Source organism: Frankia nepalensis, assembly GCF_016786325.1.
Classification (GTDB): domain Bacteria; phylum Actinomycetota; class Actinomycetes; order Frankiales; family Frankiaceae; genus Pseudofrankia; species Pseudofrankia nepalensis.
The window spans coordinates 1-57671 of sequence record NZ_JADWYU010000117.1 but is presented as its reverse complement, the minus strand read 5'-3'; the positions used below and the strand labels follow the sequence as shown (position 1 = coordinate 57671).

Genomic DNA, 57671 nt, shown 5'->3' with positions numbered 1-57671 from the left:
TCGCGCCGGGCGGAGTCCTTCGCCTGGACTCTGCTCAGGTAGTAGTCCCACCAGATCCAGACCTGGCCGCGGCGGGTGATGGTCGCGCGCCGGCTACGCCTGGCCGATCCCGACCCGTGAATACCGTGTGCTGGTGGGACCTTCCGTGCTACCTGGCTACCTGGCCGCGCGTGGCGTCATGAGGCACCCTCTGTCAACCTCCGTGAGATGGACGGGTTCGGTCCGCTATCGGACGTGTGGCGCGTGGTGGGCTGCTGTGGCCGGTTTCAGTGAACCTCTCCGGCCAGCCGCGGTCCGCGGAGCGGGCGAAGGCGACGATCTCCTCGCAGGGCACGGCGGCCAGCCCGTCCCCGAACGTGGGCGTCAGGCCTGCGCCGGAGTCCTTCGAGGGCGCTGTCTCATGCCAGTCCTCGCGGGGCGAGCGGCGCAAGCGTTCCTCGGAGGCCCTCGTGCCCAGTGAAGGTAGGGCCATCAGTGGCGCCATCGCCGGTGACAGGCTGCTCGACCTGCTTGAGTCCGGCTGGCGACGAGAGCTCCGGGCGGGTGCCGTCGCCGGGCGGCCTGAGGCAGACGCTGGGCTCGCGCAGGCGGTGGCCACGGCGCTGGGAGCGCAGTCCCGGGCTCTGAGGGCCGGCGGGGTGGCGCAGAGGTGGCCCGCCTGCGTCGTCGTCGGGATCGCCCGCGCCGCGGCTGGGTCCGACACGACGGCGTTCTGGCCTGCCTGGCACCGGGCCGCGGGGCTGCGGTCAAGTGCGCGGTCCGCCCGTGAGTGGGGCGACGCGTTCCTCGCGGCGCTCGGGGCGCTGGGACTGCCTGCCGCGTCCACCGCGGAGGTCGCCGTGCTCGCCCATGCGACCGCGCCGGAGGACCACGCCGGTTCCGAGGGCGACCTCTCCGACGGGGTGGGCCAGGCGCGCCTTGACCCGTTCGGCGGCGGGGTCCTCCTGATGGACGTCGTATCGGGACAGGCCCGCGCGGCGCTGCCGGAGGAGATCACCGCCGAGGGCGCCAGGTTGCTGGCCTTCGACGAGGACGGGGCACCCGTGGACGGGGCGCTGCCCGCCGACGCCGTCTGGGTGCTCTGCCCGGCGGGCGCCGAACTGCGCTCCGACGCGCCGGTCCGGACCCTCGTGACGAGCACGCTCCCGCTGGCCTGGCGTGGCTGGCGCCTCATCCAGGTGGACCTGCGGGGGGCTTGTTGGATCGCCCTCGATGCCGACGCCGACGCCAGCCGTCGCCTCGTGCGCGGCCGGACCAGGCCGGTGCTGCGCACGGGCCCGCCGATCCCCGGCGCCACGACCGTCGCCGGCAGGCCCGTCCTCGCCTCGCCCCCCGAGGTCCTGCTCCCACCCGTTAAGGCCACCTTCCGGGTCGAGGCGCGGCGCACGGACTCCGGGGCCACCCTCGCGAGTGTCACGACGACCGGTGACACGTGGCGACCGGAGGTCCTGTGGCGCGGTGTGCGGCGGCCGTTGCTCGGCGAGTTCGTGATCTCTGTGACCCCCGGGCTGCGCCGCACCGTGGTGCTCGCGGAGGGCCTCGGCGTCACCTCGTACCCGGCCCCTCGGCTCACCAGCGCCCGGGGGCTCCAACCCGCGGAGGCGGTGATCTCGGCCCCGCCGGGCATGACGGTCTCCCCGGCGGCGGCCGCGTACCAGGAGGAGACGGTGACGCGGGAGGTCACCTGCGTCGCCGGCGCGGTGGTACAGCGCCTGGCCGTGACCCCGCCGCACCTGCGGCTGCGGATCGATCCCGAACCGGGCAGCGGCGCCGAGGGGACTGGGTGGCACCACGCGGGCCCGCTGCGCCTCACCCACGACGACCTGTGGCGCGGGGGCCTGCTGCGCATCGACCTGCCGGGTGCCGCCACAGCGCCGGCGATCACAGTCATGGCGGGCGGAGAACCCGTCCAGGTCCTGGGGGCGCTGCGCGACGGCCGCTACCCGCTGCGCCGCATCCTGGACACGGCGGCCGTTCATGGCGGCGCCGAGCTCACCATCACCGTCGACGAGGGAACCGTCGTGACGTTCGCCACCGTGACCGGCGCCGGCCCGGCCAATGATCCGTGGACGGTCACGCAGGCCTGAGTCCGCCGGTCACCTTCCGCTCGAAGCGTGGGTGATCTTGTGGGTGCCTTCTACGGCCTCCTCGCGCTGTGCGCTGGGTTGGGTGCCTTGGTGGCGGTCGCGTCGGGGTCGGGTTGCCTGGCGGCGCCAAGCCGACGCAGGGGCCCCGAACAGCGGGAAAACCCGACGCGAGATCCTTCAGTGATGGACGTGATCGCCACCGCCGAGCACCTCAGCTTGACGTACCGCCGCTACCTGCGGTCGCTGCTGCCGGTGCGCGACCCGAAGCTCGCGCGGGCGCTGCGGGACGCGATCGACGCCAGCCCGCTGCTGACCAAGGGGCCGCTCCTCGAGGCGACACCGCCGTACGCGGCGGGCGCCAGCCTGCGGCAGCTGATCGCCGACGGTGTCCTGCCCAGCGGGTTCGCCCGGCTCGGCGGGCCCGCGCTGCCGCTGGACCGGCCGCTGTACGCGCACCAGGAAACGGCGATACGCAAAGCCGCCGCGGGCCGCAACATCGTCGTCGCGACCGGGACCGGGTCGGGCAAGACGGAGAGCTTCCTGCTACCGGTCCTCTCCGAGCTCGTCCGACAGCGGGACGCCGGGACGCTGGGCCCAGGGGTCCGGGCGCTGCTGCTGTACCCGATGAACGCCCTGGCCAACGACCAGGTTCGCCGACTGCGGCAGGTGCTCGCGGGCACACCTGAGATCACGTTCGGCCGGTACACCGGGGAGACACCGGAGCGGCCCGTCGAAGGCGCCTCCCTGTTCGAGGCCCTGAACCCGGGCGAGGCCCGGCTCCCGAACGAGCTGCTCTCCCGGGCCGAGATGCGCGACAGCCCGCCGCATCTGTTGCTGACCAACTACGCGATGTTGGAGTACCTGCTTCTGCGCCCCGCGGACATGGACCTGTTCGAGGGGCCGCACGGCGGGCACTGGCGCTTCGTCGTGCTGGACGAGGCGCACGTCTACGACGGGGCGAAGGCAGAGGAAGTCGGCATGCTGCTGCGCCGGCTCAAGCAGAAGGTCTTCTTCCAGGGAGAGGACTCCGCCCGCTCGCTGCAGGCCATCGCGACGTCCGCCACCGTCGGCGACAGCCCGGCGGCCGTCATGGAGTTCGCCGCGAAGCTGTTCGACGTCCCGTTCGAGTGGAGTCCCGGCAACCCGACCCGCCAGGACCTCGTCCAGGCTACCCGGGTGGCGGCGCCCGACGGCCCGGTCCGGGACGCCCCCGACCTGGGGCTGGACGACGCCGCCGGCCTCGGCCGGGTCCGCGCGCTCCTGGCCGGCGGGCCGCGCCTGTTCACCGACCTGGCCGAGGCCGCGGGGATCTCCGGGGCCCGGCTGGCGGAACTGGTCGCGCTCGGCACGGCAACCCGGGACGCCGCGGGCGCGCCGGTGCTGTCCGCGCGCTACCACCTGTTCGCCCGCGCCACCGAGGGCGCGTTCACCTGCCTCGCGGGTGACGCTGGGAGCGGGGGCGGGCCGCACGTGGCACTGGCCCGGCGCGAGGTCTGCCCCGACTGCTCGGCCGCGGTGTTCGAGTTCGGGTGCTGCAAGCGGTGCGGCGCCGTGCACCTCACCGGCGTCATCCGCAAGGAGAGATCCGGGGAGTACTTCACCTCCCGGGTCGCGCGTGGAGACCGACGCGTGTGGCTCGTCCTCGGTGACCCGCCGCGGCCGCGGGACGCGGCGCAGCCCGAGGACGCGGCGCAGGGGGTCGACGAGGACGACGCCGCGTTCGAGGAGACCGCGGAGCAGGACGCCAAGGACGCGAAGGACGCCCTGCTGTGCGGCAGGTGCGGCGCGCTGCACGCGCCCGGCGCCGTCGCCCCGTGCGGATGTTCCGCCGCGTACCTGCGTGCGGTGCGCCGGCTGCCGGGCCGGTCCGGGACGCCGCGTGGCTGCCTGTCGTGCGGCGCGCGCGGCACCGGCATGATCCGGCTGTTCGAGAGCGGCAACGAGGCCTCCGCCGCCGTCCTCGCAACGGCGCTCTACCAGGCGCTGCCCGCCGACGACGAGTTCGCCGGGCGGCCGGGAGGCGGCCGCAAGCTGCTGGCGTTCAGCGACAGCAGGCAGGCGGCCGCGTTCTTCGCGCCGTATCTCGAATCCAGCCACGCGCTGGTACAGCAGCGCCGCCTGATCCTCGACGGGCTGGCCCGGGCGACCTCGTCCGACCCCTCGTGCTCGGTGGACGACCTGATCGAGGCGGTGGCCGCCGAGGCCGGGGCCGCCGGGGTGTTCGGGCGCCGCGAGTCCCGGCAGGCACGCCGGCGGGAGACCGCCCGCTGGGTGGCGCGCGAACTGATCGCCCTCGACGAACGGCAGTCGCTGGAAGGTCTCGGCCTGCTGCGTGTCGCCCTCGACGTCGACCCGGCGTGGCGGGCGCCGGCCCCGCTGCTCGCGCTCGGCCTCACCGCCGACGAGTGCTGGCTGCTGCTCGGCGAGCTCGCGCGGACGCTACGACTGCAGGGCGCGCTGTCGATGCCGGCGGAGGTCGACCCGGCGGACGAGATGTTCGACCCGCGCCGGGGACCGATCTACGTCCGCGTCGACGGCGCCGAGGCGAAGCTCAAGGTGCTCAGCTGGCTGCCGACCCGCGGTGTCAACAGGCGCCTGGACTACGTTCGCCGCGTGCTCGGCGCGGGCGGTGCCGACCCGCGGGAGACGCTGGCCGGCTGCTGGCGGGCGCTGACCGCCGTCCGGGGCGGGTGGCTCGCCGGAACGGCGCTGCTGAAGATCGGCCAGGTCTACCAGGTCGACCACACCTGGCTGACGCTCGCGCCGGGCGGGGCAGGGGACCTGCACCAGTGCGACGTGTGCCGCCGCCGGGTCTCCGTGTCCGTGCGCGGCGTCTGCCCAACACTGCGCTGCGCCGGCCGGCTGGCGCCGGTGACCGCCGCCACCGACAACGACGACGAGCACTACCGGGCGCTCTACCAGCGCACCGCGCCGGTCTCCCTGACCGCCCGCGAGCACACCGCCCAGTGGACCGGGCTGGAGGCGGCCGACATCCAGCAGCGTTTCCTGGCCGGGGAGGTGAACGTGCTGTCCTGCTCCACGACCTTTGAGCTCGGCGTGGACGTGGGCGCGCTGAACGCCGTGCTGCTGCGCAACATGCCGCCCACCACGGCGAGCTACATCCAGCGGGCCGGGCGGGCGGGCCGCCGCGCGGGCTCGCCGGCCCTCGTGCTGACCTACGCGCAGCGCCGCTCCCACGACCTGTCCCGCTACGCCGCGCCCGAGACGATGCTGACCGGCCGGGTCCGCGCCCCCTACGTGCCGCTCGGCAACTCGAGGATCGACCGGCGCCACGCGCACTCGGTGGCGCTCGCGGCGTTCTTCCGCGACGCGAAGGAGAACGCCGGCCAGGAATGGAAGACCGCGGGTGTCTTCTTCCTCGGCGAGCGGGGCGGGGCTCCCGGCGGGCCGGGCCCGCTCTGGGCGCCGTCACAGCTGGTCCGCGGCTTCCTGACGCCGGTACCGGACGATGTCGACGCCGCGCTGCGGGCGGTCCTGCCCAAGTCCGTCCAAGAGCAGATCGGCCTCGACTCCGGCGCCTGGGTGGACGAGCTCGACGCGCTGCTGGCGGCGGTCCGCGCCGAGCTTGCCCAGGACGTCGCCCTGTTCGAGGAGCGGCGCAAGGAGGCGTTCGAGTCCCGGCGCAGCGACATGGCCGCCCGGTTCGAGCGGTCCATCAACACGATCATCCGGCGGTCGCTGATCGGGTTCCTCGCCAACCGCAACATCCTGCCCAAGTACGGGTTCCCGGTCGACACCGTTGAACTGCGTACGGCGCACTGCGACTCCCAGGTGGGGGCGCGCCTCGAACTGGCCCGCGACCTGGCGATGGCGATCCACGAGTACGCGCCCGGATCCGAGCTGGTCGCCGGCGGCGTGCTGTGGCGCAGCGCCGGGATCTACCGGCTGCCCGGCCGGGAGCTCATTACACGCTCCTACACGGTCTGCCGCGGCTGCCAGCACTACCGCGAGGGCGGCGACGACCTCGAACCGGCGTGTACGGCCTGCGGGCGGCCGGCCGACGGGCCGGTGCGGGAGTACTGCGTGCCCGAGTTCGGCTTCGTGGCCGACCCGCGCACCGCCAAGCCGGGCACCACTCCGCCGCAGCGTGTCTGGAACGGTGGCGTCCACGTGGTGTCCCTCGGCGCGGAGCTCAGCGAGAACCGCTGGCGGTCGGCGGACGGCGCGATGGCCTGGTGCCACAGCGGCACCCGGGGCCGGCTCGTGTCGCTGTCCGAAGGGCCGGGCGGCGCGGGTTTCCTGCTCTGCGACTGGTGCGGCTGGGGCGGCGCCAACCACGGCCGCGCACCCAAGTCGCACATCAACCCGCTGCGCGGCAAGCCTTGTACCGGTCCGCTGCGCTGGCGGTCGCTGGCGCACACCTACGAGACCGACATCCTGCGCGTCCAAGTCGACGCGCCCGGTCTGGGCGCTACCGGCTCAGGCACCGACGAGCGGGCGCGGTGGCACTCGCTGCTCTACGCGCTGCTGGAAGGCTGCGCCGAGGGCCTAGAGATCGGCCGGGGCGACATCGACGGCGTTGTACACGCAGGTGCCGACGGACGCAGTGGTCTGGTGCTGTTCGACACCGTCCCCGGCGGGGCGGGCAGCGCGGCGCGTATCGCCGCGTCGCTGGATATCGTCGTCGACTCCGCTCTGCGGCGGGTAAGCGCGTGCGACTGTGGTCTCGAGACATCCTGTTACGGCTGCCTACGGACCGCCGGCAACGAGCGCTACCATGAGGATCTGTCACGCGGCGCGGCCCTGGCAGTTCTCCGGTCGTTGTCCGGACTGCGCGCTGACGATGACCGAGATGATTGAGCGGCATTCCGAGCACCGTCTGTGAGCCATTCCGACCGCGTACTCGCTGGGATACCGAAACCCATGACAACGACAAGCGCCCAGGACACACCGGCCACGCTGGGTGGCATTCCCGCGCCGGACCTGCCAGGCGGCGCCTTCGGTATCGCGGCGTTCACCGCCGACGACCGCCTGCGCCTGTTCCACTTCGCCGCCACCGAGAAGCGCCACGAATACCTGTGGCTGCTGCGTGCCCTCGACCGGGCACGCGCCGACTACCAGGTGCTGGTGCACGTTGCCGATGCCCAGGCGGCGCTCGACGCCCTGGCCGAGGAACGCCCGGACGCGCGGGTATCCGACGTCCAGTCCCTGCTGGACTCGCTCGCCGACTGGAAGGTCCTCGACCGCTCCTATGACGGCACCCGGGCCGCGAACCTGGCCGAGTACCGCAACCGGCACTACGTCTACCAGTTCACCCAGGCGGGCTACCGCGCCTACCGGGCGGTGGAGGACGTGCTGTCCGCCAGCCTGGAGGACGCGCAGCTGTCGCGGCTGGTCTTCCCCGACATCCTGGCAGACCTGCGGGCGCTCGCCGAGGCGGTGCGCGAGGGCGACGCGCCGGAGGTGTACCGCAAGCTGTCCCGCCTCGACAGCGTCCTCGCGGACATGGCGCAGCGCGCCGCCCGGTTCTACCTGATGCTCGGCGACCTGTCGCGGACGAACGACACGCGCCCCGAGGTCTTCCTCGCGCACAAGGACGCCCTGCTCGCCCATATGCGCGAGTTCCACTCCGAGCTCAGCAGATACGCGCCACTGCTCGCCGACGCGGTCGAGGCGGTGGGCGCCGAAGGACCAGACCGGGTCGCGGTGCTGGCCGCCGAGGCCGACGACTCCCTCTTCCACTCCCGCGACCGGACGGCAGAGTGGCGACGGCGCTGGGCCGGCCTCGTCCAGTGGTTCGGTACCTCCCAGGGGGGAGCACAGCGGGCCAGCGAGGCGGACCGGCTGCAGGACGCGACGATCACCGCCATCGCCAACGTCACCGCCTTGCTGCGGCGGGTGACGGAGTCGAGGAGGGGTGGCATCAGCCGCGAGAGCCAGCTGCGCCACCTCGCGCAGTGGTTCACCAACCTGCCCGCCGACACCGACGCGCATGCGCTGTACCAGGCGGTCTTCGGTCTCGGCGGGCCGCGACACGTCGCGGCCGGCTACGAGGACCCCGAGCTGATCCCCAGCAGGCAGTCCTGGTGGGAGGCCGAGCCGGTGGCGCTCTCACGCACCCTCGTGCGGGTCGGCCGCAGAGCCGGGCTGCAGGGCCCCGGCCGACTCCAGCGCGACGAGGCGGCGAAGGAGTGGCTGCGCGCCGAGCAGCTCAAGGCCACCACGCAGCGCCGCTCCGCGATGGCGCAGCTCGCCGACAACGGCGTCCACGACCGCGTCCTCGACGAGGTGGAGACCGAGGCCCTGCTCAGCTTGCTCAGCATCGCCCTGGTCGCCCGGGTCCCGGTCAGCCGGACCGTCGACTCCGGCCCCGGCCCGGTCGCCACCGGCTCCTCCGACGGCGTGCGCCTCACGCTGCGCCCCGGGCCAGGCGTCACGACCGTGCGGACGGTCCGCGGCAGGCTGCACCTCGACGGGCTGGCGATCGAGATCAGGAGCGCCGGCTCGGGGCTGGTCGCGCCCGCGGCGGCGGTCCCGGCGTGAGGGTCGCTCAGAACGTCAGCGCCCTGGATCTCGACGAGTACCAGCAGGCCGCCCGTCAGGTGCTGCGCCATCCGCTCATCACGGCGTCCTACCCGGACAGGACCACACTTCCGCTGGTCCGCAAGTGGGCATCGCAGCTGCGTGTGGACCTCGCCGAGACGCTCGGGTACACCCTGGTCAGCAACGGCGACACGGTCCGGCTGCGCCGCGTCCAGGACACCCTCGACGCGACCCACCCGGCGTACACCCGGGCGAGGAAGCCCTTCGACCGCCGCCGCTACGCCTACCTCGTGCTCGCCCTGTCGGTGCTGGGCCGCGCCGGCACCCAGATCGCCCTGTCCGAACTCGCCGGCGCGGTGGCCGCCGAGGCCGGACGCGTCGACGGCCTCGGCATGGACACCGAGCGGAAGCCCGACCGGGACGCCTTCGTGGACGCGGTCGCGTGGCTCGAGACGCGGGGCGCGCTGCGGATGGCCGACGGCAGCGCCGTGGACTGGGTCAACGACCCCGAGCGCGCCGAGGCGCTCTACGACATCGACCGGGAGATCACCGGGGCGGTCTACGCCCCGAGCCGTGTCCTGCAGCACCTGAACTCGGTGACCGACCTTCTCGGCGACGCCGCGAGCGCGGGCCCGGCGCAGGGCATCAACGCCGAGCGCCGCCGCACCGGGCGCCGGGCCCGCCGCCTCGCCCTGGAACAGCCCGTCGTCTACTACGCGGACGTCGACGAGGGCCTGCGCGGCCAGTTGCGGGCCCCTGCCCTCGCCGAGGACCTGGAACGCCTCACCGGGCTGCCGCTGGAACGCCGCGCCGAGGGAGTCGCCCTGATCAACACGGGCGGCCGGCTCACCGATGTCACGTTCCCCGGCGCCGGCACGGTCGCCCAGGCGGCGCTGCTGCTGTGCGCCCGGATCGCCGGCTACCTGACGTTCAGCCTGCACCGCGTCGAGAAGCTGCCCGCCGCCACGGCGGCCGAGCGGCTCGCCGACGCTTCCGCGCGCATCGACGCGGCGCTGCCCGCGCGCTCCGGTGTCACCGCCCTGCTCGCGGACGCCGCCGACGCCGCAGCCACCGACAGCGCCGTGCAGCCCGGTGACGCCCTGCCTTCTGGCGACGTGGCGGCCGAGGCGACGAAGGCAGCCGGTCACGAGGCCACCTATCCGTTCCTCAGCGACTCCTGGCTGCGGGCGGAGCTCACGAAGCTGGTCGAGGAGTTCGGCGGCGGCATGTCTGAGCGCCAGATCGCCGACCCGGCCGGTCTCCTCGACGACGCCCTGAACCTGCTCGCCAGCGTGGGCTTCGTGGCCCGTACCGACGGCGGCGCCCTCATCCTGCCCCTGCTCGCCCGCTACCGGGGCGTCACGGCCCAGCTCAAGGAAACGATCAAGTGACCAGGTACGAGCCCACCCGGGCCGGCATCATCAACATGTGGGACTACCGGGACGAGGAGTTCTCGTTCGCCCGCGGCTGGCTGATCCTGCGTGGGCCGAACGGGTCCGGCAAGACCAAGGCCCTCGAAGTCCTCTTCCCCTTCGTCCTCGACGGCCGGATCGACCCGAAGCGGCTCAACCCGTTCGCCGCCGAGGACCGGACGATGAAGTCCAACCTGCTGTACCGGGGCATGGACAACGCGGTCGGCTACGTCTGGCTCGAGTTCCGCCACCGCGACACGAGGCAGGCGGTGACCGTCGGCATCGGGCTGCACGCCCAGCGGCACCGGGACACGCCGGTGCGCTGGCACTTCGTCGCCGACGGCCGGGTCGGCGAGGACTTCTCGCTGCTCACCGCCGACGACCGGCCGATGACGCGCAAGCAGCTCGCCGAGGAGATCGGCGACGCGAACATTCACGCCTCGGCGACAGAGTACCGGGCCGCGATCGACGCCCGGCTGTTCGGCCTCGGCGCCGAGCGCTACGAGCAGCTGCTCTCCCTGATCCTCACGCTGCGCAGGCCGCAGCTCGCCAAGAACCTCGACCCGGTCAGGCTGTCGAACACGCTGACCGACGGCCTGCGGCCCGTAGACGACGACCTCATCAACGAGGCGGCGCGCAGCTTCGACGACATGGAGGCGGTCACCCGTACGCTGGAGGACCTGGTGGCCGCCGACGAGGCGACCGCCGCGTTCCTCGCCAGCTACACGACCTACCTGCGCACCCACGCCCGCGCCGCCGCCGACGCGCTGACCCGCCGACGCGAGGCGACGCAGGCCCAGCGCGCCGCGACCGTGGCGTATGAGGAGGCCGAGCGGGCCGCGCAGGACGGGCAGCGGGTCGCCGAGGACCGCCGCGAGCAGGCCGAGACGGCCGTCGCCGGGCTGCGCGGCAGGATCGAGCAGCTCAGGGCGAGCAACGCCTACCAGGCGGTCGAGCAGATGGGCGACCTGGAACGCCTGGTCCGCACCTGCCTGCAGACCGCCAACGAGACGAGGGCCGAGCTGGACCGCCGCCAGGCGGCAACCGCCCGCGCGCGGTCCGAGGCCGAGCGCGCGGGCGCCGAGCTCGCCGACCTCGCCGCGGCGGCGACCCGCGCCGCGGCGGAGCTCATCGACCATGCGGCGCGGGCGGGGATCGAGTGGCAGGCCGCCGACGCCGAGGTGGCCGGTGTGGTACGGCGGGCCAGCGCCCGCGCCGCCGTCCGCCTCGAGAACGTCCGGGCCGTCCGCGCGCCCGACGCCGAGCACCGCAAGGCCGAGCAGGCCCGTGACCTCGCCCGGATCGCCCTTGACCGCGCCACGCAGGCTCTCACCGACGCCGAGCAGGCCGAGCAGGCCGCCGACGGCGCGGTCGCCAGCGCCGTCGAGGCCGCCGGGCAAGCCCTGGCCGCCTGGTCGTCCCGGCACTCCGGGCTGTTGCCCACGCACGACTGGGCGGACCTCACCGAGGCGCTGGGCGACGCGCTGGCCCAGTTCGGCGAGCCGGACGCGGCGCTGCCGGAGAGCACGTACAACGCCGGGACCGCCCCGGCGGAACACCAGGTCCGCGACGAGCAGGCGGCCCTGCGCGCCCGGCACACCGCCCTCGTCGCAGAGCGGAAGGCCGTGACCGCCGAGCGGGCCGCCATCGCCGCCGAGCGAGATGACGCCCCGCCGCGACGTCCCGGACGGGCCGCGGACCGCACGGATGTCGCCGGCGCCCCGCTGTGGCGCCTGGTCCGCTTCGCGCCCGGCGTCGACGACATGCGGGCGGCGGCGATCGAGGCGGCCCTCGAGGCCAGCGGCATGCTCGACGCCTGGGTGTCGCCGGACGACCGCGCCAGCCTCCTGGCCGCGCCCGGCTATGACGGGTACCTGGTCCCCGGGACAGCCGTCACCGGACCGAACCTCACCGACGTGCTGGAACCCGAGGACGACACACCCGTGCCACGGGGACTGGTCACCGCCATCCTGGCGTCGGTCGCGCTCGACGGGAGCCTGTTCTCCAGCGCCGCCGTGACCGGCGCCGACGGGCGCTACTCGCAGGGCATCATCGCCGGGCAGCACCACAAGGAGCACGCCGAGTACATCGGCGCGACCGCCCGCGCCCACCGCCGCGCCGCGCGGATCGCCGAGTTCGACGCGAGGATCGCCACGCTGACCACCGAGATCGCCGGCCTCGACGAGCGGGTGCGAGCGCTCGCCGACACCCTGGCCGCGTTCGGTGACGCACGCAGGGACCTGCCCGCGACCGGTCAGGTCGCCGGCGCCCAGCGGGAGCACAACCGGGCCGCCGGGCACCTGCGCAGTGCCCGGCACGCCGCTGAGCAGGCTCGGGTGAGCTTCGACGAGTCCGTCGCCGCCGTCACCGTGACCGAGCGCGCCCTGCGCCGGGTCGCTGCCGACAACGCGCTCACCCCCGAGAGCGCCGACCAGGTCGAGGACGCGACCCGCCGTTTCGAGGCAGCCGCCCACGACCTCGAAGCCAGGTACCGGGAACGCGGGCGGCAGGCCGACGCCGTCGCCGACGCCCGCGACCGCGTCGAGCACGCCGGTGCGGAGGAACAGGCGGCCGCCGACACGCACCGCTCCGCGTACCGCCGCCACGCCGAGGAGGACGCGAAGTTGCAGGCGCTGCGGGAGTCTGTCGGCGCCGAGGCCCAGGAGGTGCTGGCGCGGATCTCGGAGGCCGAGTCCGGGCTGGCCGCCGCGCAGGGCGAGGAGAAGGCCGCCCGCGGCGCCGAGATGGAGGCGATCCGGCTGGCATCCGCCGCCACCGAGCGGGTCGCCTCGGGCCGGGCAGCGCTGCGCGTCGCGCTGGACGAGGAGCTCGCCACCGCCCGGAGACTGGCTCCGTTCGCGGCCCGGGAGCTGCTCGACGTGCTGGCGTGCCCGCCGGGGCTGCGGTGGCCCGCGAGCGAGGAGGAGTGGACGCGCGGCGAGACCCCGCCGGCAGCGCTCGCGATCCATGACGCGATCCTCACGGCCACCCGGGGCATGTCCGCGACCGAGACGTCGCAGAAGGCGTCGACCACCCGGCTGACCCGGGCGCTCGAGGAGCTGCAGGCGCAGCTCGCGGCGGCCGGCCAGGACTACCACCCCGAGTGGGACAGCCCGGACGGTGTGATCGTCGTGCGGATCGCTGACGAGCGGGGGCCGCTGCCCGCCGCGGCGTTCGCCAGCCGGATCTCCGCCGCGCGCCGTGACCAGCACCTGCTGCTGTCCGACAGCGAGCAGCGGATCCTCGAGGACGCGCTGCTGACCCGGCTGGCGCAGCAGATCCACGACCGCACCGTCGACGCGCGCGACCTGATCCGGGCGATGAACAGGGAGATGCGCGAGCGGCGGATGTCGTCGGGCAAGAAGGTCGGCGTGAGCTGGCAGATGTCCGATGCCCTCGACGCCGAGCAGCGGGCGGTCGTAAGCCTGCTCGACGCGGGATCCACCCGCCTGGCGCCGGAGTCGCTCGCCCGGATGCGGGCGCACTTCGCCGATCGGATCAAGACCGAGCGGGCGCGCCACCGGGACCAGCCCTACCGCGAACTCCTCGCCTCCGTGCTGGACTACCGGCGCTGGCGGCAGTTCTCGTTCCATCTGGTCAGCCCCGAGGGCGGGGAGGAGACGCTGACCCGGGCCAGGCACAGCAGGCTGTCCGGCGGCGAGCAGTCGGTGTCGCTGCACCTGCCGCTGTTCGCGGCGGCGCACGCGACCCTGAACACGGCGCGCCCGGACGCGCCCCGGCTGCTTGCCCTCGACGAGGCGTTCGCTGGGGTGGACGACACCGGCCGCGCCGAGCTCATGTCCCTGGCGGCGCAGTTCGACCTCGACCTGTTCATGACCGGCTATGACCTGTGGGCGACCTCGGCCGCGGTCCGCGCCGCCGCGCACTACGACCTCGCGCACTCGCCCGTCCAGCACACGGTCAGCGCCCTGCTGCTGGTGTGGGACGGCAGCGAGCTGATCGCCGACGAGACCGGCACCCTTACCGCTCTCCTCGGCTCCCCGGGCACGCGGCGCGCGGCCACCTCGCCACGCCTCGTCCTCGCACCCCAGGTGTGACCGCCCGTAGATGAGCGCGCCAAGCCCGTCGGGCCGGCACACCCGCGGGCACCCGGCTCGCAGGGCTGGGCCTCGGCTTCGCCTTCGCCTTCGCCCCCGTTGTCCTGTTGCCCCGGCTCGCGTGGCACTACGGCGTGCAGGTAGGGCTCCGCGCAGATCGGATGCTGGTGCTGCTGCCAGTGCAGGACATTGTCCGGAACGCCAGGTGTACGGAACGCTTGTTCGATTCGATGGATGATGTTCCCCTCGGCGCGATCACTGGGCATCGTCCCTGGTCAGGGTCCGGGTAGCGACCGGCCGCACAGCGATTTCAGGGCCAGCAACCAAGATCAAAGGGTTCGGATGCTGGTACACATGGTCCACCACGCTGCGTAGTTAGCCTCTGACCTGGTCAAATAGGTTTGCGGTATCGGGGAGCGGAGAGCGTCGATGTTCCGTCTGCGCAAGTAGGCGGGCACGGAGGCCCTGGTTCGTACATTGCCGGGCTTCCGGAACGAACCTCTCCGGCAGTCACTCTCGGTGTTGGGCGTTGAGGTTCGGGTCGTCTGGCGCAGCGGGCAGGGTCGACCGGTCTTGACGAGCCGTGGCTCGACCGGCGGGAGATCCGTCCCGTGGACCCGGCGCGGCCGGCGTCTGGGACGTGTACGGATCACTCAGCGGGTAATGCCGAGTCGGTATAGAGGTGTTTCCGCGCTGGAGCGGATGCGAGGCGGCGGTGCGCGTCACCGCGTACCGGCCTCGCATGACGGGACGATCGGGGGGAGACAGACATGCCGGTCATGGGCGTCAGTAGGTTCGAACGGTTTTTCCGGACCGCCGCGGGACTGGACGTCGACAAGAATGACCTGAAGCGGCACAACGAGTTCGTCAACGACAAGTTGTACGATCTGCTGGTGATCGCGCGGGCGACGGCGAAGGCGAATCTCCGTGATGTTATCGAGCCATGGGATCTACCGATCACCAAGGGCCTTCAGGAGAGCATCCACCGCTTCCGGAGTCTCGATGAGGAGATCGAGTTGAGGCCCATCCTGGAGCAGATCGCCGCCCGGCCTCCGCTCGAGATCGCCCTGAGCGAGGACGCATCCGCCCGGCTGCCTCTTATCGCCGGTGGGCTGAGCCTCGCGCTCGCCGAGGCCTTCACGATCCTGGAGCCGGACGTGCGCAACCCGGGCACCGAGGAGTGGGCCCGAGCCAGCCGGATTTTCAATCTGCTCCTGTAGAAGGGAAGTTTCGTCTCTGTGGTTCGTAGCATGACGTTGGCGGGCTCTGGATCGCCCGGCGTGGCGTCCCGTCCGGTCCGGACCCAGTTCCCGCGACTCCTGATGCTCAAGTCTAAGCTTGTCGTTCAGCTTGTCTGTCTCCGAGCTTGTCGTTCAACCTCTGGGCTTCACGCTGCGTGACAGGTGCAGGTGGCATGGCGTGGTCGGGCGCGTCGTTCTGACCCGAAATGGCCCTTTGCCGATTATGGCTTCTCGTCAAAGGAACCAGCGATCGTCAGAAGGCCGCGGAGGAGGGCTTGCCGCACGAGGCATCGCGCGTCGCGGACCTTGCCGTGTTGTCGGTGTTTCGCCGGGAGTTGTATGACACGCGCTGTTCGAGCTGGCGGACACGGTGCTGTGCGCGGGCGGGCCGGTGCGCAGCATGGTGGGCCTGTCGCTGGTGGCCGAGCACCGTCGGGGTCATGGCGCGCTGTGCGGCGCAGTCAACCACGGCGCGCTGGAGGTACGGCGGCTGCGCCGGGCGATGGCCGGACTGCCGCTGCCATGCGCGGCGGACGGGCGCCTCGTGCTCGGGGTAGATGGCAGCCCGTGGCTGCGCCCGGATGCGGCGACCAGCCCGGATCGGCTGTTCTGCCACTTACGGTTGTAGCCGGGGCAGCGCCCAGCTGATCTCGGGGTTGCCATACTCGTTCGTCGCAGCGCTCGAACCGGATCGCTCGTCATGGACCGCGCCGTTGGACGTCGTGCGCCTAGGCCCTGACGACGACCCCACCCGACTTCACCGCCCGCCGGCTACGCGACTTGGTCGACCGGCTCGTCGACGCCGGCCACCACCGGGCCGGCGGCCTGGACATCATGGCCGTCTGCTACGCCGGCCACGAGGTCACCTGGCCGGCCTTCTGCTCGCCGACCTGCCCGTGCCACCGCGACCGGCTAGGGCCGACGGGCGCCTGCCGCGGCACGGCCCGGAGTTTCGACTGGTCGACCCGATCAGCGAGCGCACCTAACGCAGCCGGCCCGGTCCCGGGCGCCCCGCCGACCACCCCCACCGGCGACGCGCAGCCCACCCAGCAGTCGGCGACATCAGAACGAGACAACCGCCGCCCGCCCCAGAGGCGGACAAGTTGAACGACAAGCTCAGGCGGCGAGGCCGTGCCGGGTGGCGGCCTTCTCGTAGGTCACGACTAGCTCCCCGTCGTGGGCGTCGATGCGCACGACACCGCCTTCGGAGACCTCGCCGCGGATGAGCGCGCGCCCGACCTGGGTTTCGACCTCGTGGGAGATGTATCGGCGTAGCGGGCGGGCGCCGAACACCGGATCGAAGCCCTTCTCGGCGATCAGCCTGCGGCCGGCCTCGGTCAGCTCCAGGCTGATCTGCCGTTCGGCGAGCCGGTGGCGCAGCTCCTCGAACTGCAGGCCGACGATCCGCTCGATCTGCGGCAGGGCTAGGGGCCGGAACAGGACGATGTCGTCGATCCGGTTGAGGAACTCCGGGCGGAAGTGCCCCCGCAGCTCCGCCATCACCCGGGCCTCGGCCTCCGGCCTGATCTGGCCGTCCGCGTCCATCTCGTCGAGCAGGTACTGCGAGCCGATGTTCGAGGTCATGATGATGACGGTGTTGCGGAAGTCGACCCGATGCCCTTGGGCGTCGGTGATCCGGCCGTCATCCAGGATCTGCAGCAGGACGTTGAACACATCCGCGTGCGCCTTCTCGATCTCGTCGAAGAGCACCACCGAGTACGGCTTGCGCCGGACGGCCTCGGTGAGCTGGCCGCCTTCCTCGTATCCCACGTAGCCGGGGGGAGCGCCGACCAGCCGGCTGACGGTGTGCCGCTCCTGGTACTCGCTCATGTCGAGGCGGATCATGTGTTCCTCGGTGTCGAAGAGCGCCACCGCCAGGGTCTTCGCCAGCTCCGTCTTCCCGACGCCGGTCGGGCCGAGGAACACGAAGGAGCCGATGGGCCGGCGGGGGTCCCGGATCCCGGACCGGGCCCGGATGATCGCGTCGGCGACGAGCGTGCCGGCCTCGTCCTGGCCGACGACTCGTTCCCGCAGAATCTCGTCCAGCCGCAGCAGCTTGTCCCGCTCGGTTTCCTTGAGCCGGGTGACCGGGATACCGGTCCAGACCGCGACGATCTCGGCGATCTCGTCCTCGGTGACGACCTCGCGCAGCAGCCGGTGCTCGCCCTGCTTGGCGGCGAGCTGTTCCTCCTCGGTGGCAAGGCGCCGTTCCAGCTCGCCCAGCCGGCCGTAGCGTAGTTCGGCGGCCCGCTCGAGGTCGTAGGCCCGTTCGGCCTCCTCGGCCTGGCGGCGGACGCGTTCGAGTTCCCCGCGCAGCTCCTGGACCCGGCGGATCGCCTGGCGTTCGGCCTCCCACTGGGCGCGCATCGCGTCCGCCTCGGCGCGCACGTCGGCGAGCTCCCGGCGCAGCTGATCCAGTCGCGCCTGGCTGGCCGGGTCGGTCTCCTTCGCCAGGGCCGCCTCCTCGATCTCCAGCCGGGTCACCCGGCGGCTGGTCTCGTCCAGCTCGGCGGGCATCGAGTCGATCTCGGTACGCAGCCGGGCACAGGCCTCGTCGACCAGGTCGATCGCCTTGTCGGGCAAAAACCGGTCGGTGATGTAGCGGTGGCTCAACGTCGAGGCGGCGACGAGCGCGCGGTCCTGGATCTTCACCCCGTGGAAGACCTCGAACCGCTCGCGCAGGCCGCGCAGGATCGAGATGGTGTCCTCCACGCTCGGCTCGTCCACCATCACCGGCTGGAATCGCCGCTCCAACGCGGCGTCGGACTCGACGCGCTTGCGGTACTCGTCCAGCGTGGTCGCGCCGATCATGTGCAGCTCGCCGCGGGCCAGCATCGGCTTGAGCATGTTCCCGGCGTCCATGGCCCCCTCGGCGGCGCCGGCGCCGACCACGGTGTGCAGCTCGTCGACGAACAGCAGGACCCGCCCCTCGGCGGCCTTCACCTCGGTCAGCACGGCCTTGAGCCGTTCCTCGAACTCGCCGCGGTACTTCGCTCCCGCCACCAGCGAGCTCATGTCCAACGCGAAGATGGTCTTGTCGCGCAGGCCCTCCGGCACGTCCCGGCGGACGATCCGCTGAGCCAGGCCCTCCACGATCGCGGTCTTCCCGACGCCCGGATCCCCCAGCAGCACCGGGTTGTTCTTCGACTTGCGGCTGAGGATCTGGATCACTCGGCGGATCTCCGCGTCCCGGCCGATGACCGGGTCGAGATTGCCGGTCCGGGCCAGCTCGACGAGGTCCCGGCCGTACTTCTCCAGCGCCTCGTACGCGGCCTCCGGGGTCGCGGAGGTGACCCGCTGGTGGCCGCGGATCCGGGTGAGGGCGGCCAGGAAGGACTCTCTGGTGATGCCATGCTCATGCAGCCGCTGGCCGGCGGTGGTGGCGGTGCCCTCCTCGGTCAGCGCGAGCAGCAGGTGCTCCACCGACACGTACTCGTCCTTCAGCCGCCCCGCCTCGCGTTCGGCCGCGTCCAGCAGCCGGGCCAACCGCTGGGTCACGAACACCTGGCCGGGCGCGGCTCCCGGGCCGGTCACCTTCGGCCGCCGGGCCAGGTCGGCCTCCAGCTGCGTGCTCAGGGCGGCGACATCGGCTCCGGCCTCGTTGAGTAGCCGTGAAATCAGCCCGTCGGGTGCCGCCAGCAGGGCGGCTAGCAGGTGCTCGCCGTCGACCTCGGTGTGCCCGAGCGCGGTCGCCTTGGCCTGGGCCGCGGCCAGCGCCTCCTGGGACTTCTGGGTCAGGCGGTTCATGTCCATAGTCGTCCGCTCCTCGCGTTGCTGGCTTCCAGCGCCGACCGCACCCGCGGGGCCGTGCTGCCCCCGAGGGCGGATTCCAGCGCGTCGATGCGGTCGAGCAGATCGAGCACGAGACCGATGGCGGCGTAGTTCAGGCAGAGACCGGCCCGTAGCCGCTGGATCCGGGCGATCGTCGCCGGAGTGTCCGGCGGGAACCACAGCGTGCCGGCGGCGTCGCGGGACGTGTCCAGCAGGCTGAGCGCGGCGAACCGGCGGACCAGTTCGGGATGCAGCCCGGCCTGGTCGGCGACCGTCTCCAGGGTGAGCCACGTGGCGACGCCGAACCGTGGTTGGGCCTCGCTTCTCGCGCCTACGGTGCCGCGGCGCGGGCGGCGGACCGGCGCGAGTGGGTAGCGGCGGGAGGCATCGGGCCGGGACGCCCCACCCTCCGGCTGGGAACGGGTGCTCATCGTCGCCTCCTTACCGTCACGCCCGGACCAGGTTCCGCCGTGAGTCACGGCCGTGGTCGTGTCCGGCCACCAGGCCCCGATCGCGTTCTGGTCATGTCCTGCGTCTACGTCCTCGGATCGAACGTGGAGATCGCCGCGAGTTCTTCGAACAGCGCGCGTTCGCGGTCGGTCAGCTTCGCCGGGACCATCACGCTGACCTCGGCATAGAGGTCACCGGGTGAGCCCCGCGGGTTGGGCATGCCCTCACCGCGCAGGCGCAGCCGCCGGCCGGACGACGAACCCGCCGGGACGTGTACCTTGATCTCGCCGCTCGGAGTGGCGACGGGGACGGTCGCGCCGAGCGCCGCCTCCCAGGGCGAGACCGCCACGGTGAGGTGGATGTCCCGCCCGGACAGCCGATATCGCGGGTGCGGCGCGATGCGCACCCGCAGGTACAGATCCCCGGCCGGGCCATCGCCGCTGGCACGCCCGCCCTGCCCGGCCAGCCGGATCCGCTGCCCGTCCACCACCCCGGGCGGGATGGTCACGGTGTAGCCCCGCGCGCCCTCGGGTCCAGCGAGGGTGACCTGACGGCGGCCGCCCCGGTACGCCTCCTCGACGCTCAGCGCCAGCTCGGCCTCCTGATCGGCGCCGGGAATCGGACCGGTCGCCCCATGTGCGCCGCGACCCGCCCCGAAGAGGTCTCCGAACAGGTCCTCGAAGCCGCCGCCACCGCCGAAGCCCGCCTCGAAGCCCGGCGTCACTCGGACCCGCTGGCCTGAGCCCCCGCGTCCCGCGCCGGCATCCCCGAAGCCGGCACCGACGCCGGCGGCCATCCGTTCCTCGTAGTCCTCGGGTATGCGCCGGAAGTCCGGCCCGAACCGGTCGTACCGGCCACGGGTCTTCGGGTCCGACAGCACCTGGTAGGCGTTGTTGATCTCCTTGAAACGCTCCTCCGCCGCCGGATCCTTGTTCACGTCCGGGTGGTAGCGGCGGGCGAGCTTCCGGTAGGCCTGCTGGATCTCCTCCCCAGGCGCCTCGCGGCTGACGCCGAGAGCCTCGTAGTAGTCCCGGGCCACGGCGTCACTCCGAGGGCTTGCTGACGGCCACGCCTACCGGGCGCAGCTGCCGTCCGGCGTCGCCGTAGCCGGGCCGGACGACGGCGACCACCGTGCCCGGCGGCGTGCCCGGCTCGTCGACGAGGCTCACCACGTCATGCCTGGCGGGGTCGAAGGGCACGCCTACCTCATCGTGGCGGGGGTAGCCGAGCCGGGCCAGCGCTTCGACCGCCTGGTCGCGCACGGCCCGGACGCCGGTCAGGATCGAGTCCGGATCGGCCCCGGCATGCGCCAGCGCGAGCTCGAGGTGGTCGAGCACCGGTAGCCAGGCCGTGGCCGCCCGCGCGCGCTCGGCCTCCCGTTCCCGTTCCACCTCGCGGGCGCACCACTTGCGCTGGTTGTCGAGGTCCGCGAGGGCTTGGCGCCAGCTGGCCGTGAGCTCCTCGATCCGCGCGGCGAGCGCCGCTGGCTCGTCTCGCGGGTCGGCTCCGGCCGGATGCTCCACCCCGGCCGGCCGCTCGCCGCCAGCAGGCCGCGCCTCGCCTACCGGCCGATCGGTGGCCGCCGACTGGTCCGCGCCCACGGGCCGGTTCCCACGCGGATGATCATTCCCGGTACCTGGGGGTGGCCGACGGGCAGACGTCATCGCTCAGTCCTCCGCTCGCTCGCTCAACGCTCCCGGTCGCCTCGTTCGCCCGTTCGCCTCGCGGGACCACTCTGCTCGCCCGCTCCTACGTTCAACTCCGGTCGAAATCGGCGTCGATGACGTCATCCGGGCCGCTCGACGGCGGCTGCCCGCCGCCGGCCGGGCCGCCGGGACCCGGCTGGCCACCTCCGCGCGGCTGGACGCTCGCCAACGCGTGGTAGAGCTGCTGGAGATCCGAGCTGAGTGACCGGATCCGGTCGAGCGGCGCTTCCTCTTTGACGGCCTGCCGAGCGTCGGCGACGAGCATCTCGGCGCGGGCCTTCTCGTGCGCCGGCGCAGCGTCACCGAGGTCCGCCAACCGGCGCTCGACCTGATAGGCGACCGAGTCGAGTTCGTTGCGGGCGTCGATCGCGGCGCGCAGCGTCTCGTCCTCATTCCGGTGCCGTTCGGCCTCGCCGATCATTCGCTCGACCTCGCTCTTGTCGAGTGTCGAGCTTTCCGTAATGGTGATCTTCTGCTCGGCTCCGGTGTCCTTGTCCCGTGCGGTGACGTTGAGGATGCCGTTGGCATCGATGTCGAAGGTGACCTCGATCTGGGGCTCGCCGCGCGGGGCCGGCCGGATGTTCTCCAGCCGGAAGCGGCCAAGCACCCGGTTGTCCGCGGCGCGCTCCCGCTCGCCCTGCAGCACGACCACGTCGACAGCGGACTGGTTGTCCTCCGCGGTCGTGAACACCTCCGATCGCCGAACCGGGATCGTGGTGTTCCGCTCGACGATCTTCGTCATCACGCCACCGCGGGTTTCCAGGCCGAGCGACAGCGGGGTGACATCGAGCAGCAGCACGTCCTTGACCTCGCCCTTGAGCACCCCTGCCTGGATCGAGGCCCCGAGCGCCACCACCTCGTCCGGGTTGACGCTCATGTTCGGTTCCTTGCCGCCGGTCAGCCGCCGGACCAGCTTCTGCACCGCCGGCATCCGGGTGGCGCCGCCGACCAGGATCACCTCATCCAGGTCGTCCGCCGTGACCTTGGCGTCCTCCGTTGCCTGGTTCACCGGTCCCATCGTCCGTTCCAGCAGATCGGCGGTGATCTGCTCGAACGTCGAGCGCATGACCGTGGTCGTCAGGTGCGTCGGCCCGGACGCGTCCGCGGTGATGAACGGCAGGTTGACCTGGCTCTGGGCCACCGAGCTCAGCTCGACCTTCGCCTTCTCCGCGGCTTCGAAGAGCCGCTGCAGCGCCTGCGGATCCGTGCGCAGGTCGATGCCCCGGTCACGCTGGAAGTCGTCGGCCAGGTGGTCGACCAGCCGGCGGTCGAAGTCGTCCCCGCCCAGGTGGCTGTCGCCGGCGGTCGAGCGCACCTCGACCACCCCGTCGCCGACGTCGAGGACGCTCACGTCGAACGTGCCGCCGCCGAGGTCGAACACGAGCACGGTCTCGTGTTGCTTCTTGTCCAGCCCGTAGGCCAGCGCGGCCGCGGTCGGCTCGTTGATGATCCGCAGCACCTCCAGGCCGGCGATGCGGCCAGCGTCCCGCGTGGCGGTGCGCTGCGCGTCGTTGAAGTAGGCGGGCACCGTGATGACCGCTTCGGTGACCTTCTCGCCGAGTTGCTTGGCGGCGTCGTCGGCGAGCTTGCGCAGCACCAGCGCGCTGATCTCCTCCGGCGAATAGAGCTTGTCCCGTACCTTGAAGCGGACAGAGCCGCCGGGGCCGGGCACGACGTCAAAGGCGACCGCCTTGCTTTCCTCGCTGATCTCGTCGTAGTGCCGCCCGACGAACCGCTTCGCCGAGGAGATCGTGCCCTTCGGGTTGAGGATCGCCTGCCGTCGGGCCAGCTGGCCGACGAGCCGCTCCCCACCCTCCGTGAACGCGACCACGGACGGAGTCGTCCGCGATCCCTCGGAGTTCGGGATGACCCTGGCTTCACCACCCTCCCACGCGGCGATCACCGAGTTGGTCGTGCCCAGGTCGATACCTACTGCCTTGGCCATGAACCTGCTCCTAAGCTAGGAGCGAGCGGAAACGGTCAGAACTCGAACGTGCCACCACGGGCCGTCCAACCATCCCGGTTAGGGAAGTCCTGGCTGAGCCAGTTAGACGAGGCCGGCCACACCGTCCGATATCGGCCCAACGGGTGCTACCCGCGGGTTCACCGCTCACTGCCCTTCCCAGCCCAGCGACACCCCAAACTTTGGGCAGGATCGCGCACCGCCGATAGACATGACACGAATCGTTATCGTGCGACCCTCACCTGTACGGACATAGCGTCGAGATGTCTGGCTAACACCACATTCTTCGGGCCCGGAAGGTGCGAAGGATCGAACCGACCGTCCTTATTGCCTTTTCTCTAGCTGAATGATTGCCGCCCCGCGGCCACAAGTTGATCCCGTTTCGCTGAGCGCCCGTCTCCGCCTCGCGCCGAGGGGCAGCCGAGTCGATCGGAGCCGCCGCGTTTCGTGGACGGTAGGAACGGAACCCCCAAGTGGGAGGGCTCACGCGTCGGTGGCCCGGGTGAGAACGCCTCGTCCAGGCCGCGGGGTCGCAACGGTGAACATTGTTCCCGACCCCTGACCCGCTCCGACACGGTCAAGATCTGCATGGTCCGGTTCCACTTCGCGTCAAAGCGCCCGCGGCGGGAGCGAGCGCTCCAGCGGGACGCCCCACGGACGTCCGGCGCGGTGCATCGGACCGGCGAGATCGGCGGGCACACGCTCCGCTCCCCGGCGGGGAGCAACCCTCAGCGAGGCGGCACGTTCCGCCGGACGTCACCGACGTAGGCAAGCCCTGGACGCCGGCACAAGAGGCTGGAGAGATCACATGAGCACTCGGCTGCCGCACGACGACGGGCAATCCAGGCGGTCCGACTCGGTCGAGCGACCCGGTGACAGCGAGCGCCGAGACCTTGGCGAACGGCTCAGCCAGGGCCTATCCGACCAGGGCGCCCAGCGGCTGGGCCAGCAGGACGGGTTGGGACAGGACGCGCGCTCTGATCCGGACGGACGGTTCGCCCAGGACCGGAGCGCCGACCACGACGTCCCGGGCGGGCGGAGCAGCCCGAGCGGCCGGCGTGGACAGGCGAGCCGGCCTGGACGGCCTGGGGCGGAGTTCCTCCGCACCGCGCTCGGCTGGTTCAGTCTGGGCCTCGGCGCTACCGAGATCAGCGCCCCGCGCTCGCTGGCCAGAACGCTCGGCGTCCACGACTCGGCCACGAACCGGTCTGTCCTGCGGTTGTTCGGCGTTCGGGAGGTCGCAGCCGGAGTCGTGGTCTTCGTGAGCAGACGCCCGGAACGCGCGCTGTGGGGTCGGGTCGCGGGAGACGTGCTGGATCTCTCGGCGCTCGGACTCGCGTTGAGCCGGTACCGCTTCCATCCCCGGAGCGCGACCCGGCTGAGCGTCGCCACCGCGGCGGTCGTCGGCTGCACGGTGCTGGATGTGATCGCCGCCAGAAAGCAGGCCGCCATGACCGAGGCGGAACGCAGGACGGCCGGGTCCAGGCACCCGGCGCACGCGACGGCGCGCGCCACCATCCGGCGGTCTCCGGCGGAGCTCTACGAGGCTTGGCATGACTTCGAGCGCCTGCCGAGATTCATGTACCACCTGGACTCGGTGCGGGTCGTCGACGGGCATTCGCACTGGAAGGCCAAGGGGCCGGCGGGGACCCGCGTCGAGTGGGACGCCGAGGTCGTCGAGGACCGCCCGGACAGCCTGATCGCCTGGCGTTCCGTCAACGGGTCGCAGATCGACAACGCCGGATGCGTCCGGTTCGTCCCGGCGCCCGGCGACCGGGGCACCGAGGTCCACATCAGCCTTGACTACAACGCGCCCGGTGGCCCGGCCGCCGTGGCGGTGGCGAAGCTCCTCGGCGAGGAGCCCGGCCAACAGATCGCCGATGACCTGCGCCGATTCAAGCAGCTCATGGAAGTCGGCGAGATCGTCCGGTCCGAGGGGAGCCCGGCGGGTGCTCGGGCGTCCAACCAGCTCCACCAGCGTCCGGCCCAGCCGCTTGGCTGACGGCGTCGGAACCCTGGACCGGTTCCTGGACCCCGAACCGGGTCCGGGCCGTCCGGGTCGCCAGACGAGAGGGGACGACCCATGCGAGCCAACTGCTGGCTGGGAAAGGGCACCGTCGACGTTCTGGACGTGCCCGAACCGCGAATCCTGAACAACCACGACGCGATCATCAGGATCACGAGGACCGCGATCTGCGGATCGGACCTCCACCTGTTCAACGGCTTCATCCCGACCATGAAGAAGGGCGACATCCTCGGTCACGAGTTCATGGGCGAGGTCGTCGAGGTCGGTCGCGAGGTGAAGAACCTCGCGGTCGGCGACAGGGTCGTCGTCCCGTTCCCCATCGCGTGCGGCCAGTGCAACGCCTGCCACGACGGGGCGTACTCCGTCTGCGAGAACTCGAATCCCAACGCCGGTCTGGCCGAGAAGATCCTTGGGCATGCACCGGCGGGAATCTTCGGCTACTCACACATGCTGGGCGGCTATCCGGGCGGGCAGGCCGAGTACGCCCGCGTCCCGTTCGCCGACGTGGGGCCGGTCAAGGTCCCGGCGGGGATGGATGACGAGCAGGTTCTCTTCCTCTCCGATATTCTCCCGACCGGCTACATGGGCGCCGAGATGTGTGACATCAGCCCAGGGGACGTCGTCGCCGTCTGGGGGGCCGGCCCGGTGGGCCAGTTCGCCATCGCGAGCGCGTTCCTCCTGGGCGCCGAGCGGGTCATCGCGATCGACCGCCTGCCCTACCGGCTCCAGATGGCTCAGGAGAAGTCGGGCGCCGAGCCGGTCAACTACGCGGAGAGCGACGTCCGCGAGGAGCTGCTCGAACTGACCGGTGGGCGCGGTCCGGACGCCTGCATTGACGCCGTCGGTCTGGAGGCGCACCACTCGTCGCCGCCGGCTTACGCCTACGACCGCGCGAAGCAGATGACACACCTGGAAAGCGACCGCCCCTTCGCGCTCCGGCAGGCGATCCGCAACTGCCGGAACGGCGGAACGGTCTCCGTCATCGGCGTGTACGGCGGCTTCGTCGACAAGTTCCCGATGGGATCACTGATGAATCGTTCGCTGACCCTGCGGGCGGGGCAGTGCCACGTTCAGCGGTACACCAAGCCGCTACTCGAACGCATTCAGGCCGGTCAGCTCGACCCGAGCTTCGTCATCACCCACCGGATGGGCCTTGACGATGCGCCGTCCGCCTTCGAGACCTTCCTCAACAAGGAGGACGAGTGTGTCAAGGTGGTCCTGACGCCCTGACCGCCGCCAGACGGTGTGTCCCGCCAGGCGCCGCGGGAGCCCGTCGACGCTGGCCGACCCCACCTGAGACACGCTCCCAAGGGACCTGTCATGACCACGACGCGGTCGCCGGCCACCGGGCCGGACCCGGTCGTCCTGGTCTGTGACCCGGGGTCGTCGAGCCTGCGGCTGGTCCTGGCCGGGCCCGGGGACCGGGTCGTAGCCAGCCGCCACATCGAGCAGCCGCCCGGATCGCCGGCCGTGGCCGTGGCGGTCGACGAGTTTCTCAGCGAGGTCGTATCGCGGCCGGTGCGCGCTGTGGGCTACCGGCTGGTGCACGGCGGTCCGGCGCTGACCAGGCCGTCTCTGGTGGACGACGAGGTGCTGCGCGAGGTCAGGGCGGTCGCCGGTCTGGCGCCGCTTCACCTGCCGCCCACGCTCGACCTGCTGGACGACCTGCGGCGCAGGCTGCCGGACGTGCCGCACATGGTCTGCCCGGACACCGCGTTCCACCGGGGGCTGCCGGTGGTAGCGGCCACCCTGGCGCTGCCCGCCCCGTGGCGGGAGAAGTACCACCTGCGCCGTTTCGGTTTCCACGGACTCTCCTACGCCTGGGCGCTGCGGCGCACCGGGGACCTGCTGGGTCGGCGGCCGGATGGACTGCACCTCGTCATGGCCCACCTGGGGGGTGGCGCGTCGGTGACCGCGGTCCGGGACGGCCTCAGTGCCGACACGTCGATGTCGATGACGCCGCTGGATGGCGTGCCCATGTGTACCCGTTCGGGTGCGATCGACCCGGGTGTGCTGCTGTGGCTGCTCGAGGGCGACCGGCTGACCCTGCGGGAGGTCACCGACGGCCTCTACCACCGGTCGGGCCTGCTCGGCCTGTCCGGCCTCTCGGACGACACCCGGGACCTGGTCGTCGCCGCGGACTCCGGCGACGAGGCGGCGCGCCTGGCGCTCGATCACTACAGCCACCGGCTCTGTCGCGAGATCGCGGCGGCGAGCGCCAGTCTCGACCGCCTCGACGCTCTCGTCCTCACCGGCGAGATCGGCTGGGACCAGCCCGAGATCCGCACCGCTGTGTGCGCGGGCCTGGGCATCCTCGGTGTCCGGCCTCCCATCCGCGACCGGCTCGACGCCGATGGACCGGTAAGCGCGCCGGACGCCCCCGTCCCCGTGCTGGTCATCGAACCCCGCGAGGACCTCGAGCTCGCTCGCGAGACCCTCGCCGCGCTCGCCGCCCTCGATGCCCCTGACGACCGGAGTCTTTGAGCCCATGCGCAGCGCGCACCACAGCAAAGAGCCGCGACGAGCCCGGTCCGGTGGGGCAGGTGGACGCGCTGGTCAGGGCTACCTGCGGACCGCCGCCGCGGGGCACACCGTACCGGCCGATCGACCGGAGTCGCCGGCCGGCGGAGTCGGTGCCCGCTGCGATACAGCCTCCCGGCGTCCGCCTAGAGGCTTGTCGTCAGCGCGCCGCGCTTCCGGTCCGCTGGAGGTGGTCGTGGAGCATCTGAACGGCGGCGGCACCGTCGCCGACGGCGGAGCCGACCCTTCGGGTGGCGCCGTGTCGGACGTCTCCGGCGGCGAACACCCCCGGTCGGCTGGTTTCCAGAGGGTGTGGCGGGCGGCCGAGACGTCGCGCGTGGTCGCCCCGGGGGGCCGAGGCGGCGTCGGTTCCGGTCAGGACGAATCCGTCGGCGTCCAGCGCGACGATGTCGCCCAGCCAGTCGGTGTGGGGCCGTGCGCCGATGAAGACGAAGAGCATGTGGACGGGTATCGACTCTTGTTCGCCGGTGTGGAGGTCCTCCAGGACGAGGGCTTCCAGGCAGCCGTCTCCCTCGGCGCGCTGTAGGCGGGTATGGGTGCGGACGACGATCCGCGGATGACGGCTGATCCGGTCCACCAGGTACCTCGACATCTTCTGATGGAGATCGTATTCGCGGGCCAGCAGGTAGACGCGCGGTGTAACCTCCGCGAGAAACACGGCGGCCTGTCCGGCCGAGTTGCCGCCGCCCACGACGGCGACGGGGTGACGGGCGCACTGTCGGGCTTCCATGAAGGTGGCCGCGTAGCACACGCTGGTTGCTGCGAGTTCGCTGATACCGGGCACGTCCAGTTCGCGGTAGCGGGCGCCGGTGGCGACGACGACGGTCCGGCTGACGATCTCAACCCGCTGGCCGTCGAGATCCAGCGACGCGGCCTGCAGCTCGCCGTCCGGTACCAGCGACACGGCCTCGGCCGGCAGGTTGATCTCGGCACCGAATCGGCGTGCCTGGATGGCGGCCCGCTCGGCGAGTTCCGCCCCCGAGATCCCGGCGGGAAAGCCGAGGTAGTTCTCGATCCGGGAGGACGTCGCCGCCTGGCCTCCGGTGGCGGTCGCGTCGAACGCGGTGGTGGTCAGGCCGTCCGCGGCACCGTAGACGGCGGCGGCGAGCCCGGCTGGTCCCGCTCCGATCACGAGCAGATCCCGAACCCCACTGTCCGGGCGCGGGGTCGTCAGGCCGATCGCCTGCGCCAGTCTCGCGTTGCTCGGGTTGCGCAGGACTTTTCCATCCCGCCAGATCACGACTGGTGTGTCCTCGGGGGTCAGGCCGAGAGCGCGCAGGGCCTCCTCCGCGTCGGTGTCCTCCTCGAGGTCGACGTACCGGTGTGGCAGGCGGTTTCGGGCGGCGAACTCGCGCAGCCGTCGGGTGTCCGCGCTGTAGCGGGAGCCAATAATCCGGAAACCCGCATCGAGGCCGATGAGTATCTCTCGCCGGATGAAGAAGGCCCGCACGATCAGGTCGCCGAGTCGGGTGTCGCACTGCAGGAGTTCCGCGAGCTGCTCCACGGGCACGACGAGGATCTTGGCGCCCTCGCCGGCGACGGCGGTGTAGAAGGACGCCTGCCCGGCCAGGAGGCCGAGCTCACCGAGGAAGCGCCCAGCTCCGTGGACGAGGAGCCGCTGAGGCTCGTCGCTGCCATAACCCGTGATCACCTGCACCGAACCCCGCAGGATGACCACGAACCGATCGCTCGGTTCGCTCTCCCGGATCAGCACTTCGCCGGGCGCGACGTCCCGGTGGTCGCCTCGGGTCGCGAGGGTCTCGATCTGGTCGGCCGACAGCCGGGGGTACGCGCCGTAGCTGTCCGGAGACTCGGTGACTCCTACTGTGTCCGTAATCGTCATGGGCATCTCCGATGCGGGTGTGCCGCAGGCGGTCTCGGGAGCCGGCAACCGCGGCCGTCCTTGATCCCCGCCGCCGTGCCGCTGTGCCGCTGCCGGGCCTGGGCAGGTCGCGACATCCATCACCGCATCTCGGCCGCAATCCGAAAACCGGCCAGATGCCAGATGGCACACGTGGCTAATGACGGACATCCATCTCGTGTCAGATCGAACGCACCAGACTCGAAGCCCCGAATACTGGCCGAAGCTACCCGCTTCATCGACCCGTACACGTCGACTGGCCACGTCCTGTCGGACTACCACCAAGACCACCGGGTAAACCAAGCTAGGTCGCGCCGAAGGTAAACATTCGGCTTTGCCCGGTGTTGGCAGTAAAGACGCATGTATCCGGAATGTCGAGGAGGGAAAAAGTCCATGTCTACGTCTACCGCCGTCCAGCATAGTCCAATCGCCAGCACCAACCCATACAATACCGAAATTATGCGCGAATTCCCTCCCATACGCGAGGAAGCCGTCGACCACGCGATTCGAGAGGCACATCAGGCATTCCAGTCCTGGCGCGGCACCAGCGTTGACGAACGGGCCGCGCTGGTCGGTCGAGCCGCGCAGCTGATGCGTGAGCGCATCGAGCACCTGGCCCGGCTGGCGACTCTTGAGATGGGCAAGATCATCCGGCACAGCCGCGTCGAGATCGACCTTTCCGCGCGGATCCTGCAGTACTACGCCGACAAGGCCCCCGTGCTGCTCGCCGACGAGCCGTTGGATTTCAAGGACGGTTCGGCCGTTATCGCCAGTGATCCACTGGGGGTGATCCTTGGCGTCCAGCCCTGGAACTTCCCGGTTTACCAGACCGTCCGGTTCGCGGCGCCCAACCTGGTGCTGGGGAACACCGTTCTGCTCAAGCCCGCAAGCAATACGCCACAGTCGGCGCTACCTGCTCGCCGGTGACGTCCATCGGCTTCACCGGCTGCGCTGGGTCATGGAGACCTCGATGCTCAAGACCCTGGCAGGCAAGCACCGTTCATCGATGTCGAAGATGGCTGTCAAACACAAGGCCAAAATCGAGACACCGCACGGGCCGCGGACCTGCTTCGAAGCACATATCGAACGCACCAACAGGCAGCCACCGGTCGCACGGTTCGGCGGAATCCCACTCCACAGGCAGAAAACCGCGATGGTCCTCGACCGTCAGCCGACCCGGGTCGATCATCCGCACAAGGAACTGCTCACCAGGCTCCTCGCGGACATCTGCGAGGTCTGCCAGCGCACGGGCAACATCGAAGTCCACCACGTTCGCGCGCTCAAAGATCTCGCGGCGCCCGGGCCCCTGCCACCCCCGTGGGTCACAGCGATGGCAAACCGCAGACGCAAGACGCTCGTGGTCTGCACCACCTGCCACAACCAGATCCACACCGGGCAGCCGGCCATACCGCTCACGCAGTAGTCACCGGAGAGCCGGATGATCGGGAAACCATCCAGTCCGGTTCGGCGGGATGCCGTGCGGAAAAGGACCAGCCCACGCTGGCACCTCGCCGCGCGGCCGACCCATCCGCGTGGCTGGGGAAATACCGCCGCCTGTCCAAGGACTACGAATACCTGGCCGCCACCGCCGAGAACGCCATCTACCTGGCAATGATCATGATCCTTCTACACCGCCTCACCGGTACGCCACCCTGACCCTTCTCAGGCATCCTCTAGCAGCGTCCCGTCCGGGCTGAACGCCACGTCCCAGATGTCATCGGTGTGGCCGGTGAGGGTGGCGAGGGGTTCGGTGGTGCCGCGGCTGGTGGTGTCCCACAGCCGGGCCGTGCCGCCGTGGTTGGCGGTGGCGAGCAGCGTCCCGTCCGGACTGAACGCCAACTCAAAGGCCACGTCGGCGCACCCAGCAATCTTTGCATGCGCGGCCAGGGCTGTTGATTCCGTCGAGCGGCGCCTACGCTCGCCGCTGTTCGCCTCCGCCGGCGCGGAGCGCGCGGCAGCGGCGGACGCCGTGGGAGGGCTTCGACGGGTGCCGGGCGGGGTCGTCGTGCTGATCGGTCTCGACGGCGGACGCTTGGCTGGATCCCACCCGCCGCGCCGGGAAGACCCAGCGAGCCATGGCCGCCCGTGCGGACCGGGGGGTGGTCGAACCATGTCGTGTGGCACACCACCTCTCGCTTGACGTGCCCAGTTAACGATATATCATGAGTGTATCGATTTGATGGAAGTCTTGGGAGGTGTGCGTCTCCTGGCCAGCGAGTGACGATGCGGGCCCTGAGGCTGCCAGGAATGCCGATGTTCTATGGCTCTACTTAGCCGTGCCTGCGGGTTCTCGGCGTCGAGCTGCCCGCCGGCAAGATCCGGATCCACTTCCCTGGCTGCTGGGATGCGGCTTGGTCGCGGCGGTGCTGGCCGGCGGCTGAGCGCCGCCGCCGCGCTCACCGATAGTCAGTCCACGTCCTTGACGCGGCCTGAAGCACGGCTTTCTCGGGCTTCCGCCGTCCGCGGGCGCAGCCTGTACGCGACACAGGTGTCCTCCCGCCGGCGCCTCCCGAAATAGCCGATCGATACCTGCTCGCGACGGCCACTGGGCGGGCACTTTCCACCATGCCGCACGCAGGAACCATCAGAAGCGATACAGAACAGCGACCCCAAGGGGGCATGCGTTGAACGACGACACCGCCAAGGCGAGGGAGTTCTCGGGACGGGGCCGGCCCGGCGGGGGCGGACGCCGCCGGCAACCGCCGCAGCTGGTCGAGGTGGTCTCCGCCTCGCGAATCACGCCGCGTCTCGTGTCCGTCCGCGTCGAGGGCGGCGACCTGAGCAGCTTCGGGACTGCGGCGCCGACCTCGCACATCAAGCTCTTCCTGCCGGTCGAGGGCCAGGAAGCTCCCGCGCTTCCGATCGTGACGCCGGAGGGGCGGGTGTGGCCGACGGACGCGCCTCGACCGATCGTGCGGACCTACACGGCGCGGCGCTTCGACGCCGACGCCGACGCCGGGACTTTGGAGATTCAGTTCGTCCTGCACGGTGAGGGCCCTGCCTCGCGATGGGCGGAACGCGCCAGGAACGGCGACAAGATCGCTGTCGCTGGGCCGGGTGGCCGGTTCTCCTCCGACCTCGCCGCGCGACGCTGGTGGATCGCGGGCGATGAAAGCGCACTGCCCGCGGTAGGCGCGCTGCTTGAGGCCCTCCCAGCCTCCGCCGTCGCCGAGGTGCACCTGGAGGTCGCCGGACCGGAGGACGAGATCCCCCTCATGAGCGCGGCGCGCGTGGCGACAACCTGGCACCATCGCCGCGAGCCGGAGGCATGGGGAGCTGAGCTGGCTGACGCGTCCGTGAAGGCCGAGATCGGCGGCGCACAGGTCTGGGTCGCCTGCGAGGCCTCGGCCATGCGGCTCATCCGGCGGAGCCTGCTGGAGCGGGGGGTTCCAGGTATCTCCATGGTGACCCGCGGATACTGGCGGCGCGGCGTGGCCGACCACCCGGACCATGACTACGGCGAGGACTGATGTTTCCTGGCTCGTACAGCGCCTGACGCACCATTTCGCCTAACAGGTCAGCGACTTTCTCGTCGACACCGGCCCGCTCCGGGCAATGCGTGAGGATGACGTGACCCATCGATCCTCCGGCAGCGGACGGCCCGGGCCGTGTGTCCATCCTGGCCTGCTGACCCGCCGACCGCCGCGCTAACCCGAGGGCCGCGGCGTACACCTTAGCTTGCGTTTTTGGGTGGGGCCGCTGGCGGCGGACTGCTCCTACGATCGTGCTCGATCACCGGCCGAGGCGCGGCGCCCGCCGGTGCAGCGATCGAGAGGATGGTCGGGAGCCCATGTCACCCACGGCGCCACCAGGCCAGGACCTGGACGTGATGTCTCCGCCCGAGCACGCCTTCATCGCCGTGCTGGACCCGGCTGACCTGCGGCGAGTGGTGGGCAGGGTGCCGGCGATGGCACCGGCCGAGGTCACGGCGCTGTATGACGCGGCGGCGGACGCGGCGGCCCGCTGGCGGGACACCTCCCCGCTGGAACGGGCCCGGGTCCTCGCGGCGGCCGCGGCGGGCCTGCGCCGCCGGCGCGACGAGATCGCGGCGGGCCTGGTCGCCGAGATGGGCAAGACCCGCGCGGAGGCGACCGTCGAGGTCGAGAAATCCGCGGACTTTTTCGACTACTACGCGGGGCTGGCCAGGGAGCCCTACGGCTATCTGCTCGTTGATTCCAGGCCCGGCACGCAGACGAGCGCGCGGATCGAGCCACTCGGCGTCGTCTGCCTCATCACCCCGTGGAACGACCCGCTGCTCACACCGGCACGCAAACTCGCACCGGCCTTGGCGACCGGGAACACGGTGATTCTCAAACCGGCCACGGAGACACCGCTGGTTGCCCTTCGCCTGGAGGAGGCACTGCGCGAGGCGGGCCTGCCGGCCGGGGCGCTCTCGACGGTGACCGGCAGAGCCAGCGAGATCGAGGCCGCCCTGCTGGACGACCCGCGGCTGGCGGCGGTGTCGTTCACTGGAAGCAACGCCGTCGGCCAGCGGATCAAGCGGCGACTGACCGACCGGAACGTGCGGCTGCAGACGGAGATGGGCGGCAAGAACGCCTCCGTGGTGCTCGACGACGCCGATCTCGACCTGGCCGTCGCGACCGTCGCCGCCGCGGCGTTCGGCCAGGCGGGCCAACGCTGCACCGCCACCAGCCGGGTGATCGTGGACCGTGCGGTCGCCGGTCGGGTCGTCGAAGGCCTCGTGCGCGCGGCGGCCGCGGTGCGGCTCGGCCCGGGCATGGACCCGGCAACCACCATGGGCCCGGTCGTCTCCGCCCGGCATCGCTCCGACGTGCTGGGGCATATCGGCCGGGCGCGGGCACAGGGCGCCGCCGTCGTCGCCGGGGGCGGCGCGCCAAGCGACCACGCGCTGGCGCACGGCTGCTACCTCGCCCCGACCGTCCTCACCGACGTCGAACCGACGATGGACATCTGGCGGGAGGAGGTCTTCGGCCCGGTGGTCGTCATCCGGGTCGTCGACGGTTTCGACGCGGCGGTGGCCGCGGCCAACGACTCGCCCTTCGGCCTCGCCGCCGCGGTCTTCACCACCAGCCTGGCGCGAGCCCACACGTTCGCTGACCGGGCGAACACGGGCCAGGTCTCCGTGAACCTGCCAACCTCGGGATGGGACGTCCATATGCCGTTCGGCGGCTTCGGCGACTCCGGGTCGCCGTTCAAGGAGCAAGGACTGGAAGGCCCACGTTTCTACACCCGGGTGAAGACCGTCGCCATCCGCCACGGCGATGCGCAGTGAACAGGGTGGCCAGGGAAGCCCCTGCCTCGGTCGGCGCGGGCGCGGTCGCCCCGCTGTCGACCTCGGGCCGGGTAGGGGTGGTCGGGGCAGGGCTGGTAGGACTCGCGGTCGCCCGGCGGCTCGCCCAGCTCGGCGCCGACGTGACGGTCCTGGAGAAGGAGGACGACCTCGCCACCCACCAGTCCGGGCACAACTCGGGGGTCGTGCACGCCGGGCTGTACTACCAGCCCGGCTCGCTGAAGGCGACGCTGTGTCGGCGCGGCGCCGCGCTGCTGCGGGAGTTCTGCGCCGAGCACTCCTTGGAACTCCGTGAGATCGGCAAGGTGGTCGTCGCCCGGGATGAGGCGGAGCGGGGGCGGCTTGCCGCGATCGAGGAGCGGGCGAAGGCGAACGGCGTGCCAGGGGTGCGCTGGCTGGAGCCGGCGGCGCTGCACGAGCTGGAGCCGAACGTCACCGGTGTCGCCGCGCTGCACTCGCCGACTACGGCGATCGTCGACTACCGGGCCGTCGCCAGGGCAATGGCCGACGACGTGCGCGCCGCCGGCGGACGAGTGCTGTTCGCCTCCCCGGTCACCGCGGTCGACCCAGCTGGCGTCGGCGGGGTGGCGCTCCACGCGGGAGCCGAGTGGTACCGGTTCGACCGGGTGGTGCTGTGCGCCGGGCTGCAGTCCGACGTCGTTGCCCGGTTGGCAGGCGATGACGTGGGGCCGGCGATCGTGCCGTTCCGCGGCGAGTACTACCGGCTTGTCCCGGAGCGGGCGGACCTCGTGCGTGGGCTGGTCTACCCGGTGCCGGACCCGGCTTACCCCTTCCTTGGGGTGCACCTGACCCCGCGGGTGGACGGCAGCGTCGACATCGGCCCCAACGCCGTGCTTGCCGCGGCCCGCGAGGGCTACCGACGCCGCGACGTCAGCCTGCGGGAGCTTGCCGACGTGCTGCGCTGGCCGGGCGCACGCAGGCTGTTCCGCCAGCACTGGCAGGCGGGTGCGCGGGAGATGCGCGGCTCCCTGTCCAAGCGGGCGTTCGTCGCCGCGGCCCGCGCGTACGTGCCTGACCTGCGGACCCTGGACGTCGTGCGCGCCCCCGCCGGCGTGCGCGCCCAGGCCGTCGACGCCGACGGCTCGCTCGTCGACGACTTCCGCATCAGCCAGCTCGGCCCCGTGACGGCGGTCCGCAACGCGCCGTCCCCGGCGGCGACCTCGTCGCTGGCCATAGCCGAGCACATCGTCGACCGCCTGGTCGCCGTCATCTGAGCCGAACGCCGCCCTGCCCGCCAGGCCGGCGCCGTCCGCGGGGCCACGGTCACTTTCGGTACGCCGTCACATCCCATCTAGCCGGGCTGTCCGACCAGTCGACGCCCGGCCCGCATCCAACGAGCGAAGCGAGGAACCGCACCGATGTTCATCGTCGACTCCCAGATCCACATCTGGAAGGAAGAGACGCCCGACCGTCCCTGGGTGCCCGGCGCCCGCGAGCGGATCCGGCTCAACGGGCATCGCGAGGAGGCGTTCTCCTACGAGGAGGCGCTGAGCCTGATGGACGCCGCCGGGGTGGACCGGGCACTGATCCTGCCGCCGAGCTGGGAGGGGGACCGAACCGACTACGCGCTCGAGGCGTGCGCGGCGTATCCGGACCGGTTCGGCGTGATGGCACGGATCCCGCAGAACAAGCCCGCCGAGGGCGCGGCGATGATGCGCGACTTCGCGCAGAATCCGTACGTCAAGGGAACCCGCCTCACCTTCCACCGGCCCATCGATCGGAACTGGATGATCGACGGGACGAACGACTGGTACTGGCCGCTTGCCGAGGAGTTGGGCATCCGCACGATGGTGCACGCCCCGATCTGGAAGGCCGAGCTTGGCGCGATCGCGGCCCGCCACCCCGAGCTGCGGATCATCATCGACCACATGGGGATCATGGCCCGCTGCGTCGACGACGCGATCGGCTACTGGGTCAAGGAGACCGCCGACCTGCACGTCCACCCGAACATCTACGTCAAGGTCTCCGCGATCCCCGGCTACTCGACGCATCCGTTCCCGAACCTGAACCTCGCGAAGTACGTCCGCGAGATGGTCGACGCGATGGGCCCGAAGCGCTGCTTCTGGGGCACCGACCTCACCCGGCTCATGGGCCACGGCCTGACCTACGCGGACACGGTCGCTCAGTTCACCGAGCACTTCGGCCTCACCACCGAAGAATTGGAATGGGTGATGGGACGCGGGATCTGCGAGTGCCTCGACTGGCCGGTGCCGGTGGCCGCCGAGGCCAGCGTCGCCGCGGAGGCCGCGCCGTGACAGGGACCGGGCGGGCCGACGGCGGCGAGGCGATCCTCGCCGCCTGCCGCAGCCTCGGCGTCGACGTGATCTTCTCCTCGCCGGGGTCCGAATGGGCGCCGGTGTGGGAGGCGCTCGCCCGGCAGGCCCGCGACGGCGCCGCCGGCCCCCGCTACCTGGACCTCATGCACGAGACGCTCGCCGTGGCGATGGCGACCGGCTACGGGTTGGTGACCGGACGCCCGCAGCTCGTGCTGCTGCACGCCGGCCCCGGACTGCTGCAGGGCGCCTGCGGGATCCACGGTGCGTTGCTCGCCGGCGTCGGCATGGTGGTCTGCTCGGCGGAGTCGCTCACCTACGGGGAAGGGCTGGCCGCGGGGGACGGCGCGGTCGACCCGGGGTCGCAGTGGTACCGCAACCTGTCGATGGTCGGCGGGCCGCAGGCGTTCGCCGCACCGTGGACGAAGTGGTCGTCGCAGGTCGGCGACGTCGGCACGCTGTACGGGTCGGTGGTGCGCGCGGCGGAGCTCGCGGCGCGCGGCCCGGCCGGGCCGGTGTATCTCAACGTCCCGGTCGAGGTGCTGCTCGCACCCTGGGACCCGGCGCGTGCCGACGTGCGGCCGGTCGCGGCGGCCGGCCGGCGGGTCAGCGCCGACGACGAGGTGGAGCGCGCGGCCCGGCGGCTGCTCGCCGCCGAGCGGCCGGTGCTCGTCACCGAGTCGGTGGGCCGGGCACCGGACGGGTTCGCGGCGCTGGTCGAGCTAGCCGAACTGCTCGCGATCCCGGTGGTGGAACCACAGTCGGCGGTCTGCGCGAACTTCCCGCGTACCAGCCCGCTGCACCGCGGCGGCGAGGCCGGCCCGCTGGTGCGCGAGGCCGACCTGGTCGTGCTCGCCTGCTGCCGGGCACCGTGGTACCCGCCGAGCAGCCGGCCCGCGGGCGCCGAGGTCCTCGTGATCGACGACGTGCCGCAGCGGCCGGTGATGGCCTACCAGGTGCTCGGCGCCGACCAGTATCTCGAGGGCGACGTCGGCCCGACGCTGCGAGCGCTGACCGCGAAGGCCAAGGCGCTGGGCGTCGACGAGCAGCGGGTCGCGGCCCGGCGCGCCCAGCTCGCGGCGCCGGCCCCCGCCCGGGCCGGCGGGGGCGCCGGAGCCGCCGGCCCGGGACTGGAAGCGGCCGAGGTCGCGGCGGCGCTGCGCGAGCTGCTCGACCCGCGCGCCGCGGTCGTCGACGAGACGATCACCCACAGCCGTCTGATCGCCGAGCATCTGCGCGCCGAGGAACCACTGCGCTACAGCTATGTGCAGGGCGGCCTCGGCCAGGGCCTCGGTGTGGCGCTCGGGGTGAAGCTCGCCGACCCGGGGCGGGAGGTCGTGCTGACCATCGGCGACGGCTCCCTGCTCTACAACCCGATCATCCAGGCGCTGGCCGCGTCGAGGAGCCTCGGCCTGCCGATCCTGATCGTGGTCTGCGACAACCGGCAGTACCGCTCCATGAAGCTCAACCACCTGCGCTTCTACCCGGACGGCGCCGCCGTCGCCGCCGACGACTTCCGCGGGGTCGACCTCGCCGACGCGCCCGAGCCCGCCGACCTGGTCGCCCCGTTCGGGATGTTCGGCGCGACCGTCACCGAGGCCGTCGACCTGCGTCCCACCCTGGCCCGCGCGCTGGAGTCCGTCCGGACCGGCGTCACCGCGCTGGTCGACGTCCGGCTCGCCCGCTGACCGGTCCCTTTCCACCAGACCCACCCGACAGAGCTGGAGCTTTCGATGGCAGCCCCTCGCGTCGTCGTCCAGGACAAGACGCTGCGCACCCTGGTCAGCGACATCTTCGTCGCCGCGGGAACCAACCGGGAGCACGCCGACACCGTCGCCGACGTCCTGGTCTGGGCGAACCTGCGCGGCGTGGACTCGCATGGTGTCTCGCGCGTGCCCCGCTACCTCGAGCTGTTCGAGAAGGGTGAGGCGAACCCGCGGCCCGCCATCGCGGTCGACGAGCTGCGCTCGGCGGTCGCCGTCGTCGACGCGGACGCCGCGCCAGGTCCCGTCGCGCTCGCGCTAGCGATGGACCAGGCGGTGAGCATGGCCCGGTCGGCCGGCGTCGCCTGGGTGTCCGTGCGCGGCACCGTGCACACCGGCGCGATCGGTTACTACACCGAGTGCGCGGCCCGGTACGGAATGGCCGGGCTGGGCATCGTCGCCGGCGTGCCGAACATGGCCTACCCGGGCGGCACCGGTGCCGGTGTCGCGACCAGTCCGCTGTCGGTCGCGATCCCCGCTGGGCGCCACCCGACCGTGCTGCTGGACATGGCCACCGCGGTGATCGCCCTGGGGCGGATCGCCCAGCACAAGGCGGCGGGCATGCCGCTTCCCGAGGGCGCGGCACTAACGAAGGACGGCCGGCCGACCACCGACCCGGCGCAGGCGGTGATCCCCCTGCCGGTCGGCGGGGCCAAGGGTGCGGGCATGTCGCTGGTCTTCGAGATGCTTGCCAGCGGGCTCACGGCCAACCCGATCGTGTCGGCCTTCCACGGCGGCACGCCCCAGGGCCGCCGCCACCGGCAGAACGCGGTGGTGCTCGCCGTCGACGTGGCGGCCTTCCTGCCGGTCGAGCAGTTCCGCGGAATCGTCGACGCGACCGTCGACGCCGTGAAGGCCCTGCCGGCCGACGACCCGGACCGCGAGCTGCTGGTTCCCGGCGAGCGGGGCGCACGGACGTACGCGGAGCGGCTCACGAACGGCGTTCCGCTGCCGAAGCCGCTGGTGGCCAAGCTGGTCGCGCACGCCGCCGCGCTCGGCGCCCCCATTCCCGAGGGTCTGTGACACGGGGCGAGAGGCTTTCGCCCCGGCGCGTGCCGCCGCGCCGTAACCGGATGATTCCGAAATCGGCGCGGCGGCGGAGGCCCACCTTTTCTAGGCCTCGTCGTCGCTCATCCGGTCCTCGGCGGTCAGGTGCTCGACCGTCCGTCCGGTCGCGGTAAACGTGCGGGTGACCCGACCCGTGTCATAGACCCACAGAATTGTCATCGGCTCGTTTCCAGTGTTGCGGAAGAGATGCGGAATCCCGGCCTCCACGTAGGTGGTGTCATATGGCTCCAGCGCCGTCACCTCGCCGTCGATCACCACCTCACCGACACCGGAGAGCAGCGTCACCTGCTCCACGCAGTTGTGCGAGTGCATGGGCGCCCCGCCGCCCACCGGGTAGGTACTGATCCCGGATGTGAGCACCACCTGCTCCCGGGCGCTGGACCGCGTGATGAGCGGCAGCGTGCTGACGCTCCCGCCGCGGTCGAGGCGCTGCACTTCACTCGTCTTGATGACGGTCACCAGGGCTCCTCCCGGATACGGCCACAGGCCCGGCGGACCGGGCCCAATCCACGGCCGACGGTAGAGCCGCGCCGCGTGCCGGAACGAGCGCGTATCGCGAACCCTAATGTTGCGCCGCGGCGCCGGTTGGGCTCGCCATGCGGCCTGGACACCGTCCCGCGATTTCGACATTGTTACCCCGTCACCCCGAGGAGGATGCACGTGCGTCTGGAGCCGATTCAAGAACTGTCTCCCCGCCAGGCCGAGATCAGTGCGCGGATAACCGCCCGCCGGGGCGGGACGCGTGGTCCGTTCCTGGTCTGGCTGCGCAGCCCGGACCTGTGTGAGCGCGTCGAGGAGCTCGGCGCCTACTGCCGTTTCGAGTCAGCCCTGCCGATGCGGCTGCGGGAGCTGTCGCTGCTGGTCGCCGCGCGGCATTTCGACGCGCAGTACTCCTGGAACGCGCACGTCGACAAGGCCGTCGAGGCCGGTGTGCAGCGGGAGTGCCTCGAGCGCTTGGCCCGGCGCGAGGAGCCGGGCTTCGAAGCCGACGACGAGCGGGTGGCGCACCGGTTCGCGACGGAGGTGCTCGAGCGTCACTTCGTCACCGACGAGACGTTCGCCGCGGGGCTGGCTGCCTTCGGCGAGCGAGGGCTGGTCGACCTCATCGGCTGCCTCGGCAACTTCTCGATGCTGGCCATGTTGCTCAACACCTTCCAGGTGGACCTGCAGGCGAACCGCCCGGCGCCGTTCCCGGACGTCCACGGCTTCGGCCGTGTCGAGCCCGAGTTCGCCGGCGGGACGCCATGACCGTCACCGCGCCGGAGGCGCACCGCCAGCCCGGCCGCGGCCGGGGCCGAGACCTGCGACGAGGCGCGCGCGCCGGCGGCCAGGGCCCGCACGGGCGAGGGCGGGGTCAGAAGGAGTGGCATGGCCACTCCGCGGGCTACCAGGGCGCCAGGTTCGCCGTCCTCACGGTCTGGGCGCTGCTGATCCTGGTCTACGGCCTGGCCGAGCCGGACACCTTCCTGACCACCGGCACCTTCCAGACGATCTTCGGAAGCCAGCAGGCGCTGGTGTTCCTCACCGCCGCGCTGCTGTGCACGATCTGCGTCGGGGAGTTCGTCGACCTGTCGGTGCCCTATGTCTTCGGGCTCGCCGCGATGATCGTGCCGGTGCTCAACGTTCAGCACGGGTGGAACGTCTGGCTCGCGAGCCTGGTCGCGATCGCGGTCGCCACCGCCTGCGGAGCCGTGAACGGCGCCCTGGTCGTGCGCGTCGGCGTGAACACGATCGTCGTGACGCTGGGTATGGGCACCTTCCTGCTCGGCATCGCGCTGTGGATCAGTCACCTGACCGCCGTGAGCGGGCTGCCGAGCAGCTTCTCGAAGATCGCGTTGCTTGACGTCGGCGGCCTGCCGATCAGCTTCTACGAGGGCCTCGCGCTCATGGCCGGCCTCGCCTACGTGCACCTGGCCACCCCGCTCGGGCGCAACATGCGTTTCGTCGCCGCCAACCGTGAGGTCAGCCGCCTCGCGGGCGTTCGGGTCAACCGGCTCCGGTTCGGCGCGTTCGTCGCCGCCGGCCTGATCAGCGGAATCGGCGGCGTGATCGCCACGGCGGCGACGGGCGGGTTCGACCCGATCGTCTCGCACAGCTACCTGATGCCCGTGTTCGCATCGGTGTTCCTCGGTACCGCGATCCTGCAGCCCGGGCGGTTCAATGCGCTGGGCACGCTGGTCGCCGTCTACTTCCTGGCCACCGGCATCCTCGGCCTGCAACTCATGGGCGTGGCCGCCTGGGTGTCCGACGTCTTCTACGGAGGCGTCCTGGTGATCGCCGTGACGATCTCCACGTTGCTGCACGCCCGCTCCTCCTGAATGCACGCGTGCGCCGGCCCGCCGGCAGGCGCGCCGCCGCACGCGTTCCTGAGATCCCTTGTTCTCCGCGGCCCGGTCGACACCTCGGCCGTTTCGCCCAGCGCTCCCACCACCCTCACCAGAAAGGTTCTCCACCGATGCGGACATCCCTGGGACCCATTCGCGAGCCAGCCCTCCCGGCACGGCAGTCATCCGCCCGCCATCTCCTCGCAGCCACCGCGTTAGCCATGGCGGCCCTGCTCGCCGCCGCAGGCTGCTCCACCGACTCGGACGACGAGTCCGAGGGCGGGGCGGCGTCAGCACCGCCGGCAGCCTCACCGTCCGGTGACCCGCTCGCGGCGACGGTCGAGAAGCTGCTGGAGCCGGCGTCGAGCCTGCCGGTCCCGACAGAGAAACTCGACGGTGTCGCCGCGCTGAAAGGCAAAACCGTCTACTACGTGCCGATCACCCAGCAGTCGTCCCAGTTCAAGATCATCGGCAGTGCGCTGACCGAGGCGCTGAACTCCGTCGGCGTCTCGGTGCAGGTCTGCAACGGCGGCGCCAATCCCACGACCATCAGCGCGTGCGTCAATCAGGCGATCGGCGCGAACGCCGGCGCGGTGGTCACCGACGCGATCCCGTACGGGATGGCCGCGAACGCGCTCGACACCGCGCAGGCCAAGAACATCCCGGTCCTGATCACCAACCAGATCATCGACCCGGCGCATCCCGCCAGCAAGACGCTCGGCTATGTCGAGGGCGGTGGCACCGCCCAGCTCACCGCGGTCGCGGACTGGATCATCGTCGATTCCGGGGGTGAGGCGAACATCGTCATCAACGGGTCGACTGACTCCCCGAGCTCGAGGGCGTACGTCGAGAGCTTCCAGGAGGAGATCTCCACGCACTGCGAGGACTGCAAGGTCACGGTCAACGAGATCTCGTCGGCGAACTTCCCGCTGATCTCCCCGTCGACCAGCTCGGCGATCCTGCGCACGCCTGGTGTCAACTACGTCATCTCCGAGTTCGACCAGTACCTGCAGCCGACGCTCGCCGGTGTCCAGCAGTCGGGCAAGATCACGTCGGTGAAGGGCGGGTCGGGCTCGGCGCAGCTGGCCGGCCTGCAGATGCTCGCGGCGAAGAACTTCCTCTACGTCGACGCGGGCCAGGCCTCGACCTTCCAGGGGTGGGTCGACGCCGACGCGGTGCTGCGGCTGATGCTCGGGACGCCGCTGCCGGAGTACGAGCCGGTGGTTCGGCTGTTCACCAGGGAGAACGTCACGGGCCTCAACCTGACCCCGGAGGGCGAGGCCACGGGCGAGTGGTACGGGCCCACGACCTTCCCCGCCCAGTTCAAGGCGCTGTGGGGACTGAGCTGACCCATGCAGACTTCCCAGCACGGTGCTCGGACGGAGTTCGCTGACCTGGCCGGATCCCCGGCCCTCGACGCCCGGGACGAAGCCGCGGCCGGGTTGGCGGCGATGGCCGCGCCTGACGGTCCGACCGGCTCTGCCAGCGCCGCGGGCCCGGTTCTCGCCCCGGCGAGCGTGCTCGCCGAGGTCGCCGCTCCCCGGCTGCGCGTCGAGAACGTGTCCAAGACCTTCGGCCGGCACCGGGCACTGCGGGAGGTCGGCCTGGACCTGCTGCCGGGGGAGATCCACGCACTGGTCGGCCAGAACGGATGCGGGAAGTCGACCCTCGCCAAGGTGCTGACCGGCTACCACGCGCCGGACCCGGGCGGACGGGTGCTGGTGGACGGGAGTCCGCTGCGGCTGCCGGTTCGGCCGCTGGAGGCCCGCGCGGCCGGGGTCGCCGTCGTCCACCAGAGCCTCGGCCTGGTCAACGAGGCGACGGTGGTCGAGAACCTGCGGGTCGGCCGGTTCCAGGCGGGCCGGCTGTCGCGGCGGATCCGCTGGGGGCACGAGCGGGCGGAGGCGTCGGCCCTGCTGGAGCGCCTCGGTCGGTCGCTGCCGCTGCACGTCCCGGTGGGCACCCTCGCGGAGGAGGCGCGGGCCGCCGTCGCGATCGCCCGGGCATTGCAGGACGCGTCCCCCGGCCGCGGGCTCATCATCTTCGACGAGTCGACCCGGTCGCTTGGACGGGAGGCACTGGAGCAGTTCTACGAGATCCTCGACGAGGTCGTCGGCACCGGCACCGCGGTCCTGCTGATCTCCCACCGGCTCGAGGAGGTCGTCGAGGCCGCCGACCGCGTGACCGTCCTGCGCGACGGGGTAGTCGTCGAATCGGGCCTGCTCACCGCGGGCCTGCGCGAGACGGACCTCGCCCGACTGGTGCTCGGCCGGGCGCTCGCCGGGTCCACGCGGTCCCCGGCGGCGGCGCTGGCCGGGCCAGCGTCCGCGGCCAGATCGGAGGCGGCCCCGAGCGTCGTCGCTCGTGGCCCGGGACCGCACGCGTCGCCCGGAGCCCCGGAAGGCCAGCGCGCGGCGGGGCCGGCGCGGGCCGCCGCGGGGGAGGGGCTGATCGAACTGGCCGGGGTGACCGGCGCCGTGGCCACGGACCTCAGTCTCCGGCTGGCACGCGGCGAGATCGTCGGTATCACCGGGCTCGCCGGCTCCGGGTACGACGAGCTGCCCTACCTGGTCACCGGGGCACGCCGGGCCCGCGCGGGCCTGCTGTCGATCGACGGCGCGACGCTGGCGTTGGCCGAGCTCGACAGCCGGGCCGCGATCGCGGCCAGGGTGGTCCTGGTCCCGGAGGCGCGCGAGCACGCGGGACTCGCGCTGGACCAGACCATCGCCGAGAACGTCCTGCTGCCGCGCACGGGCCGGCAGCGGCGCGGGCTCGCGCCCGTTCGGCGCGACCGGGAGCGGTCGTTCGTGAAGCACTGGATCAACGCCGTCGACGTCCGCCCGCCGGCGCCCGAGATGACGGTCGGCAAGCTCTCCGGCGGCAATCAGCAGAAGGTGCTGATGGCCAAGTGGCTCGCGGCCCGGCCGCGGCTCCTGGCGTTGCACGAGCCCACCCAGGCGGTCGACGTGGGGGCGCGCGCGACCATCACGGCCGCGATCCGCGCGGCGGCCGGGCAGGGCTGCGCGGTGCTCGTCGCAGGCACGGACGAGAACGAGCTGGCGCTGCTGTGCGACCGGGTACTGGTCGTCCAGGAGGGGCGGCTCGCCGCCGAACTCGGCGGCGGCGGCGTCACACCGGAGGCCATCGTCGCCGCGACCTACGCAGGCGGCGCCCGGCGTCTCCTGCGCCCTTCGGCAGCGCGTGGGACCACGCCGGCGGCTCCGCCGGACGCGCGGCCAGACCCGCCGGAACAGCCGGGCTCACCACAGCCACCTGCTGGCGTCTCGGACTGACCGGCTGCAGAACGCCACGGCCGGCGGAGCCATCGGCCGGCCGGGTGGAGATGCGCCGATGGCGCTGAGAGAGGTACGTTCCAGCGCCATCGGGGCGGCCCGACGGGAGGTGAGGCTCATGGACCGGATCGTCCTCATGCGCAGCTTCGTCCAGGTGGGTGAGGAGGGCAGCTTCAGCCGGGCCGCGCGCAGGCTGGGAATCTCCGGCTCGCTGGTCTCCCGGCACGTCGCCGAGCTGGAGAAGCAGCTCGACATCCGGCTGGTCAACCGGACCGCCCGGGCGGTGACGCTGACGGCCGCCGGGCGGCGATACCACGACTTCGCCGACCGGATGCTGCACGAGCTGGACGCCGAGGAAGCGGCCCTGCGCGGGATGCGGGAGCGCGCGGAGGGCCCGCTCGCGGTGATCTGCCCGAAGTGGATCGGGAACCTGGACCTGGGAGAGGCAATCGCCGACTTCGCGGTCGACCATCCGAAGATCCACGTGCGGTTCGAGGTCGGCGGGATGTCGGACCGGGCGTTCGACTTCCTCGACCAAGGCTACGACGTCGCCTTCCACACCCGGGATCTACGCGACTCGACGATGCTCATCCGAAAACTCGCCGACATCGACTTCGTGCTCTGCGCGTCGCCGGACTACCTGGGCGCACGCCCGCCGCTGAAAGAGCCGAACCAGCTTTCCGAGCACGACTGCCTCGTGCATCTCAACGACCCGATCTGGCACCTGCGCGGCAACGGCCGGGAGGTGCATTCGAAGGTGCTGACGGCCGTGTACTCGTCGAACAGCTACCTGACGCTGCGCAAGGCCGCCGTGCGGGGTAGAGGGCTCGCGCTGATGCCCATTCGGACGGTCGCCGCGGACTTGGCGGGCGGTCAGCTCGAACGTGCGCTGCCCGATTACCGCGGGCCGGAGCGGTCCCTGTACGCCGTGCACTCGCCGGGCGCGCACACCCTGCGTCGGGTCCGGGTTTTCCTCGATTACATCACTACCTGGTTCACCCGCAACCCGATGACGGCGGGCTGACTCTCCGAATCCCGAATCATCAGTGTTCATTAAAAACGCGGCCGGGCGGGCCGCCGGCATTAGCCGCGGCCGTAGGCTCGGCCATATCCGCACGACGGCCCCCGCCGTGCGTGCTCAGACAGGAGCGCCCAGCGATGACGATCAAACGCATCGAGCGGGCCGTCTACGGCGTGGACGACATGGTGACCTGCCGCCGATTCTTCGAGGATTTCGGCCTGGCCCTGGTCGGTGATCCCGGAGACGACCGCGTGGTCCTGGCGACCCGTACCAACCAGGTCGTGGAGCTGCGCCGGCGCGCGGACCCGACGCTGCCCCCCGCCCTCGAACCAGGGAGCACGCTGCGCGAGCTGGTCTGGGGCGTCGACGACCAGGCCAGCCTCGACCGGCTGGTCGAGGGCCTGCGCAAGGACCGCCCGGTCACCGTCGACGCCGACGGCGTCGCGCACACCCACGACGAGACCGGATTCGGGCTCGGCCTCGCGGTGGCCGCCGAGACCCGTCCCACCGTCGCGCAGCCCGCGGTGAACCGGCCGGGCGCCGTGCGTCGCTGGAACACCCCGCTCGCCCCGCCGGACGGCCCGGTCCGGCCACTGCGGATCTGCCACATCGCCTGGAACATCCCGAAGGAGGGCAGGCAGGCAGCGGTCGCGTTCTACGTCGAGCGGCTCGGATTCCGGATCACCGACGACGTGCTGCCGATGGGCACCTTCCTACGGGCCGACGGCGACGACGACCAGCACACCCTGCTGCTGTGCCACCGGCCGGACCGCGCTGGCGTCAACCATACGGCCTACGAGGTGGCCGGCTTCGACGAGGTGATCCTCGGCGGTAACCAGATGATCGAACGTGGCTGGCGGGAGTCGCGCCGCCTCGGCCGGCACACCGTCGGCTCGAACGTCTTCCGGTTCGTGCAAGCCCCGTCCGGCGGCCGGGTCGAGTACGCCGCCGACATGGACCGGGTCGACGACACCTACCCGGCCCGGGTGCACGAGACCAGCCCGCCGCACCACCTGTGGACCCTGCACGCGAACCGGGACGGTGCCGAATGACCATGCAGACGGCCACACCTGGCCGCGCCGCGGCCGAGGCCCGGTACCCGGAGCTGGCCCTGTACGTCGACGGCCAGTGGACCCAGGGCAGCGGGGCCCGGCGCGAGCCGGTACTCAACCCGGCGACCGGGCAGGTCCTCGGGGAGGTGCCGCTGGCCGAGCGGGCCGACCTGGACGCCGCCGTCGCCGCCGCCGGGCGGGGCTTCGCGCTGTGGCGTGACCTCCCTGTCGAGCGGCGCACGGCGATTCTGCGCCGCGCCGCCGACCTGCTGCGCGCCCAGGCCAACGAGATCGGCCGGGTGATGACCCTGGAAGAGGGCAAGCCACATGGCGAGGCCACCGGCGAGGTGACACGAGTCGCCACGCTGCTGGACTGGGACGCTGAGGAGGGCCGGCGCGCCTACGGCCGGATCATTCCGACCGGGCCGGGGGAGACCCTCACAGTGACCAGGGCGCCGGTCGGCCCGGTCGCCGCGTTCACCCCGTGGAACTTCCCGGCGGGCGGCCCGATGCGCAAGATTGCGGCGGCTCTCGCGGCCGGATGCTCGATCGTCATCAAGGCGTCGGAGGAGACACCGGGCACCGCGAACCTGCTGGTGCGCGCGTTCGAAGAGGCCGGTCTGCCGGCAGGTGTGCTCAACCTGGTCTTCGGGGTACCGAGCGAGGTCTCCGAGCACCTGATTGCCGCGCCAGAGATCCGGTTCGTGGCGTTCACCGGGTCGGTGCCGGTCGGCAAGCACCTCGCGGGCCTGGCAGCCGCCGCGATGAAACCGACGATCATGGAGTTGGGTGGGCACGCGCCGGTCATCGTCTGCGAGGACGTCGACCCGGCCGAGGCCGCGCGCTCCTGCGCCCGCGGGAAGTTCGTCAACGCCGGGCAGGTCTGCACCTCGCCGAGCCGGTTCTACGTCCACGAGAGCGGCTACGACACGTTTGTGGACGTGTTCGCCGAAGCCGCCGCGGCCGTCCGGGTGGGCGACGGGCTCGCGCCCGGCGTGATGATGGGCCCGCTGGCGAACCCGCGCCGGCGCGCGGCCGTGGACGCGATGGTCACCGACGCGCGGGCACGCGGGGCGCGGGTGCTCACCGGCGGCGAGGTGCCGGACGGGCCGGGGTACTTCTACCCGCCGACCGTGCTCGTCGACGTGCCCGAAGACGCGGCGATCCTGCGTGAGGAGCCGTTCGGCCCGCTCGCGCCCATCCTGCCGTTCTCCGACCTCGACGAGGCGATCAGCCGGGCCAACGCGCTGCCCTACGGCCTGGCGGCCTATGGCTTCACCCATCGCGCCGACCTCGCGGCGAGGCTCGCCCGGGCGTTCGAGGCGGGCATCCTGTCGATCAACCACGTCGGCGGCTCGGTGCCGCAGGCCCCGTCGGGTGGCGTCAAGGAGAGCGGCCATGGCCGCGAGGGCGGCTCGGAGGGCCTGGAGGGCTACCTGGTCACCAAGCGGGTCGCCCACCGGATGCAGATCTGATGCGCTGGTGTCGGTTCCGTGGCCTCGCCGCGCCCGGCGGCCGGCCCGACGCGGCGCGGTTCGGCGTCGTCGAGGACGACGAGACCGTCCGGCCGGTCGACGGTGACCTGTTCGGCGAGTTCCGACCGCGCGACGAGTGGCTGTCGCTCACCGACGTGGAGCTGCTGCCACCAGTCGTGCCGAACACGTTCTTCGCGGTCGGGCTGAACTACACCGCGCACATCCACCACGCCCAGGCACGCGGGATGACGGCCGCGAAGGTGCCGGAACGCCCGGAGGTCGGTTACCGGGCCAACAGCGCTCTGGTCGGCCATGGCGCCGCCGTCGTGAAGCCCGCGGACTGCGCCGGCCGGTTCGAGGCCGAGGCCGAACTGGTGGCCGTGATCGGCCGGCCGGCGCGCCGGTGCACCCGGGAACAGGCACGCCGGGCCGTCTTCGGCTGGACCATCGGCAACGACGTGTCCGCCCGCGACTGGCAGCACACGGACCGGACCCTGTGGCGGGCGAAGAACAGCGACACGTTCAAGCCGATGGGCCCCTGGATCGAGACCGACGTCGACCCGATGGGCTCACGCACGCTCGTCGCCGTCGGCGGCGACACGGTCGCCGAGTTCGCCACCGGTGCCATGGTGTTCGACCCCTACGACTACATCGTGGAGATCTCCAGGTACATCACCCTGTCGCCTGGCGACGTGCTGTGGATGGGCACAGACGCTGTGGTCGAAATGCCGGTCGGCAAGGCACTCGGCGTGACGATCACGGGAATCGGGACTCTTTCGAACCCCGTCGTCCAGGAAATGTAGAACAGGAAGACCGGCGAACGGAAAACCAGTGGAGAAGTGATGAGTAGCCGTCCCGCCTATATCCACCACGTAAACTTCCCGACCACGGACCCCGAGCGCACCAAGGAGTGGTACTCCAGGGTGTTCGGCCTCAAGGCCATCACCCCGAAGAGCAACACCAGGGTCGTCCTGATGACGCGCGGCAACTTCGACCTTCACTTCACGCCGGTCGAGGAGATGGACCGCATGTCCCCGTACCACTTCGCGATCGAGGTGGAGGACTGGGACGGCTTCCTGGAGCACCTCCGGGACGTCGGCGTCCGGCACACCCGGCCGATCGAGCGTCCGGAGAACAACTCCAAGTTCTGCTATATCCACGACCCGGACCACACCATGATCGAGCTCGTCTGGCATGGCCGGCGCCCCGGCGCGGGCGGCCCCCCTGGCGCCGGCGCCCCGCGCGGGGCGGGCAGCGCGCCGGGAGCCGACGGGCCAGGCGTCGGCGTGCCTGGCGGGCCCGCGGCCGGTAGCGCAGCCGGACAGGGAGACTGACATGGCGTTCGCAACCTCGGCCGACGGCGCACGGATCTACTACGAGACCCACGGCGCCGGGCCCGGAATCCTGTTCGTGCACGGCTCCGGCGGCCACCACGCCGCCTGGTGGCAGCAGGTCCCGCACCTGCGCGATCGGTACACGGTGGTGACCCTGGACCTGCGCGGCTTCGGCCGGTCGGACTCGGAGATGGACGAGTTCGACAGTCGCCGATTCCCCGACGACATCCTCGCGGTCCTCGAGGCCAGCGGCGTCGACCGGGCCGTGCTCGTCGGCCAGTCGATCGGCGCCGCCGCCGCGCTGAAGGCGGCATTGCGTGCCCCGGACCGCGCCGCCGGCGTCGTGCTGGCCCACTCGCTCGGCGGGATCGACCACCCCGACCTGGCCGCCCGGGTGCGCGCTGACCGGGCGGAGGCCGAGAAGCTGCCCGTCCTCGACCGGCTGCTCACCCCGCACTTCCGTGAGGTCGACCCGGCCAGGACCTTCCTGTTCCGGCAGATGGGCACGTTCAACGCGGCCAAGATGGCCGACCTGCGCAACCTCAACACCGACGGGCCGACCGTCGAGGAGGTCGCCGCCTCGGGCATCCCGATCTGCTTCCTCGCCGGGGGCCGGGACGCCGTGCTGCGGCCTGAGACGGTCCGTGCCGCGGCCGCGCTGCTGCCGGCCGCGACGCTTGAGCTCGTCGCCGCCGGTCCGCACTCGATGTACTGGGAGGTGCCGGCGCTGTTCAACGCCAGCCTCGACAGATTCCTCGCGACCGTCTACAGCGCCGAGAAGCCGGCGCTGTCAACCTCAGGAGCGTCGACGTGACCTCGTCCCCCACCCTCGCCGAGGCCCGCGCACTCGTGGACGAGGCCCGCGCGCTGGGCCTGGAGCTGGGCAAGGCGCTCAGCATCGCCGTCGTCGACTACGGAGGATTCGTCGTGCTCGTCGAGCGAATGGACGGCGCCCGGCCGATGACACCGAGCATCGCCCTCTCCAAGGCCTACTCGGCCGCCGTGATGCAGCGGCCCACCGAGATGCTGGAGGGCTGGCGCGACTCCGACCCCGTCTTCTTCGCCCACGTCGGGCGCATGGGCCACCACCCGATCATCGCCACCAAGGGCGGCTTCGCGCTCAAGCGCGACGGCGCGATCCTCGGCGGCGTCGGGATCTCGGGCGGCAGCCCCGACGAGGACCAGCGGATCTGCGAGCAGATCGTGAAAACGGCCGGCTTCGAGACGGACTTCGCTGCCTGGTCCGGCGCGCGGAAGGAGACCGGCCGTGGCTGACGACTTCAAATACCACATCGACCACCACGGCAGCCTGCTCACCCCACCCGACCTGGCGGAGTCCCGGGCCGCCGGAGGCGACCCGGGCGACGGCGCCGAGGACGCCGCCGTCGCCCGGGCGCTGCGGACGCAGCGCCGCCTGGGGCTTTCGGCGCTGTCCGACGGCGAGTACCGCCGGCGCGACCACCTGTCCGTCGTCCATGACGGTGTCGCCGGATTCGGGCCCGCTGGTGCGGCCGCCGGACCGCTCGCCCGCCTCGTCGGCGGCCGGCACGCGCCCGAGACCCGGGCGTGGGCCGACGCGCCAGCCGAGCGTGGCCGGCTGGCCAAGCACGAGACCGACTTCGTGCTCTCGGTGTCGCAGCGGCCAGTCATGATCGCGCTTCCCGCGCCGGGCTTCGTCGCCGAACTCGCCGCGCAGGCCACGACGGCGGCCGGGGCGCGGCCGCCTGCGGACGCGGGGGACGGACTCGCCCGGATCCTGCGAGACGAGATCGCCGCCCTGGCCGCCGACGGGGTCCGCTACGTGCTGCTGACCAACCCGGCCTATGGCTTCCTGCTCACGCAGCCCGGCCGGGCGCAGGCCGCCGAACTGGGCCTCGACGCGGACGCGGTGGTCGAACGGATGCTCGCCACCGACGGGGAGGTGCTCGCCGGGCTCGAGGCGCCGGCGGAATTCCGCGTCGGCCTTGACGTCACGACCGCCGGGGCCGCCTCCGGGCCCTACGCCGCCGCCGCTGTGACCGCCTTCCTCAGCCGGCTGCCGTTCGGCAGGCTGTGCGTCGAGTTCGGCCGCGACGGTGCGCGCCGGTTCCCGCTCGCCGCCGTGCCGGCCGGTCTCGTGCTGTCGCTCGGCGTCGTGGATGTGAGCGACCCAGGGCTGGAGGACGTCGACGAACTGGTCGGCCGCATCGACGCGGCGGCGGAGACCGTCGACATCGACGACATCGCGATCTCGACCAACGGCGGGTTCCACGCCTCCCCAGCCCAGATCGACGAGGGCATCCAGCACGGCAAACTGCAGCGGGTGGAGATGGTGGCCCGGTACTTCTGGGGCAACGAGCTGTAGGCCGCCGCACGGAACATACCGGACGCACCGGCCTCGGCCAAGCCGCTTCGCCTTGGCCGGGGCCGGTCGTCAGGGGCGATGACGCGATGCCCGTCGCCGAATCCGGCCCGCGGTCAACAGATTGCCTGCCATCGGTGCGATCGCGCTTCCAGCAGCGGGCTCTGTCCCGGGTGCTGGTGAAGGTGACTTCGATGGTGTAGCTCTGCGCGGTCTGGGTGGTGTTGATGACGACGACGGCGGCGGTGGTGGGGAGGCCGGGCTCGTAGTCGACGGCGCAGGACGCGAGCCACGCCTCGGTGGTGGGAGGTGGAGTCAGGCGTGTCGCCGGGGGCGTGTCCGGCGGGGCGGTCACGGGCCTGGTTCGAAAGGCGGATCGGTGTCAGTCAGGTCCGGGACGGCGGGCGGGGTTTCGGCGGTGGGACCGGTCTGGGCGGCAGGGGGTTCGGGGGTGGGGGTGAGGTCGGTGGCGGCGTGGAGGGCGGCGAGGGCCGCGGTGACGAAGCGGGGCTGGTCGGGGTGGGTGGTGATCCAGGGGCGGCGGGCGAGAAGGTCGGTGAGGTGGGTGTCGGCCTGGGCGCACGCGGTGTTGAAGAGCTGCTGGTGGACTTCGAGGCGGCCGTGGATGGGATCGTCGATCTGGATGAGGTCGCCGAGGTGGCGCAGGGTCGCGCCGTTCTGGGTCCTGGTCGGCGCGGGGATGGGGGCGGTGTGTTCGGGGTCGAGGGCGGGATTGGACGGGGTGCCGGTTGGCAGGATGGTGACGAAAGGGCCGTGGCGGGCGTCGGCGACGAAGCTGCTTTCGCGGACGGTGGGCAGGACCTCGCCGGCTTGCAGGGGGAGCCCGGCGGTCTTGCGGGCCCGCAGGAGGGCGGTGGTGGTGGGCCAGGCGGTGCCGCGCAGGGGAATGACACCCTCGGCGTTGAGGATGACCGGGGGCAGCGGGGTGTTGTGGGGCTGGATCTCGTAGCGGCGGTGGTCGCCGTCGGCGAAGGCGCGTAGCACGGTGCCGGTGTGGAAGCGGGGGTCGTCGATGGTGGCGACGACGGCGCCGAGGGTGAGCACGACGGGGCCGTCGGGACCGGTGGTGGCGGGGGCGGGGGTGGCGAGCGTGGGTGTGCAGTGCCAGGGACCGGCGCGCAGCGCCCAGCTGGGGTGGTCGCGCCAGGGGTGACCGGGCAGGTCGGCGGCGTCGGGTCGCCACAGGTAGGCCTGGCCGGTGGTGTCCTCGACGGCGGCGAGGATCGTGCCGGTGGCACGCAGGGCCTGGTTGTCGCGGTGGACGACGACGCGGGTGCCCGGAGGGTAGGGCGGGTCGGGTGGGAAGGACGCGGCGGCGGCGAGCAGCTGGTGGTGGCGGTTGAGGAAGGCGTGTTGGCGGGGGGTGCCGTCGGTGTCGTCCAGGCCGCGGCGGATCGCGCGCACGAGGACGGTGCTGATCGCGTCGTCGGCGTGGCGGTCGTCCCATTCGGGCAGGTCGTCGTGGGCGCCGGCGAACAGGACGGCGGGTTGCTGGCCGGGCAGGAGTTCGCTGATGCGGTAGCCGAGTACCGGCCCGTCGGCGCTGACCCCGGCGAACAGGTCGACGCGGACGGCGCCCTGTTCCCAGCGGCAGACGGGGTCTTCGGCGGTCAGGAGCCGGCCGTAGCTGTAGGTCGGCTGGTCGGTGACGTGGACCAGGCTGGTGCGGGTGGGCCGGGCGAGGGCGCGGGCGACGTCGTCGGGCAGCGGACGCGCGGACTGGGCGTGCTGCCCGCGGCGGGGGACGGTGGGGCGCAGCAGGTTCTGCGCGGGTAGGGGGATCGCCCAGCCGAGGGTCTCCTCCAGCGCGGCGAGGGAGGGCTGGGCCGTGGTCCACACCGGCGTGAGGGTGCCGGTGCCAGCGGGGTCCGTGGCCAGTTCGGCGGTGACCCGCATACCCTCGTCGGTCTTGCCGAGCGTCGCGCCGAGGCGCCAGATCCCTGAGTCGGTCGTGATCTCGATCGCGGGCCGGTGGTCGCCGGCGTCCGGCCGCGGAGGGCTCATCCCATCCTGCCTTCCTGAGGTCGCGGGAGCGGCCGGGCCGGTGAGTCGGTGGTGGTGAGGGCGTTCAGGATGTCGGTGGTGTGGAGGCGGTAGACGCGGCTGTGGCGCTGGACGGGAACGGGGAAGCGGCCCTCGCGGGCGAGGGTGTACGCGAGGGTGCGGCCGAGGTTGAAGGCCCTCGCGGCGGTCATGAGGTCGATGGCGGCGGGAAGCCGGCGGATCTCGTCGAGGGTGAGCGGTGTGGGCATGAGGGTCCCCTGGTTGGTGGCGAGGGCGGTCACAGGCCACAGTCGGCCACGTCCGGCGGTGGCGCGGCGAGGCCGGGCTCGCTGTCCGCCGCTACCGCCTGGCCGGCGGGTGGGGCCGCAGGGTGCGCGGCGTCGCGGGGGACGAGGGTGCGCGCGGCGTTGGACAGCGACGGCGCGGTGCCGCGGCCGGGGGTGGGGGTTGGTGGTTCGGCGTCGGCGGCCCTGGCCAGGGCGCCGGTGACCGAGGCCGACGGGGCGGGGGTAGCGAGAAGCGCGGGTGCGGGGTGCAGGGCGTCGCCGGCGAGGAGGCGGGGGTAGCGGGCGACGAAGGCATGGGTGCGGGTGGGATGGGGTTGGGTCTGGTAGCCGGCGAAGTGGGCGAGGGCGGCGCGGGCGGCGTCGTCGAGGAGCGGGTTGGTCAGTGGGGTGTGCGGTCGGGCGGGGTGTGGCTGGGGAGCCGGGTTGTGGCCGTCGGGGCCGCGGGGCCGGTCGGCGGCGTCGGTGGGACTGAGGCGCTGGGCGAGTTCGGTGAGGTGGTCGAGGTGGCCGCGGGCGAGCTCGGTGAGGCCCGAGGCGCCGAGGGCGGCGGGCAGGACGCGTGCGAGGTGGTCGAGGTGGGTCTGTTCGGCGGGCGTGCCGAGGAGCCAGCCGTGGCGGTGGCAGACGGCTTGCAGCGCGGTGTGGCTGAGGTCGGTCGGGCTGGTGACGGGGATGGCGCGGGTGGCGATGGCACGCAGGGCGTCGGTGTTCACGGCGGGGCCGTTGGTGGCGAGCTGGGCGGCGAGGGCGGGGTGGGTGAGATGGGTGACGCCGAGCGCGAGCCGTGCGTCGTCGGCGGTGCGCAGGGCGGTGGCGGTGAGCCAGTCGCGGCCGGCGGCGGCGGCGCGGACGGTGGCGTCGAGAGCCGCGAAGGCCCGTGCGGCGCCGTGCCAGCCGACGAGGTCGTCGCGGGCCGCGCCGCCGGCGCCGGGTGGGAGCCGGGCGGGGATGGTGAACAGGATGTCGGCGGGGACGCCGTGATGCAGGGCGTGGGTGAGCAGGAGAAGGCGGGGCAGGTCGGGGGTGGAGTGGGCCTCGGCGTGGGCGACGTGGGCGCGGGCGAGGTAGGTGTCGAGGGCGAGCGGCAGGTTGCGGTCGGCCAGCGCGTCGAGGGCGGGTTCGCCGTGGCGGGTCGGGGCGGACAGGCCGGCGGCCCGCAGCAGGTCACCGACACCGACCGCGGTGACGACGAGGTCGGCAAGGTCAACATGGCGGTGGCGGGCGACGAGGGCCAGGGCGTGCGTACGGGCCGCGGCGGGCTGGTCGTGGGTGAGAGTGGCGACATCGTGCAGGGCGGCGAGTAGCACGTCGCGGGGCGCGTCCGTGGTGGGGCGGTAGGGGCCGCGGGCCGCGCGCAGGTCGGCGGCGGTGGCGCCGGCATGGGCGCGGCGCGGAGGGTAGCCGGCGGTCGGGGGCAGGCTGTGGCGGGGCCAGAAGGGATGGGAACGCGTGGGCAGGTCGTGGGTGCGGTCACGTGGCGCCGGTCCGACGCCGCGGGCCAGGCGGGCGGGGTCGTTGCTCGTGGGGGTGGGGTCGCTCACCGCCGGCTCCTCGAGATGCGGGTCATGGGGTTGGGACTGCTGGCGGCTGGGCGGGCCGGTCCGAGCGGGGTTGTGTTCGACCGGCCCGGTGCGCGGGGGTGCCCCCTGGGGGCCCGGGATCGGCGTCCTGGGGTGTGGGGGCGGGCTGGTTCCGGTTCCGGTTCCGGGTCGTCGGGGCCGGTGGGTTCGGGCGGGAGGGTGCGGCGGCGCAGGACAGCCAGGTCGTGGGCGCGGGTCGTGGCGGTGTGCGCGAGAGCGCGGGCGGTGGCGCGGCGGTGGGTGGGGAGCAGGACCCAGGTGTTGACGGTTTCGCGGCAGGCGAGAAGACGCCTGCCGGCGCGGACGGCGACGACGCCGGCCTCGGCGAGCTGGCGGATCAGGGCGGGGGCGGCCGGGTCGCCGCGGGTCTGGGCGTGTAGCGCGGCGGCGGCGAGCGCGCGGGTCGGATCGTCATCGGTCCCGGGGCCGGGCTCGTCGGGGAGACGGATGATGGTGGGCCGGTCAAGGGCGGTGAGGTTCCACGGGGGCGTGGGCGGCTTGTCGGCCCGCGGGGTCGGTTGCATGGTCCTGCCTGATCGGGGTGTCGGCCGCTGTGCGTGGGTCAGGGCGTGCGGAGGACGGGCGCCGGCTCGGCCGGTCGCCAGGTCTGGGCGGGTCACCAGAGGTCGGGGCTGGGCAGGTCGGGAGGGCTGTCGGGCTCGGCCAGGCCGGCCGGCGGCGCGCGATGGGGCGGCTGGACCTCGCCGGGAACCGGGGTAGGCGTCTGGTCCGCGCCCAAGGGCGGACTGCCGGCCGCCGGCAGGTGCCGGTCCGCGGCGGCCGAGGCGCCAGCGGCACGGTGCCCGCCGGGTGCGGTCGGCGTGTCCGAGGCGGGGTGACGTGGGGCGGTGTCGGTGTCCGAAGGGCCGTCGGGGCGGGGCTTCGGAGCCGGGCGTCGCGCGGACTGGTCACGAAACGGAAT

39 protein-coding genes and 5 pseudogenes are annotated in these 57671 nt (G+C 72.1%); 31 read left to right on the top strand and 13 right to left on the bottom strand.

The genetic code is table 11. The annotated features are described in order from the left end of the window. The first annotated feature begins 449 nt into the window (after positions 1 to 449). The 7 genes and pseudogenes from I6A81_RS15240 to I6A81_RS44880 form a co-directional block, all read left to right on the top strand. Entirely contained in the window at positions 450 to 2087 is a 1638-nt protein-coding gene (locus tag I6A81_RS15240; protein WP_203000674.1) for a serine/threonine-protein kinase, read from the top strand. 183 nt (positions 2088 to 2270) lie between these two features. Then, a complete protein-coding gene (locus I6A81_RS15235; protein WP_203000676.1) occupies positions 2271 to 6908 on the top strand; it encodes a DEAD/DEAH box helicase in 4638 nt (1545 codons plus the stop codon). A 171-nt stretch (positions 6909 to 7079) separates the two neighbouring features. Continuing rightward, positions 7080 to 8591 carry a TIGR02677 family protein gene (locus I6A81_RS15230; protein WP_407661308.1) on the top strand — a complete coding sequence of 504 codons (1512 nt, stop codon included), beginning with the start codon at positions 7080 to 7082 and terminating at the stop codon, positions 8589 to 8591. Continuing rightward, positions 8588 to 9982, top strand: coding sequence for a TIGR02678 family protein (locus tag I6A81_RS15225; protein ID WP_203000680.1), 1395 nt, complete (start codon positions 8588 to 8590; stop codon positions 9980 to 9982). Before I6A81_RS15230 ends, I6A81_RS15225 begins: the two co-directional genes overlap by 4 nt. Continuing rightward, the gene (locus I6A81_RS15220; protein ID WP_203000682.1) at positions 9979 to 14061 is read left to right on the top strand and encodes a TIGR02680 family protein; all 4083 of its coding nucleotides are present in this window, start codon (positions 9979 to 9981) and stop codon (positions 14059 to 14061) included. The genes I6A81_RS15225 and I6A81_RS15220 overlap by 4 nt, the downstream gene beginning before the upstream one ends. A 770-nt stretch (positions 14062 to 14831) precedes the next feature. Beyond that, a complete protein-coding gene (locus I6A81_RS15215; RefSeq protein ID WP_203000684.1) occupies positions 14832 to 15281 on the top strand; it encodes a DUF1931 family protein in 450 nt (149 codons plus the stop codon). Between the two features lie 332 nt (positions 15282 to 15613). Then, positions 15614 to 16270 (top strand): annotated as a pseudogene (locus I6A81_RS44880) (transposase); the annotation flags it as partial. A 148-nt stretch (positions 16271 to 16418) separates the two neighbouring features. Here the strand turns inward: I6A81_RS44880 and clpB are convergent. From clpB to dnaK, 5 genes are all read right to left on the bottom strand, one after another. Continuing rightward, positions 16419 to 19055 (bottom strand): ATP-dependent chaperone ClpB, encoded by a 2637-nt coding sequence (clpB, locus tag I6A81_RS15205; protein WP_203000686.1) that lies wholly within the window; start codon positions 19053 to 19055, stop codon positions 16419 to 16421. Further along, positions 19046 to 19504, bottom strand: a complete 459-nt coding sequence (locus tag I6A81_RS15200; RefSeq protein ID WP_203000688.1) for a chaperone modulator CbpM — start codon at positions 19502 to 19504, stop codon at positions 19046 to 19048. The genes clpB and I6A81_RS15200 overlap by 10 nt, the downstream gene beginning before the upstream one ends. A 104-nt stretch (positions 19505 to 19608) precedes the next feature. Beyond that, complete coding sequence (locus tag I6A81_RS15195) at positions 19609 to 20562, bottom strand: DnaJ C-terminal domain-containing protein (protein ID WP_203000690.1); 954 nt, start codon at positions 20560 to 20562, stop codon at positions 19609 to 19611. Positions 20563 to 20566: 4 nt separating this feature from the next. Continuing rightward, positions 20567 to 21187 carry a nucleotide exchange factor GrpE gene (locus tag I6A81_RS15190; protein WP_203000692.1) on the bottom strand — a complete coding sequence of 207 codons (621 nt, stop codon included), beginning with the start codon at positions 21185 to 21187 and terminating at the stop codon, positions 20567 to 20569. 91 nt (positions 21188 to 21278) lie between these two features. Next, the gene (gene dnaK, locus I6A81_RS15185) at positions 21279 to 23174 is read right to left on the bottom strand and encodes a molecular chaperone DnaK (protein ID WP_203000694.1); all 1896 of its coding nucleotides are present in this window, start codon (positions 23172 to 23174) and stop codon (positions 21279 to 21281) included. 826 nt (positions 23175 to 24000) lie between these two features. On the opposite strand from dnaK, the gene I6A81_RS15180 reads away from it, so the two are divergent. The 3 genes from I6A81_RS15180 to I6A81_RS15170 all read left to right on the top strand — a co-directional run bounded on the left by I6A81_RS15180 (position 24001) and on the right by I6A81_RS15170 (position 27702). Next, positions 24001 to 25194, top strand: a complete 1194-nt coding sequence (locus tag I6A81_RS15180; protein ID WP_238428434.1) for an SRPBCC family protein — start codon at positions 24001 to 24003, stop codon at positions 25192 to 25194. Between the two features lie 81 nt (positions 25195 to 25275). Further along, positions 25276 to 26448 (top strand): zinc-dependent alcohol dehydrogenase, encoded by a 1173-nt coding sequence (locus I6A81_RS15175; RefSeq protein ID WP_203000696.1) that lies wholly within the window; start codon positions 25276 to 25278, stop codon positions 26446 to 26448. A 90-nt stretch (positions 26449 to 26538) separates the two neighbouring features. Continuing rightward, positions 26539 to 27702 (top strand): acetate/propionate family kinase, encoded by a 1164-nt coding sequence (locus tag I6A81_RS15170; RefSeq protein ID WP_203000698.1) that lies wholly within the window; start codon positions 26539 to 26541, stop codon positions 27700 to 27702. A gap of 196 nt (positions 27703 to 27898) precedes the next feature. On the opposite strand, the gene I6A81_RS15165 is transcribed toward I6A81_RS15170, so the two are convergent. Then, complete coding sequence (locus tag I6A81_RS15165; RefSeq protein ID WP_203000700.1) at positions 27899 to 29602, bottom strand: FAD-dependent oxidoreductase; 1704 nt, start codon at positions 29600 to 29602, stop codon at positions 27899 to 27901. 378 nt (positions 29603 to 29980) lie between these two features. On the opposite strand from I6A81_RS15165, the gene I6A81_RS15160 reads away from it, so the two are divergent. The 3 genes and pseudogenes from I6A81_RS15160 to I6A81_RS15150 all read left to right on the top strand — a co-directional run. Continuing rightward, a complete protein-coding gene (locus I6A81_RS15160) occupies positions 29981 to 30547 on the top strand; it encodes an aldehyde dehydrogenase family protein (protein ID WP_307874681.1) in 567 nt (188 codons plus the stop codon). Then, positions 30531 to 31043: pseudogene (locus I6A81_RS15155) on the top strand (HNH endonuclease); the annotation flags it as partial. The gene I6A81_RS15160 and the pseudogene I6A81_RS15155, both read left to right, overlap by 17 nt. Positions 31044 to 31150: 107 nt before the next feature. Further along, positions 31151 to 31276 (top strand): annotated as a pseudogene (locus I6A81_RS15150) (IS5/IS1182 family transposase); the annotation flags it as partial. Positions 31277 to 31282: 6 nt separating this feature from the next. Here the strand turns inward: I6A81_RS15150 and I6A81_RS43425 are convergent. After that, on the bottom strand, positions 31283 to 31471 hold the full coding sequence (locus I6A81_RS43425; protein ID WP_307874680.1) for a WD40 repeat domain-containing protein: 189 nt from the start codon (positions 31469 to 31471) through the stop codon (positions 31283 to 31285). Positions 31472 to 32244: 773 nt separating this feature from the next. Here I6A81_RS43425 and I6A81_RS15140 point away from each other — a divergent pair. The 6 genes from I6A81_RS15140 to I6A81_RS15115 all read left to right on the top strand — a co-directional run bounded on the left by I6A81_RS15140 (position 32245) and on the right by I6A81_RS15115 (position 39972). Beyond that, positions 32245 to 33090: a siderophore-interacting protein gene (locus tag I6A81_RS15140; protein ID WP_203000704.1), complete on the top strand. Its 846-nt coding sequence runs from the start codon at positions 32245 to 32247 to the stop codon at positions 33088 to 33090. A gap of 320 nt (positions 33091 to 33410) precedes the next feature. Further along, on the top strand, positions 33411 to 34874 hold the full coding sequence (locus I6A81_RS15135) for an aldehyde dehydrogenase family protein (protein ID WP_203000706.1): 1464 nt from the start codon (positions 33411 to 33413) through the stop codon (positions 34872 to 34874). Positions 34875 to 34927: 53 nt separating this feature from the next. Then, positions 34928 to 36127, top strand: coding sequence for an L-2-hydroxyglutarate oxidase (lhgO, locus tag I6A81_RS15130; RefSeq protein ID WP_203000748.1), 1200 nt, complete (start codon positions 34928 to 34930; stop codon positions 36125 to 36127). 144 nt (positions 36128 to 36271) lie between these two features. Then, a complete protein-coding gene (locus tag I6A81_RS15125; RefSeq protein WP_203000708.1) occupies positions 36272 to 37168 on the top strand; it encodes an amidohydrolase family protein in 897 nt (298 codons plus the stop codon). Next, the gene (locus I6A81_RS15120; RefSeq protein ID WP_307874679.1) at positions 37165 to 38874 is read left to right on the top strand and encodes a thiamine pyrophosphate-dependent enzyme; all 1710 of its coding nucleotides are present in this window, start codon (positions 37165 to 37167) and stop codon (positions 38872 to 38874) included. Before I6A81_RS15125 ends, I6A81_RS15120 begins: the two co-directional genes overlap by 4 nt. Positions 38875 to 38919: 45 nt before the next feature. Next, a complete protein-coding gene (locus tag I6A81_RS15115) occupies positions 38920 to 39972 on the top strand; it encodes an Ldh family oxidoreductase (RefSeq protein WP_203000712.1) in 1053 nt (350 codons plus the stop codon). Between the two features lie 90 nt (positions 39973 to 40062). On the opposite strand, the gene I6A81_RS15110 is transcribed toward I6A81_RS15115, so the two are convergent. Further along, the gene (locus tag I6A81_RS15110) at positions 40063 to 40479 is read right to left on the bottom strand and encodes a cupin domain-containing protein (RefSeq protein WP_407661307.1); all 417 of its coding nucleotides are present in this window, start codon (positions 40477 to 40479) and stop codon (positions 40063 to 40065) included. A gap of 192 nt (positions 40480 to 40671) precedes the next feature. Between I6A81_RS15110 and I6A81_RS15105 the strand changes: the two genes are divergently transcribed. The 12 genes and pseudogenes from I6A81_RS15105 to I6A81_RS15050 all read left to right on the top strand — a co-directional run bounded on the left by I6A81_RS15105 (position 40672) and on the right by I6A81_RS15050 (position 52860). Continuing rightward, positions 40672 to 41265, top strand: coding sequence for a carboxymuconolactone decarboxylase family protein (locus I6A81_RS15105; protein WP_407661305.1), 594 nt, complete (start codon positions 40672 to 40674; stop codon positions 41263 to 41265). Further along, on the top strand, positions 41262 to 42335 hold the full coding sequence (locus tag I6A81_RS15100; protein WP_203000718.1) for an ABC transporter permease: 1074 nt from the start codon (positions 41262 to 41264) through the stop codon (positions 42333 to 42335). Before I6A81_RS15105 ends, I6A81_RS15100 begins: the two co-directional genes overlap by 4 nt. A 227-nt stretch (positions 42336 to 42562) precedes the next feature. Next, positions 42563 to 43690, top strand: a complete 1128-nt coding sequence (locus I6A81_RS15095; RefSeq protein WP_238428437.1) for a sugar ABC transporter substrate-binding protein — start codon at positions 42563 to 42565, stop codon at positions 43688 to 43690. A 3-nt stretch (positions 43691 to 43693) separates the two neighbouring features. Next, a complete protein-coding gene (locus I6A81_RS15090) occupies positions 43694 to 45634 on the top strand; it encodes an ATP-binding cassette domain-containing protein (protein ID WP_238428438.1) in 1941 nt (646 codons plus the stop codon). Between the two features lie 118 nt (positions 45635 to 45752). Continuing rightward, positions 45753 to 46658, top strand: a complete 906-nt coding sequence (locus I6A81_RS15085) for a LysR family transcriptional regulator (RefSeq protein WP_203000722.1) — start codon at positions 45753 to 45755, stop codon at positions 46656 to 46658. Positions 46659 to 46792: 134 nt separating this feature from the next. Next, positions 46793 to 47707 (top strand): VOC family protein, encoded by a 915-nt coding sequence (locus I6A81_RS15080; protein WP_203000724.1) that lies wholly within the window; start codon positions 46793 to 46795, stop codon positions 47705 to 47707. 2 nt (positions 47708 to 47709) lie between these two features. Continuing rightward, a complete protein-coding gene (locus tag I6A81_RS15075) occupies positions 47710 to 49182 on the top strand; it encodes an NAD-dependent succinate-semialdehyde dehydrogenase (protein WP_407661306.1) in 1473 nt (490 codons plus the stop codon). After that, positions 49182 to 49985 (top strand): fumarylacetoacetate hydrolase family protein, encoded by an 804-nt coding sequence (locus I6A81_RS15070; RefSeq protein WP_203000728.1) that lies wholly within the window; start codon positions 49182 to 49184, stop codon positions 49983 to 49985. Before I6A81_RS15075 ends, I6A81_RS15070 begins: the two co-directional genes overlap by 1 nt. A gap of 39 nt (positions 49986 to 50024) precedes the next feature. After that, a pseudogene (locus I6A81_RS15065) lies at positions 50025 to 50390 on the top strand (VOC family protein); the annotation flags it as partial. 127 nt (positions 50391 to 50517) lie between these two features. Then, positions 50518 to 51330 carry an alpha/beta fold hydrolase gene (locus tag I6A81_RS15060; RefSeq protein WP_203000732.1) on the top strand — a complete coding sequence of 271 codons (813 nt, stop codon included), beginning with the start codon at positions 50518 to 50520 and terminating at the stop codon, positions 51328 to 51330. Next, entirely contained in the window at positions 51327 to 51791 is a 465-nt protein-coding gene (locus I6A81_RS15055) for a GlcG/HbpS family heme-binding protein (protein WP_203000734.1), read from the top strand. Before I6A81_RS15060 ends, I6A81_RS15055 begins: the two co-directional genes overlap by 4 nt. After that, entirely contained in the window at positions 51784 to 52860 is a 1077-nt protein-coding gene (locus I6A81_RS15050; RefSeq protein ID WP_203000736.1) for a uroporphyrinogen decarboxylase/cobalamine-independent methonine synthase family protein, read from the top strand. Before I6A81_RS15055 ends, I6A81_RS15050 begins: the two co-directional genes overlap by 8 nt. A 348-nt stretch (positions 52861 to 53208) precedes the next feature. Here I6A81_RS15050 and I6A81_RS15045 read toward each other — a convergent pair whose 3' ends face one another. The 5 genes and pseudogenes from I6A81_RS15045 to I6A81_RS43420 all read right to left on the bottom strand — a co-directional run. Continuing rightward, a complete protein-coding gene (locus I6A81_RS15045; protein WP_203000738.1) occupies positions 53209 to 54882 on the bottom strand; it encodes a hypothetical protein in 1674 nt (557 codons plus the stop codon). After that, positions 54879 to 55163 carry a hypothetical protein gene (locus I6A81_RS15040; RefSeq protein WP_203000740.1) on the bottom strand — a complete coding sequence of 95 codons (285 nt, stop codon included), beginning with the start codon at positions 55161 to 55163 and terminating at the stop codon, positions 54879 to 54881. The genes I6A81_RS15045 and I6A81_RS15040 overlap by 4 nt, the downstream gene beginning before the upstream one ends. After that, positions 55160 to 56710 (bottom strand): hypothetical protein, encoded by a 1551-nt coding sequence (locus tag I6A81_RS15035; protein ID WP_203010213.1) that lies wholly within the window; start codon positions 56708 to 56710, stop codon positions 55160 to 55162. The genes I6A81_RS15040 and I6A81_RS15035 overlap by 4 nt, the downstream gene beginning before the upstream one ends. Beyond that, the gene (locus I6A81_RS15030; RefSeq protein ID WP_203000744.1) at positions 56707 to 57273 is read right to left on the bottom strand and encodes a hypothetical protein; all 567 of its coding nucleotides are present in this window, start codon (positions 57271 to 57273) and stop codon (positions 56707 to 56709) included. The genes I6A81_RS15035 and I6A81_RS15030 overlap by 4 nt, the downstream gene beginning before the upstream one ends. Positions 57274 to 57365: 92 nt before the next feature. After that, positions 57366 to 57671 (bottom strand): annotated as a pseudogene (locus I6A81_RS43420) (hypothetical protein); the annotation flags it as partial.

Bases quoted from the DNA above. Each gene is read 5' to 3' on its own strand.
- I6A81_RS15235 (WP_203000676.1), top strand. From the start codon at position 2,271: ATGGACGTGATCGCCACCGCCGAGCACCTCAGCTTGACGTACCGCCGC.
- I6A81_RS15215 (WP_203000684.1), top strand. From the start codon at position 14,832: ATGCCGGTCATGGGCGTCAGTAGGTTCGAACGGTTTTTCCGGACCGCC.
- clpB (WP_203000686.1), bottom strand. From the start codon at position 19,055: ATGGACATGAACCGCCTGACCCAGAAGTCCCAGGAGGCGCTGGCCGCG.
- I6A81_RS15200 (WP_203000688.1), bottom strand. From the start codon at position 19,504: ATGAGCACCCGTTCCCAGCCGGAGGGTGGGGCGTCCCGGCCCGATGCC.
- I6A81_RS15190 (WP_203000692.1), bottom strand. From the start codon at position 21,187: ATGACGTCTGCCCGTCGGCCACCCCCAGGTACCGGGAATGATCATCCG.
- dnaK (WP_203000694.1), bottom strand. From the start codon at position 23,174: ATGGCCAAGGCAGTAGGTATCGACCTGGGCACGACCAACTCGGTGATC.
- I6A81_RS15180 (WP_238428434.1), top strand. From the start codon at position 24,001: ATGAGCACTCGGCTGCCGCACGACGACGGGCAATCCAGGCGGTCCGAC.
- I6A81_RS15175 (WP_203000696.1), top strand. From the start codon at position 25,276: ATGCGAGCCAACTGCTGGCTGGGAAAGGGCACCGTCGACGTTCTGGAC.
- I6A81_RS15170 (WP_203000698.1), top strand. From the start codon at position 26,539: ATGACCACGACGCGGTCGCCGGCCACCGGGCCGGACCCGGTCGTCCTG.
- I6A81_RS15165 (WP_203000700.1), bottom strand. From the start codon at position 29,602: ATGACGATTACGGACACAGTAGGAGTCACCGAGTCTCCGGACAGCTAC.
- I6A81_RS15160 (WP_307874681.1), top strand. From the start codon at position 29,981: ATGTATCCGGAATGTCGAGGAGGGAAAAAGTCCATGTCTACGTCTACC.
- I6A81_RS15135 (WP_203000706.1), top strand. From the start codon at position 33,411: ATGTCACCCACGGCGCCACCAGGCCAGGACCTGGACGTGATGTCTCCG.
- I6A81_RS15125 (WP_203000708.1), top strand. From the start codon at position 36,272: ATGTTCATCGTCGACTCCCAGATCCACATCTGGAAGGAAGAGACGCCC.
- I6A81_RS15115 (WP_203000712.1), top strand. From the start codon at position 38,920: ATGGCAGCCCCTCGCGTCGTCGTCCAGGACAAGACGCTGCGCACCCTG.
- I6A81_RS15105 (WP_407661305.1), top strand. From the start codon at position 40,672: ATGCACGTGCGTCTGGAGCCGATTCAAGAACTGTCTCCCCGCCAGGCC.
- I6A81_RS15100 (WP_203000718.1), top strand. From the start codon at position 41,262: ATGACCGTCACCGCGCCGGAGGCGCACCGCCAGCCCGGCCGCGGCCGG.
- I6A81_RS15095 (WP_238428437.1), top strand. From the start codon at position 42,563: ATGGCGGCCCTGCTCGCCGCCGCAGGCTGCTCCACCGACTCGGACGAC.
- I6A81_RS15090 (WP_238428438.1), top strand. From the start codon at position 43,694: ATGCAGACTTCCCAGCACGGTGCTCGGACGGAGTTCGCTGACCTGGCC.
- I6A81_RS15085 (WP_203000722.1), top strand. From the start codon at position 45,753: ATGGACCGGATCGTCCTCATGCGCAGCTTCGTCCAGGTGGGTGAGGAG.
- I6A81_RS15080 (WP_203000724.1), top strand. From the start codon at position 46,793: ATGACGATCAAACGCATCGAGCGGGCCGTCTACGGCGTGGACGACATG.
- I6A81_RS15075 (WP_407661306.1), top strand. From the start codon at position 47,710: ATGCAGACGGCCACACCTGGCCGCGCCGCGGCCGAGGCCCGGTACCCG.
- I6A81_RS15070 (WP_203000728.1), top strand. From the start codon at position 49,182: ATGCGCTGGTGTCGGTTCCGTGGCCTCGCCGCGCCCGGCGGCCGGCCC.
- I6A81_RS15060 (WP_203000732.1), top strand. From the start codon at position 50,518: ATGGCGTTCGCAACCTCGGCCGACGGCGCACGGATCTACTACGAGACC.
- I6A81_RS15045 (WP_203000738.1), bottom strand. From the start codon at position 54,882: ATGAGCCCTCCGCGGCCGGACGCCGGCGACCACCGGCCCGCGATCGAG.
- I6A81_RS15030 (WP_203000744.1), bottom strand. From the start codon at position 57,273: ATGCAACCGACCCCGCGGGCCGACAAGCCGCCCACGCCCCCGTGGAAC.